The sequence below is a fragment of the Thioalkalivibrio sp. ALE23 genome (assembly GCF_000378545.1).
Taxonomy (GTDB): domain Bacteria; phylum Pseudomonadota; class Gammaproteobacteria; order Ectothiorhodospirales; family Ectothiorhodospiraceae; genus Thioalkalivibrio.
The window spans coordinates 170,880-227,344 of record NZ_KB900033.1 but is presented as its reverse complement, the minus strand read 5'-3'; the positions used below and the strand labels follow the sequence as shown (position 1 = coordinate 227,344).

Sequence of the window (56,465 nt, the reverse complement as noted above, 5' to 3'; positions counted from 1 at the left end):
GTTGGCAACCAGCTTTTTTGTTTAGGAGAGGCGGATGACACCCGAAACGGTTGTGGATATCGGGCGCGAGACGCTGATGGTGGTTGTGCTGCTGGCGGCGCCGCCGCTGCTGACGGCGCTGGCCGTGGGCCTTGCGATCGGCATGCTGCAGGCGGCGACCCAGATCCAGGAAATGACCCTGTCATTCATTCCCAAGCTGCTGGCGATGTTCGCCGCGCTGCTGATCAGTGGACACTGGATGCTGTCGCTGGTGATCGAGTTCACCGAGCGCCTGTACGAGAACGCGCCGGGGATGGTGGGCTAGGGGGCCTCGTGGAGATCACCACCGACCAGATGCTGGTGTGGGTGGCCGCCGTGATGTGGCCGCTGGCCCGGATTGGCGCGATGCTGGTGGTCATGCCGATCTTCGGCGGCGACCAGCTGAACGCGCGCATGCGCATGGGCCTGGCGCTGGTGCTGGCGGTGGTGGTGGCGATGCAGGAGCCCACCCTGCCCGAGGTGGATCCGATCAGCCTGGAGGGGGCGATCGTGACTCTGCATCAGGTCCTGATCGGCCTGACCATGGGTTTCATCCTGCAGCTGGTGTTCTCCGCAATGACGCAGGCGGGGGAGGTAGTGGCCCTGTCGATGGGGCTGGGCTTCGCCTCGGTCATGGATCCGGCGCAGGGCATTCAGGTACCGGTGATCTCCACGGTGTTCGTGACCATGGCGACGCTGATCTTTCTCGCCCTGAACGGCCACCTGATCCTGTTCGAACTGCTGCTGGCGAGCTTCGAGACCATGCCGGTCGCGCCGTCCGGACTGGATGCGGAGGCCTTCATGCAGGTGGCGCTGTTCGGCCAGACGATGTTTGCCGGGGCGGTGCTGGTGGCGCTGCCCGCAGTCGCCTCGCTGCTGGTGGTGAACATCTCCATGGGGGTCATCACGCGGGCCTCCCCTCAGCTCAACATCTTCGCCGTCGGGTTCCCGATGATGATCCTGATGGGCTTCGTCCTCCTGCTGCTGATCCTGCCCGGGCTGCCCGAGCGCGTGGGCGAGCTGGCCATGGAAGGTTTCGGACTGATGCAGGTCCTGCTGGGGTTCTGACATGGCCGAGAACGAGAACGGACAGGAAAAAACCGAAGAGCCGACCCAGAAACGGCTCCGCGAGGCGCGCGAGAAGGGTCAGGTCCCGCGCTCGCGGGAGTTGTCGACCTTTCTGGTGCTGATCACCGCCGGGATCTTCATGCTGTTTTTCGGCCCGACCCTGGGTGGGCAACTGGCCAACCAGACCCGGGCCCGTCTGGACTTCGAGCCGGAGCTGGCCCATGACCCGGATCTGTTGCTGCCCTATCTGGCGGATCAGATCTTCCAGACGCTGATGGCGCTGCTGCCGCTGTTCGGGATCCTGATGGTGGCGGCCGTGATGGCGCCCATCCTGATCGGCGGCGCCAATTTCTCCTGGCAGGCGGCGGCGCCCAAGGCGTCGAAGCTGAACCCGATCAAGGGCCTGCAGCGGATCTTTTCCTGGCAGGGGCTGATGGAGTTCGGCAAGACCCTCGCCAAGTTCACGCTGGTCGGCACGGTCGCGATGCTGACCCTGTGGACGTTCTCCGACCGTCTGCTGGGGCTGGGCTACGAGCCACTGCACCAGGGTGTGTCGCATGCGGCCCAGATCGCGCTCGGCACCTTCATCGCGGTGTCGGCGGCGCTGATCATCGTCGCGGCGATCGACGCGCCGTTCCAGATGTGGAATCACCAGAAGCAGCTGCGGATGACGCGGCAGGAGCTCAAGGACGAGTACAAGGAGACCGACGGCAAGCCCGAGGTCAAGCAGAAGATCCGCCAGCAACAGCAGGAAATGGCCCAGCGCCGGATGATGGAAGAGGTGCCGAAGGCCGACGTGGTGATCACCAACCCCACGCACTATGCCGTGGCGATCGTCTACGAGGCCTCGAAGATGTCGGCGCCGAAGGTGGTGGCCAAGGGCGTCGACGAGGTGGCTGGGAATATCCGCGAGATCGCCGACGAGCACGACATCATCCGGGTCGAGGCACCGAAGGTGGCGCGCGCACTCTATTTCACCACCGACCTGGACCGGGAGATTCCCGACGGCCTGTTCGTCGCGGTGGCGCGCATCCTCGCCTACGTGTATCAGCTCAAGCGGGCCGACCAGGGCGTGGACATGCCGGGCGATCTGCCGGTGCCGGACGAATATCTCGATCCCCACCAGGGACGCCACGGCCGGCGCCGGGAGGATGACGCATGAGCTTCCTCGATCGCCTGAGCGGCATGGGCCGCTGGGGTCTGGGCGCCCCGCTGCTGCTGATCGCGATGCTGTCGATGATGGTGCTGCCGCTGCCGCCGGTGGCGCTGGACGTGCTGTTCACCTTCAACATCGCGCTGTCGCTGGTGGTGATCATGGTCGCGGTGTACACCCCGCGGCCGCTGGAATTCGCGGTGTTTCCCACAGTGCTGCTGGTGGCCACGCTCCTGCGTCTGGCGCTGAACATCGCCTCTACCCGGGTGATCCTGCTGGAAGGGCACACCGGGACGGACGCGGCCGGGCAGGTCATCCAGGCCTTCGGCGATTTCGTGGTCGGCGGCAACTACGCGGTCGGCCTGGTGGTGTTCGCGATCCTGATCATCATCAACTTCGTGGTGGTGACCAAGGGGGCGGGGCGCGTGTCGGAGGTCAGCGCCCGCTTTACCCTGGATTCGATGCCGGGCAAGCAGATGGCGATCGACGCCGACCTCAATGCCGGGCTTCTGACTCAGGAAGAGGCGCGCCGGCGGCGTGACGAGATCGCCCAGGAGGCCGATTTCTACGGTTCCATGGACGGGGCCTCGAAGTTCGTGCGCGGCGACGCCATCGCCGGGATCCTGATCTTGTTCGTGAACATCATCGGCGGACTGACCATCGGTGCCCTGCAGCACGGGATGTCGATCGGCGATGCCGCCACCAACTATGTGTTGCTGACCATTGGCGACGGGCTGGTCGCGCAGATCCCGTCGCTGGTGCTGTCCTCGGCCACGGCCATCATCGTGACGCGGGTGTCCACCACCCAGGACATGGGCCAGCAGGTGGTCGGGCAGATGTTCTCCAACCCGCGCGTGATGTACGTGGTCGGCGGGGTGATCGCATCGCTGGGCATGGTGCCGGGGATGCCCAATGCGGTGTTCCTCGGCCTGGCCTCGCTGGCCGCCGGGGGTGGCTATCTGATGTCGCGCCAGCGTCGCGAGGAGGCGGCCGAGGTGGAGCGTCTGCCGGAGGCCGAGCAGGAACCCTCGCCGGAGAACCGCGAGCTGTCCTGGGAAGACGTGCCGCCGGTGGACCTGGTGTCGCTGGAGGTCGGCTACCGCCTGATCCCGCTGGTGGACCGGACCCAGGACGGGCAGCTGATGGGGCGGATCAAGGGTGTGCGCCGCAAGCTGTCGCAGGAGCTGGGCTTCCTGCTGCAGCCGGTGCATATCCGCGACAACCTCGAACTGAGTCCGAACACCTACCGCATCGCCCTGCTGGGCGTGACCGTCGCCGAGGCCGAGGTTTTCCCGGACAAGGAGCTGGCGATCAACCCGGGCGAGGTCTTCGGCGAGGTACCGGGGACGCCGACCAAGGATCCGACGTTCAACCTGGATGCCCTGTGGATCGACCCGGAAAACCGCGAACAGGCGCAGGGGGCGGGGTACACCGTGGTGGACGTGTCCACGGTGATCGCGACCCATCTGTCGCAGGTGTTCCGCGAAAACGCGCACCGGCTGATCGGCCACGAGGAGGCCCAGCACCTGCTGGACCAGCTGGCGCAGCGTTCGCCCAAGCTGGTGGAAAACCTGGTGCCGAAGACGCTGTCGCTGAGCGTGATCCTGAAGGTGCTGCAGAACCTGCTGGCCGAACAGGTCTCCATCCGCGATCTGCGCACGATCGCCGAAACCCTGGCAGAGGAGGGTGCCAAGAGTCAGGATCCCGGCACTTTGACCGCCGCAGTGCGGGTCGCCCTGTCGCGCTCCATCGTTCAGGACCTGGTGGGACCGGAGGAGGAACTGCCCCTGATCGCCCTCGACCCCTCGTTGGAACAGCTCTTGCATAAGTCTCTGCAGGGCAGCAATGGCGACACCGTCGGACTGGAGCCGGGCCTGGCCGAACGCCTGCAACGATCGGTGGGCGAGGCCGCCCAGCGTCAGGAGGCGGCGGGACAGCCGGCGGTGCTGGTGGTGGCCCCGGAAATCCGCTCCTGGATCGCCGGATGGCTGCGGGGCGCGGTGCGCAACCTGACCGTGCTCGCGTTCACCGAGATCCCGGACAACCGGCGGATCCGGGTGGTGGCCACGGTGGGACAGGATGAAGCAGACAAGAAGTCGGCGTGATGTGCGAACGGGCATGGCCTGAAGCACCAGTCAACGATCGGCGGGAGAGCGAACGATGAATGTCAGACGATACCGGGCACGGGACATGCGCGACGCGATGCGCCAGGTCCGCGAGGAGCAGGGCGAGGACGCCGTGATCCTGTCCAGCCGCCGGGTCGACGGCTGGCTGGAGGTGGTCGCGGCCCTCGATGGCGGCGAGGAGCCCGCCGGAACGGCGGAGGGTGACGGCCGGGGTGCCCCGCGGCAGGACGACGCCGGCGGCGAGGCACGCTCCGCCCGGGAATCGGCGCGCCAGGGTGTGCGCGATGAACCGGCGCCACGTGGTGAGCACTCGCGCGCGCCGGAGCCCGCGGCGGCTTCCGCCGGCGGGGGATCGGCTGCCGGGTCCCGGCAGCGGCCGGCCCCGCAATGGCCCACCGACCCCGAGGTGTCCGCGATGCGTCAGGAACTGCGGGATCTGCGCAGTCTGCTGACGCGGCAGTACGAAGAGAACGAGCAGGCCCGCTGGGCGGCGCGGCATCCACTGGCGGCCGAATGCAAGGCGCGGCTGATGGATCTGGGCTTCCGCGAGCCGCTGGCGCGCAGCCTGGCCGGCAGCATCCTCGACGATCACAGCTCGGAGGAGGCATGGGAGCGCCTGCGGGCACGCCTGTCGGGTGCCATCGTCACCGCGCGCGCCTCCATCCTCGACGAGGGCGGGGTGCTCGCGCTGGAGGGACCGACCGGGGTCGGCAAGACCACCACCATTGCCCGGATTGCACTGCGCCAGATCCGCCGCATGGGGCCGGATTCGGTCACCCTGGTCACCATGGACGCCCAGCGCATCGGCGCGACGCGGCAGTTGCAGGCCTTCGGCCAGATGGCGGGAACCGCGGTGCGTGTGGTGGAGACGGAGGCCGAGCTGCGCGAGATGGCGCGGCGCTCGGCGGGCAGCGGGCACCTGATCCTGGTGGATACCGCCGGACAGTCGCCGCGTACCGCCCCGCGCGAACCCCTGCTGACGGACATGCCCGCCGACGTGCGCGCGGAGACCTGGCTGGTGATCGCGGCCACCACCCAGGGCATGGCCCTGCGCCGGGTGCTGGAGGCATTCGCCCCCACCGAACCCTCGGCCCTGGTGCTGACCAAGCTGGACGAGGCGGAACAGCTGGGCGAGGTGCTTTCGGTACTGCTGGACCAGCCGCTGGGTGTTGCGTTCATGAGCGACGGCCAGCGCATCGCCGAGGACTTCCATCGCGTGGATACCGGACATCTGACCCGCCTGGCGCTGCAGGAGGAACCCGAGCACGGGGCGGCCGATGCCTGGGTCGACGAGGCGATGCAGGCCTGGCGGCGGCGCCAGGCGACGGAACGCGAGGCGCGGCGACCGCGATCCGCGGACGAGCCGGCCGCGGGCGAGGAGCCCGCCCCGCTGGAAATGATTCAACCGGTGCTGAAGGGACGTCATGTCACACAACACTAAGCCCCTGAAGGTGGTCGCGGTGGCCTCGGGCAAGGGCGGGGTCGGCAAGACCAATGTCTCGGTCAACCTGTCGGTCGGACTGGCCCGTCTGGGACGCGAGGTCATGCTGTTCGATGCGGACCTGGGGCTCGCGAACGTCGATGTACTGCTGGGCCTGCGTCCGCAGCGGACGCTGCACGACCTGGTGACCGGGGACGTCGAGGATCTGGAAGACGTGATCATCGAGGGCCCGGAGGGAATCCGCGTGGTGCCTTCCGCGTCCGGGATCGCGACCATGGCCAACCTGAGCCGGCCGGAACATCACGGCCTGATCCAGGCCTTCAGCATGTATACACGACCGCTGGACGTGCTGGTGGTGGATACCGCCGCCGGGTTGCAGGAGTCGGTGACCAGTTTCTGTCAGGCCGTGCAGGAGACCCTGGTGGTGGTCACCGACGAGCCGGCATCGATGACCGACGCCTATGCGCTGATCAAGGTCCTGCATCGGGATCATGGCGTGAACCGGTTCCGCGTGGTCGCGAACATGGTGCAGGGCCGTGCCGGCGCGGAACGGGTGATGCAGAAGCTGCAGGCGGTTTGTTCCACCTATCTGCCGGAGGTCATACTGGATCTGGTGGGCGTGATCCCGCTGGATGATGCCCTGCGCCAGGCGGTGCAGAAACGGGCGCCGGTGGTGCAGCAGTCTCCGGGCAGCCCGGCGGGACGGGCGTTCCTCGAGCTCGCGCGCAAGGTCGACGGCTGGCCGGTGGCCCGCGGCGCCAGCGGGGGGGTTGGATTCTTCGTCGAGAGGATGCTGCAAAGCGCATGAACACGCCAAAGAACAGACTTTCGGGATACGCCCGTGCGGGGACCGGCGGACCGGACCAGCTGGTCGCGGACCACGTCGAGCTGGTGAATCGGATCGCCCATCACCTGATGGCCCGGCTGCCGGCCTCGGTGCAGGTGGATGACCTGGTGCAGGCGGGCATGGTGGGGCTGATCGAGGCCGCGCGGCAGTTCGAAGGCGGGCAGGGGGCGACCTTCGCCACCTACGCCGGGATCCGCATCCGCGGGGCGATGATCGACGAGCTGCGTCGCAGCGACTGGACGCCGCGCTCGGTGCACCGCAACAGCCGGCGGATCTCCGAGGCGATGCAGACGGTGGAGGCCCGCGAGGGCCGCGCCGCCCGCGCCCCGGAGATCGCCGAGGAGCTGGGCGTCCCGGTGGAAACCTACTACCAGATGCTGGATGATCACGCCGGTGCCCATCTGTTCGCGCTGGACGAGGTGGGCGGCCCGGAGGGCGAGGCGGATCGCGTGCTGGAAGGGCAGGAGCAGTCCCCGTCGCGGCGCATCGAGGCCGGGGAGTTCCGCGAGGAACTGGCCGGCGCACTGGGCGATCTGCCCGAGCGTGAACGACTGGTGCTCAACCTGTACTACACCGAAGAACTCAACCTGCGCGAGATCGGTGCCGTGCTGGACGTGACCGAATCGCGCGTCAGCCAGATCCGCAGCCAGGCGGTGCACCGTCTGCGGGCGCGTCTGGGCTCGTGGCTCGAAGACGTCGAGTCCCTGCAGATATTCTAAGGTTCAAACACATTCCCGGAGCGAACTGTGGACAAGGGTATGAAAATCCTGATCGTGGACGACTTCTCCACGATGCGGCGCATCATCAAGAATCTCCTGCGGGATCTTGGCTTCAACAACACCATGGAGGCCGACGACGGGAGCACCGCCCTGCCGATGCTGCAGAACGGCGACTTCGATTTTCTGATCACCGACTGGAACATGCCCAACATGCCGGGCATCGACCTCCTGCGCGAGGTACGCAAGGACGAGCGGCTGAAATCGTTGCCGGTGCTGATGGTCACGGCGGAAGCCAAACGCGATCAGATCGTGGAGGCGGCAGAGGCCGGCGTGAACGGTTACATTGTGAAGCCCTTCACGGCCGAGACACTCAAGGAGAAGATCGAAAAGATCTTCGAACGTATTGAAGCTCAAGGCTGAATACCGCGACCGGCTGACACGGCAAGAGAGACCCGATGACCGAACAAGAGAATGCCTCCGGGGATGACCGGCTCGCGCTGGCGCGGGAGCTGGTGGGCGCTCTGGAAGGCGGTGACGAGGAGGCTTCGCGCCGCCTGATCCAGGAGCTCGCGCGGCCTTATGAACGCGAACTGTTCGACGAACTGGGCAAGCTGACCCGCGAACTGCACGAGGCACTGGAGAGCTTCCGGGGCGATTCGCGTCTGGTCGAGCTGGCGCAGGACGAGATTCCGGATGCGCGCGAGCGTCTGAGTTACGTGGTGACCCAGACCGAACAGGCCACGCACGAAACCCTGAATGCGGTGGAATCGTCCCTGCCGATTGCCGAGGCATTCGCCGGGCGTGCCGCGGAACTCACCGAAAAATGGACCCGGTTCCGCAACCGCGAACTGTCGGTGGAGGAATTCCGCGAGTTCGCGCGCGAACTCGATGCATTTTTCGAACAGACCGGCAAGGACACCGAGGAACTGCGCCGGTTGCTGTCACAGGTCCTGATGGCACAGAGCTACCAGGATCTCACCGGGCAGGTGATCCGGCGGGTCATCCGTCTGGTCACGGATCTGGAGGAAAACCTGGTCTCGCTGATCCGCCTGTCTTCCGGGCGCCTGGAGAAGGATGCCCGGTCGGCGGCCGAAAAGGCCCCGGAGGCGGAACGAACCGCACGCGAGGAGGACCGCCGCGGGCATGGACCCGCGGTGCCCCACACTCAAGATTCCGGCACGGATGTCGTTCAAGGACAGGACGAGGTGGACGATCTGCTGTCGAGCCTGGGGTTCTAGGGTCCGTCCCGGGATCCCCTTGCACCGGCAGCCATCTGCCGACGATTCGAGTCACCGGAACGGAGAGACCGCATGGCCATCGACCCCAACGACGAAATCCTCCAGGACTTCCTGATCGAGGCGGGGGAGCTGCTGGAAGGCCTGAACGAACAGCTGATCGACCTGGAACAGCATCCGGACGATACCGATCTGCTGAATGCGGTCTTCCGCAGTTTCCATACCATCAAGGGCGGGGCCGGTTTTCTCGGGCTCGACCCGCTGGTGACGGTGTGCCACAACGCCGAAGACGTCTTCAACCTGTTGCGCAATCACGAGCGCCAGGTGGACGGCCAGCTCATGGACACCATGCTGCGGGTGCTGGACACCCTCAACGTGATGTTCGGCGAGCTGCGCGACGGCCAGGAGCCGACGCCGGCGCCCGAAGATCTGGTCGACACCCTGCGACGCATGGCCCGCAACGAAACGGTCCCCGTCGGCGGCGGGGACGAAGCCGCCCCGGTCGCGGAAGAAACGCCGGACGCGGCCCCGGCCGGGGAGGCAGCGCCGGCGACGGCCGACGACTGGCCGTCGGAGGCGCTGGAGGAAGCGGCCGAGTCGCCGTCCGCGCCGGAGCCGGCAGCGGATGACGCGCCGGGCGATGACGAAGTCCGCGTGGGTGCCGGGGACGAGATCACCGACGACGAGTTCGAGGCCCTGCTGGACAGCCTGCACGGAGACCAGCCACCGAAGCCGGTGGATCCGGGCACGGCAGCGGAGTCGGCCCCGGAGGTCGCGGCCGCGGATGGCGGTGACGCGGGTGGTGGCGACGACGAGATCACCGACGATGAGTTCGAGAGCCTGCTTGACGAACTGCAGGCGAAAGGCGCTGGTCCACCGACAGCCCCGGCCGAACCGGCCGAGCCGGGCCCGTCCGCCGCCGCGGCGGGCGGCACCGGAGATGCGGACACCGGGCCCGCCGCAGAACCGGCGGCAGCCTCGCCCGGGGACATGGCCGGGAAGGAAAAGGAACAGAAAGCGGAAAGTTCCGGTCCTGCGCCCGCCTCCGGCGGTGCGCGCGGCGGCGCTTCCGGCGGTGGCGGCGCCGGCGGGAGTACCGGGGGCGGCGGCCAGGGCGGCGGTGGACACCAGGGCGAAACCTCGGTGCGCGTGGATACCGAGCGGCTCGACGAGATCATGAATCTTGTGGGCGAGCTGGTCCTGGTGCGCAACCGGCTCAGCATGCTGCGCTCCGAGCACGTGGACGATGAACTGGGCAAGGCGATCAGTTCGCTGGCGCTGGTGACCTCGGATCTCCAGGCGTCGGTGATGAAGACCCGCATGCAGCCGGTGAAGAAGGTCTTCAATCGCTTTCCGCGCGTGATTCGTGATCTGTCGCGTAACCTGGGCAAGGAAATCGATCTGGAGATCTTTGGCGAGGAGACCGACCTCGACAAGAACCTGGTCGAGGCCCTGTCGGACCCGATGGTGCATCTGGTGCGCAATGCGGTGGACCACGGGATCGAGATGCCCGACGAGCGCGAGGCGGCCGGCAAGCCGCGACGCGGCACGGTGGTCCTCGGGGCCGCCCAGGAGGGCGACCATATCGCCCTGATCATCAAGGACGACGGACGCGGCATGGATCCGGAGGCCCTGCGCCGCAAGGCGGTGGAAAAGGAGCTGATGGAGCCCGCGATGGCCGAGCGCATGACCGACCGCGAGGCCTTCAACGTGATCTTCATGGCCGGCTTTTCGACCAAGGCCGAGATCTCGGATGTCTCCGGCCGGGGCGTGGGCATGGACGTGGTCAAGACCAGCCTGAACCAGCTCAACGGCACCGTGGAGATCGATTCGGAGGTGGGCGTCGGCACCACGCTGCGGGTAAAGCTGCCGCTGACCCTGGCGATCCTGCCGGCGCTGATGGTGATCCTGGGCGAACGGCGTTTCGCGATCCCGCTGGCGGCGGTTTCCGAGATCCTCGACCTGGACCTCACCCAGACCCATTACGTGGACGAGCAGGAAGTCATCGTGGTGCGCAACCAGACCCTGCCGATCCATTATCTGTCGCGCTGGGCGAAGCCCGGCGTGGAACCACAACCCCGCGAGAACGCCCATGTGGTCGTGGTCCATGCGGCCGACCGCAAGGTCGGCCTGGTAGTGGATGGTCTGGTGGGGCAGGAAGAGGTTGTCATCAAGCCCCTGGGCCAGAATCTTCAGGGGGTCAAGGGCCTGGCGGGGGCGACCATTACCGGCGATGGTGGCATTGCACTCATTCTGGATGTCTCGGACCTGGTCACCCTGCTGGTGAATCAGGTACCGGGCATCGGGCGCGCGCGCCGGGCCGCCCGACGAGCTGAGGGCTGAGGATGCCGGTCAAGGTTCTGGTGGTGGATGATTCCGGGTTTTTCCGACGCCGGATTGCGGAGATCCTGAACGCGGATATCGGGATCGAGGTCGTGGGTACGGCCGAGGATGGCCAGAAGGCGGTCGACGCCGTGAAGGAACTGGACCCGGATGTCGTGACCATGGACATCGAGATGCCGGTGATGGACGGCATCACGGCGGTCCGCAAGATCATGGCCGACCATCCGCGACCGATCCTGATGTTCTCCAGCCTGACCACCGAGGGTGCCCAGGCGACCCTGGATGCGCTGGAGGCCGGGGCGGTCGACTTTCTGCCCAAACGCTTCTCCGACATGGCCGGGGACGAAGACAGTGCGCGTGCCCTGCTGCGCCGGCGGGTCCGCAGTCTGGCGCGCAGCCGCGCGCGTTCCTCCAGTGCGCCGGGAGGGGACCGGCCGAAAACCGAGGCACCCGTGTCGGAACGCCGGCAGGCTGCGGACCGCAAGGCGAGCGAAACCGCGCGCGAGACGCCCAAGCCGCCGGTGGCCCGTCCGCCGGCACCGCTCAGTTCCCTGCGCGCGGTGCTGATCGGGACCTCCACCGGCGGGCCGGTGGCGTTGCAGGAGGTGCTCAAGCACCTGCCGGCGAACTTCCCGCTCCCGGTGGTGCTGGTCCAGCACATGCCGGCAAGCTTCACCCCGGCGTTTGCCGAGCGGCTGGACGCGATCTGCCCGATCCGCATCAAGCAGGCGGTGGACGGCGACTTCCTGCGCCCGGGCACGGCTCTGCTGGCCCCCGGTGGCCAGCAGCTGACGCTGGAACGCGGTTCCCAGACCCGCGTGCGGGTGACCGAGAGTCCGGCGGGCACCATCTACAAGCCGAGTGTGGACGCGGCCTTCGAATCGGCCGTCGATGCGCTGCGCGGCCAGGTCCTGGCCATCATCCTGACCGGCATGGGGGCGGACGGCCGCGAGGGCGTGCGCGCGCTGAAGGGTTGCGGGGCCCTGGTGTGGTCGCAGGATGCGGCGACCTCGGTGGTGTACGGCATGCCGGCGGCGGTCGCCGAGGCCGGATTGACGGACCACGTGTATCCGTTGCCGGAGATTGGACCGGCCCTGGTCAAGGGGTTCTGCTGACATGGATATCCTGAGCCTCATCGGGATTCTCCTGGGGCTCGTTGCGGTGCTGGGCGGAAGCATCGCCAAGGGAAGCGGGATCGGCGCGCTGTGGAATGCCGCGGCGTTCATCATCGTGGTGCTGGGCACCCTCGGCGCGACCCTGGTGCAGGCGCGTCTGGGGGTCTTCACGCACGGCATGAAGATGCTGCCGTGGGTCTTTCGTCCGCCGGCGATCGACAACGCGGCGATGATTCGGCGCGTGGTGGAATGGTCGAACATCGCCCGCAAGGAAGGACTACTCGGACTGGAGAGCGTGGCCGAAGAGGAACGCGACCCGTTCGCCCGCAAGGGGCTGCAGCTGCTGGTGGACGGAACCGAGCCGCAGGTGATCCGGCAGATCCTGGAATCCGACGTGGACAACCGCGAGGCCTTCGATCTGCAGGGCGCCAGGGTCTTCGAGAGCATGGGGGTGTATGCGCCCACGCTCGGCATCGTGGGCGCGGTCATGGGGCTGATGGCCGTGATGCAGAACCTGACCGATCCGGATCGTCTGGGCGCCGGGATCGCGGCCGCGTTCGTGGCCACGGTCTACGGGATCGCTTCGGCGAATCTGCTGTTCCTGCCGGTGGCGAACAAGCTGAAGGCGCTGGTGCAGGAACGCTCCCGTCACCAGGAGATGCTGATGGAGGGTCTGATCGCGATCGCGGAGGGGGAGAATCCCCGCAACATCGAGAGCAAGCTCGGCGGCTACGTGCACGGGTAGGACGGACATGGCCCGGCGCAAACGTCAGGAGGAGGAAGCCAACCACGAAGCCTGGGCGATCCCCTATGGCGATCTGGTGACGTTGCTGCTCGCGTTTTTCGTGGTGATGTATGCGATCTCCTCGGTCGACGAGGGCAAGTACCGGGTGCTGTCCGATTCGCTGGTGGAAGCCTTCGGGACCCCGGGGCAGCTGGAGCCGATCCAGGTCGGCGATCCCGGCGTGGTCGCGCCACCGTCGGACGCGGACGTACCGCGTACGCTGGCACCCATCGACATCCGGCCGGGGTTGCTGGACGACGGCCCGCAAGCGCTGGACCGGGCGGCCTCGGGTCTGTTCGAGGAGCGCGGTGACGAAGACCTGCAGGGCCTGCTGGACGAGATCGCCGAGGTGGCCGCCGAGATCGAATCGGCGATGGCACCGATGATCGAGGACGGGCAGGTGGACGTGACGCGGGACACCTACTGGCTGGAGATCGAGATCACCAGCCAGTTGCTGTTCCCCAGCGGCGAGGCCACCCTGAACCCGGATGCGGAGCCCGTGCTGGAAGATATCGCGGGGGTGCTGGCGCCGCGCGCGGCGCGCATTCACGTCGAGGGGCATACCGATAATGTCCCGATCACCACGGAGGTCTATCCTTCCAACTGGGAACTGTCCGCCGCGCGGGCGGCCACAGTGGTCAGGATGTTCGAACAGCAGGGCATGGACCCGGCCGACATGGTGGCGCTGGGGCACGGGGAACACCGACCCGTGGCCGACAACGAGACCGCGGCCGGGCGGGCGGAAAACCGCCGGGTGGCGATCGTGGTGCTGCCCGGGGCCCCCCCGCGCGAGGACGGACAACGGGAACCGGAACAGCTGCGTGACGAATTGCCGTCGCCTTAGCCACGAGAGGACGTCGCATGAAGATCTGGGCAGTAGCCAACCAGAAGGGCGGGGTGGGCAAGACCACAACGACGGTGACCCTGGGCGGACTGCTGTCCGGTCCGGACCAGCGGGTGCTGCTGGTGGACATGGACCCGCACGGCTCGCTCACCGCGTACTTCGGACACGACCCCGAGACCGCGACGCGTGGCGTGTACGAACTGTTCAATCAGGCGGTGGAAGGCGAGCGTCCGGACCCGGCCGGGCTGATACGCGAGACACCGTTCCCGGGACTGGATCTGCTGACCGCGAGTACCGCGCTGGCGACGCTCGACCGTCAGCTCGGTACGCGGGGCGGCATGGGGCTGGTGCTGCGCCATGCCCTGGAGGGCGTGCAGGACGACTACGACTATGTCCTGATGGATTGCCCGCCGATGCTGGGCGTGCTGATGGTGAACGCCCTGGCGGCCTGCGACGAACTGCTGGTCCCGGTACAGACGGAATTCCTCGCCCTGAAGGGGCTGGAGCGCATGATCAACACCCTGACGATGGTCCAGAAATCGCGCAAGGCACAACTCAACTACCGCATCATCCCGACCCTGTTCGACCGGCGAACCCGCGCGGCACACGAAGCGCTGGCCGAGTTGCGGCGGCAGTACGGCGACGAGGTCTGGTCCGGGGTGATTCCGGTGGATACCAAGTTCCGTGATGCCTCCAGCGCAGGACAGCCGCTTTGCTTCATGATCCCGGATGCCCGCGGCGTGCTGGCCTATGCCGACCTGCTGGAAACCATCGGCGGACGGCTGCCACGGACCCACGGGGAGAGGAGACAGGCGAAATGAGCCGTCACCGGCAACAGAACGGGCCGCTGCTCGCCGAGCCACAGGCCCTCGAGGACTACTTCGGCGACCTGCTGGACGCGCCGGAGCCGGCCCCCGCCGAGCAGAAGGAGGAACGGTCCGCGCAGGATTCGCGTACACCGGTGGCCGAGGCACCGGCCGGCCCGCGCAGCCTGATGCGCGACGACATCCTGGAGCCGGTGGACAGCCCGGTGGAGGTTCCGGCGAGCGAACCGGCGCCGGTTTCCGGCCCCGCCGCGCCGCCGGAATCTCCCGCGGGTCCGACGTATCCCCGGCCGGAAAAGCCGTTTTCGGCCCTGGTCATCGAAGCCGGGCCTCTGACCCTGCTGGCCCCCCTGGTGGACCTCGGAGGCGTGACGCCGCTGGATCAGCTGAACATCCGCCCGACGCCGGCGCATTCTCCGTGGTATCTGGGCATCGCGGACAGCAAGCAGGGCCGGGTGCAGTTGATCGACCTCGCCGCCATCGTGACGCCATCGGACCGGGAGTACGAACCGGACACCGCGCGTCAGGTGGTCTTCCTCGCGAACTCGCGCTTTGCGCTGGCCTGCCGGGCGATCCACGGGACCCGCACGATCGATCCCGAACAGCTTCGCTGGCGCAGCGAACGGCGCCGGCTGCCGTGGCTCGCGGGCGTGGATCGCGAGAAGATGGCGACCCTGCTGGACCTGACGGCATTGCACGGCAGTCTCGAGGCCGGGGACTGGGAGTCCGGTCAGCAGTGAACCACCGGCCGGACCAGGTGGCATTCAAGCCGCCAGGACGTCGGCCGTTACATTGAAAAAGAATCCATGTTGCGTGTCCGTCCCGCCGGACACGACCGCTCCAAGAGGATGAGCATGAGCGCACAAGACGTTGAATCCATGGCCAAGGCCGATACCGCTCCGTACGTGACCTTCAGCCTGGCCGACGAGACCTACGCCATCGACGTGCTCCAGGTCCAGGAGGTGCTGAAGGTGTCGGATATCGCGCCGGTGCCCGGCGTACCGGATTACATCCTCGGCATCATCAACCTGCGCGGCAACGTGGTTACGGTAATTGATGCGCGTCGGCGCATGGGGCTGGAAGACCGCGAGCCGGACGATGCCTCGCGCATCGTGATCATCGACGTGGACGACCAGAACGTGGGCATCCTCGTGGATTCGGTGTCCGAAGTGGTGCGGATTTCGCCCGACAGCGTGGAGGCGGCGCCGGAGGTCGGCAACGACGAAAGCAGCCGTTTCATCCAGGGCGTCACCAGTACCGAAGCGGGTCTGACCATCCTGGTCGACCTGAACAAGCTCCTCTCCGACGAGGAGTGGGCGCAGCTGCGGGAGCTGTAGCCCGGCGCCGGATTCACCCGGTCGGGCGGGACGGCGCACCGATGCACGGACCGCCCGTGCGGGAGGTGAAAAAATGGTGGACGAGCTCCAGCACGACCGTTCCGTACGGCCGCTTTACCCGGTCCTCAGGCCACCTCGCGACGTGCGTCCGGTGCACACCAGTGTGGCCGGCCACGCCCTCAGCGACGACCATGATCGGGACCCGATCCTGCGCCCCGGGATCCCCCCGGCCCAGCAGAAACCGCCACGCCTGGCCGAACGCGAACGGCGCCGGGGCGGGCGGATCGACGAATACGCCTGATTGCCGTCGCATCGCATCTCCGGACTGGCCTCGGACCGTGACTTCACGCGACAATCGGGCCAGCCAACGGGGAGCACGGGTTGATGGGAGAGAATCTACTGGTCTGGCTTGCGGCGGGGATCGCGCTGCTGGCCACCATCGTAGCGGGATTCGCCGTGGCGCTGGTGCTGCTGCTGCGGCGGCAGCTCACGGCTCTGCGGCAGGACTACCAGCGCCAGGCGACCTCCCTGATGGCCCTGCAGGGGGCGATGAAGGTCCTGTCCGAAGGGGTGATCAATCACGGTCAGGCGCAGGCTTCGGTACAGCGGGCGCTGGAACGCCTGCACGACCAGCACACCGAGCTGCGCGCGCGTGACCCGGATCAGGGCTCGTACGAGAAGGCCATTCAGCTGGTCCGCGAGGGTTATCCGCGCGAGGAAGTCCGCCGGCTCTGCAGCCTGACCGCCGCGGAACTGGACCTGATCTACAGCCTGCACGGTGCCGGGAGTGCGCGTGACGACGACTGACGGGGGCTGATGACGGGGGCTGATCAGGATCGTCCGAGGTCCTCCGGGGTGATCCCCGCCAGCAGGAACACGAAGGCCAGTACCTCCGCCACGGCCACATAAAGCTCCTCGGGGATCTCCTCGCCCAGCGGGACCTGGGCCAGGGCCTCGGTCAGGGCGGCGTCCTGATGCAGCGGGATATCGTTTTCCTCGGCGATCCGGAGGATCTCCTCCGCGGTCACTCCGGCGCCCGACGCGGTTATGCGCGGTGCCTGCCGGCGATCCCACTCCAGGGCGACCGCCCGGTCATGCCCCGGCGCCCCCGTGGCCCCGCCCGTTCGCCTGTCGCGGCCACGAGTCATGCGCGTTCGTCCAGCATGCCGTGCACCCGGTCCGGCCGGGCCTGTGGATCGGTATCCACGTCGCCCTGACGCACCGCAAGACTCGCCGGTTCCAGGTCGCGCGCGGCGAGGTTGTCGCGCAGGGACCCCTGGCCGGCCTGCAGGCGTTCCACGGTCTCCGCACGTTCGGCGGTAAAATGTATGTGCAGTTGTCCGGCCCGTGAATGCAGCACGATGAGGGTCGGGCCCAGGGCCGGCAGATCGAGGGTCAGGCGACAGCGCCAGTCCCCTTCGGTGGCCCCGTCGTGTTCGCCGGCGTGTTTTTCGATCTCGCCATGCAGGCCCTGTATACCCTGCGGGGTCCGAAATGGCAGTTCGAACAACCAGCGCTGAGGATCCGCTCCGTCGCTGGCGGCCTGCAGCTGGAGACTGGCGAGGCGGGCCAGCATGCCCTCCAGCAGCGGGCCCGTCCCGCCCGCGGGGGCCGACCCGGCACTGACGCCCGGGCCGGTGCCGGGCATCTGCCGCAGGGCGTCGGCCGCCCGCAGCAGCCGGGCCTTGAGGTCGCCCGACAGGTTCGGGCCCGCGCTGCCCGGTGTACCGGACTGGGCCAGCATGGACTCCAGCCACACCCCGGAGGCACGCGCCGCCTGCTGCAGGCCTTCGGGGCGGGTCAGGCCGGAGACGTCGGGGAGACCGCGCACCAGGGCGTCGATGCGCATCGAGGCCGTGTCGGAGCGGGCGTCCGCGGGCGTTGCGGCGGCGGAGAGGGCCTGCAGCGTTGGTGCCAGGGCGCGCGCCGCGGGCAGGGTCCGGCGCAGCAAGGCCGCCAGGCGATCCATCTCCGCCGGCGACCCGGTCCCGACGCCCGGTGAACCCGCGGACGGCAGAAGCCGCACTTCCAGCGAGGGCGAGCTGCGCGTGACCTCGGCCATCAGGCGCTGGCCGCTTTCGGCACGGGCAGCCAGCGCCTCGGACATCGCGCCGGCCAGCCGAGCGACCATCACGCCGGGGCGATCGCCGCTGCCACCGCTACCACCCCCGGTTGCGGGCAGCTGCAGCCGGACGTTGCCGTCCGCCAGGCGCTCGATCATGCGGACCTCCATCCGCTGTCCAACGGCGGCCAGCGGATCGCGGACCCCGCCGGCACGCGCACCGTCCGCGGGGGCGGGGAGGGGTAGCAGAGGACGCGAGCCGGTGAAATCGCCCATGGGGAACGCTCTTCTCGCTGGAATGCCGGATCAGCATGGCACAAAGCCCGGCCCGGGCGGAATCTCGGGTACGAGCATGCCTGCTTGTCACAACGGCCGCGGCAGGGCAGGCTCCCGCCGCGTCGAGTCATCTATTCATCAACAGAGGAAACAACATGTCCAAGCTGCGTGTACTCATGGTCTGCATGGGTAACATCTGTCGTTCGCCGATGGCACATGGCGTACTCGAACAGCGCCTGCGCGAGCGCGGGCTGGAGAACGCGATCGAAGTCGATTCGGCCGGGACCCATGGCTATCACATCGGCTCCGGGCCGGATCCCCGGGCGCGCGATGAAGCCCGGGGCCGCGGCTACGACATCAGCCACCTGCGCGCGCGCCAGCTGGAACACGAAGACTTCGATGAATTCGACTACATCCTGGTAATGGACGAGGCGAACGAGCGGATTGCTCGCCAGTTGCAGGGCAAGGATACGCGCGCCCGCCTGCAACGCTTCCCCGAGTACGCCGTGAACCGGCCCGAAACCGAGGTCCCGGACCCGTATTACGGTGGAGGGGAGGGTTTCGTCCATGTGATGGACCTGGTCGAGGCGGCCGCGGACGGCCTGCTCGAGCACTTCGAACGCGAGCACGGCATCCGGCCGGGGAAGGGATCCACCGGCTGACCGGGAATCCCGCCGCCACAGGGGCGGGCCTGCGGGGGCGGGATTCATGGAACCGGGCCTCAGTCCTTCTTGGACCCGGAACCGTCTGCGTCCGTCTCGCCGCCGGTGTCCGCGGGCTTGCTGTCCCCGGCGTCCGCTGCCGGGCCGGCGTCGGAGGCTTCGCTCGCGGGTGCGCTCTTGCGGGACCGGGTCGAGCTCGTGCGGCGACGGCGGCTGGACGGGGCCGTGCCGGCATCCGGGGATTCGTCGGATGATCCGGTTTCGGGCGCGGATGCGGTAGCCGCTTCGCTGGCGGGCTCCGTCACCGGCTCCGCGCTGCCCTCGTCACTCGTATTGCCCTCCGGCTTTTGCGCGGCCCGCGAGCGTCCGCGGCTTCCGGAGGAACGCCGCCGACGGCTGCTGCTTCCACTCGCGTCTTCGCCGGTGTCATCGCTGGCCGCCTCCGGAGCCTGTTCCGCCTGTGCCTCGGCCGGGGCCTGGTTGTCTGCGTCCCCTTCGCTGGCGGCGGGTTCCTTCTTTTTCGCCGGTTTGCGGGTGCGGGGCTTGCGAACGCCGGATGCCGGTGCCGCCTCGCTGTCTTCCTGCGAGGGGCTCACCTCCGGTGCTTTGGCGTCGGAGCGGACCGGGGTCGGGGCCTGCGATCCGGATTCGCTGTTGTCGGTCGTGGGCTCGCCGGAGTCGGTGCCGCCGGAATCGGTGGCGCTGGCGTCCTGGTCGTCACGGGTCTCCTGGCTGTCCGCTGCCGCGTCGCCGCTGCGGGAACGGCCACCGCGACGCCGGCCACCACGGCGGGAACGCCGGCTGCGCGTGCGCCCCTTGCCGTCATCCCCGCTGTCCTCGCCGCTACCGGAGGTCTCCGGCGCACGATCCGCGGCTTCCTGTGTGGTGGCCTCCACGGGCGTATCCGCGCTGGTTTCGGCCGTCTTCGGGCCTTCGGGGGCGGCCTTGTCTTCGCTTTTGTCTTCACCCTTGCGGGACTTGTCGGCGCCGCCGGTCTTGCCGGAACGCCCGCCGCCGGCGGCCTTGCCCTTGCTTTCGCCGGGTTCGGCGGTCTTCTCCTTGCGCGGCTTGTCATCACCTTCGGGCTTGCCGCCGTTCCGGCCGCCACCCTTGCCGGTGCGCGTTTCCTCGCCGGACTTGTCGGGTTTGTCCGACTTGCGGGACTTGTCACCCTTGCCGCCACGGGAACGGCGGCTGCCATTACCACCGCTGTCGCCGCTCCTGTCGCCGGACTTGCGGTTGCGATCCGGCCCGCGCTCGCCACCCTTGCCACGGCGCCGGCCACGCGCTTCGCCCTCTGACGCCGTTTCCGCTTCGGCCGGCGTGCCGGCGGTGCTGGCCGGGGGACGGCTGTTGGGGAACAGCGCGGACCAGATGCGTCCGAAGAATCCGGGCTGGGCCACCGGTTCCGGCGGCGGTCCGGCCGGAGCGGAGGAACCCGCGCCGGTCGGCGGCGCGGCCGGGGACTCCGGCGGTGGTGCGGATACCCTGACGCCCTGAACCAGCGGTTTTTCCGGCTTCTGCCGGCGCTCCTGATGCGGGTCCGGGTCTTCCTCCACGATTTCCACCAGCTGGTGGCTGCTGCGATCGCTGACCACTTCCTCGCGTTCGTCGCCGCGCACGCGCTGCACGGTGAAATGCGGGGTAAAGAACTGCGGGTTGGGGATGATGCTGATCTCGACCCCGTGACGCTCTTCGATCTCGCCGATGGCCTGGCGCTTCTCGTTGAGCAGGAAGGTGCCCACATCCACCGGGACCTGGGCCAGGACCAGGCCCGTACGGTCCTTCATGCCTTCTTCCTCCATCAGGCGGAGGATGGACAGCGCCATGGATTCCACGCTGCGGATCTGGCCGTGGCCGTGGCAGCGCGGGCAGGTGATCTGGCTGGATTCGCCCAGCGAGGAGCGCAGCCGCTGGCGCGACATTTCCAGCAGCCCGAAGCGGCTGATGCGGCCGACCTGAACGCGCGCGCGATCCATTTCCAGCGCCTCGCGCAGGCGGTTCTCGACCTCGCGCTGATGCTTGTTGGCGCTCATGTCGATGAAGTCGATGACGATCAGGCCGCCAAGGTCGCGGATCCGCAGCTGCCGCGCGACTTCCTCTGCCGCTTCCAGGTTGGTATGGAAGGCCGTCTCCTCGATGTCGCCGCCCTTGGTCGAGCGCGCCGAGTTGACGTCGATGGAGATCAGCGCCTCGGTGTGGTCGATCACCAGGGCGCCGCCGGAGGGCAGCTGCACCTCGCGGTCAAACGCACTCTCGATCTGGCTTTCGATCTGGTAGCGGTTGAACAGCGGGACCGGGTCGGTGTAGTGCTTCAGCTTGCGCAGGCTGTTGGGCATGACCATGCGCACGAACTCGTCGGCCTGTTCGTAGATGGTGTCATCGTCGATGATCACCTCGCCGACATCGGTGCGCATGTGGTCGCGCAGGGCACGGATGATGACGTTGCTTTCCTGGTGGATCAGGGCAGGGGCCCGGGCCTTTTTCGAGGCCTCGGTCACCGCCGACCACAGCGCTGTCATGTAATCGAGGTCCCACTGGAGCTCTTCGGTGCTGCGGCCGACACCGGCGGTGCGGGCAATCAGGCCCATCTCTTCGGGGATGTTCAGGCCCGACAGGGCCTCGCGCAGTTCGGCCCGGTCCTCGCCCTCGATCCGGCGCGAGACGCCGCCGGCCTTCGGGTTGTTGGGCATCAGGACCAGGTAGCGCCCGGCCAGGCTGATGAAGGTCGTGAGCGCCGCACCCTTGGTGCCACGCTCTTCCTTTTCGACCTGGACCAGGATCTCCAGGCCTTCCTTCAGGAACTCGCGGACGGGCTTGTCGCTGTCGGCCGGTGCTCCCACCGCCGAATGCGCGATTTCCTTGAACGGCAGGAAGCCGTGGCGGTCAGCCCCGAAGTTGACGAAGGCCGCTTCGAGGCTGGGCTCGACGCGGGTGATCTTCGCCTTGTAGATGTTGGCTTTCTTGCGCTCGCGCGAGGGAAGTTCGATGTCGAGGTCGTACAGCCGCTGGCCGTCGACCATGGCGACGCGCAGCTCTTCCGGCTGCGTTGCGTTGATCAGGATGCGTTTCATGCGATGGACTCGTTGGGGCGTCCCGCTGCTCCCCGACAGGGCCGGTCGGGCGGGCGGTGACCGTGCGGCACGGATGCTGTGCTGAAAGAGTGCGCGCAGGGGCGGCGCGTAGCGTGAGCCAGCGCGCCAGCCAGGTATTCACCAGCAGCCACGGGATCAGCCGTCCTTCTGGACAGCGACCGGGGAAGCAGGACTGGGTTAAAAGAAATAGTGTCACGCGTTCGCTCTTGGCGAGGGCCGTCCGGCCCCGGCGCCTGAGGCGCGGGCCGGAGCGGTGGATGATTCGTGGCGGCGTACGCCCGAAACGGGGTACCGCCAGCGGGCAATGTAGGATACAAGGCCCTGCCGCGGCAAGTTTTTTGCTACTTTATGACGACGCACGGCAGGACCCGTTCTGTCCCCCGGGTGACGATCGCCGCGGCGTCGGCAGGCGCGGCGCGCATGGCCGCGGGGAGGGGACTGCGGTAGCATTACGCGCATGAAATCCCGATCTTCCGACGCCGGCGCTTCCGGCCCCCGCGAGCTGGTGGTGGGCGAGCGCGCCGACGGCCAGCGTCTCGACAATTTCCTGTTGCGCGAACTCAGGGGAGTGCCGCGGAGTCTGCTCTACCGGCTGATCCGCAAGGGGGCCATCCGCGTGGACGGCCGGCGGGCCAGCGCGCGCCAGCGCCTCGCCACTGGCTCGAAGGTCCGCGTGCCGGACCTCGAGCGTCCGCAGGAGACCGGCACCCCGGATGTTCCTCCGAAGGTGCTGGAACGCCTGCGCGGGGCGATCCTGTTCGAGGACGACGACTACCTGGTGCTGGACAAGCCCTCGGGTCTGGCGGTGCACGGGGGCAGCGGTCTGCCCTTCGGGATCATCGAGGCGATGCGGGTGTTGCGGCCGGATGCGTCGCTGGAACTGGGTCACCGCCTGGACCGCGAGACCTCCGGGTGTCTGGTGCTTGCCAAGGGGCGCGAGCCGCTGCAGGCCCTGCACGAAGCCCTGCGTGACGGGCGCGTGGACAAGCGTTACCTGGCGTTGCTGGTCGGCCGCTGGAAAGATGACCAGCCCATCCATTGTGATGCCCCGCTGGGCGCGGACCGCGGCGACGACGGGCGCCGCCGCATGTCCGCGGCGGGCGACACCGGCGGACGCCAGCGCGCAGCGAACAGCGTGTTCATGCCGCTGGAAGCCCATGGCGCCTTTCAGCTGGCCGAGGTCCGCATCGGCACCGGACGGACTCACCAGATCCGGGTGCATGGCCGCGAGATCGGTCATCCGGTCGCGGGCGATCATGAATACGGCCTGCCGGATGCCAATCGCAGGCTGCGTCAGCTGGGCCTCGGACGCCTGTTCCTGCATGCCCAGGCGTTGCGCTTCGAGGACGGAAGGGGCGAGGAGCGGATCTTTTCCGCTCCCTTACCGGACGAACTGCAGCAGGTGCTGGAAAATCTGGACACGGCGGACACGACGACATGACGGCAACGGGCACGGATACGCAGGTGGCATTGCTTCCGCCCGACACCGGGGAACTCCGCCTGGTGGTCTTCGACTGGGACGGGACGCTGATGGACTCGCCGCGGCGCATCATCCATTGCCTGCGCCGTGCGGCCCGCGAGCACGGCCTTCCCGAGCGCGAGGAAAGCGCGCTGCGTGGCATCATCGGGCTGGGGGTACAGGCGGCGGTACGTCAGCTCCATCCCGAACTGGACGACGCCGGGATACAGGCGTTCGCCGCGAGCTACCGCCAGTGCTACCTGGAGGCCACGGATGCCCCGGACGAGCCGCTTTACCCCGGCGTGGAGGCGCTGCTGGAGGACCTGGACCGGCGCGAGATCCTGCTGGCGGTAGCCACGAGCAAATCCCGCGCCGGGCTCGACCGGACGCTGGCGGCCAGTGGACTGGGCCCCCGCTTCGTGGCCACCGTGACCAGTGACGAGCAGCCGTCCAAGCCCGCCCCCGCGATGCTGGAGGACCTGTTGCGGCGTACCGGGGTCGCCCGCGAGCGGGCGCTGATGGTGGGCGACAGCATCTACGATCTGCAGATGGCGCGGGCGGCCGGGGTACGGGCGGTGGGGATCACCCACGGGGCCCATTCGGACGCGCGCCTCGCTGCCGAGGAACCGGCGGCGCTGGTACCGGACATTCCCGCGCTGCACCGCCGACTGATGGAACCGTGACGGACCGCGGCTAGAAGAGGACGAACGAGATGGGATGGTCGAAAGACGACAAGCCGGGCTGGGAACGTGAAACCCTGGAGAATCTGGTCCAGGCGCAGGTCATCGAACAGCGCCGCGCGCGCCGTTGGGGCATCTTTTTCAAGATCCTGCTGTTCGCCTATCTGTTCGCCCTGCTGATCCTGGTGCGGGGCGACGGCTTCGACAGCTGGTTCGAAACCGACAGAAAACCCGGGGAACACGTGGCCGTGGTGGACGTGGACGGCATGATCGCGGCCTCGGCCCGCGCCAATGCGGAGGACCTTACCCGGACGCTCAAGCGGGCGTTCGAGGATGACGGCACGCAGGCGGTGATGCTGCGCATCAACTCCGGTGGCGGCAGTCCGGTCCAGGCCGGGATCATCCACGACGAACTGCTGCGCCTGAAGGAGGAACACGAAGACATCCCCCTGTACGCGGTGATCGGCGACATCGGGGCCTCGGGCGCGTATTACATTGCGGTAGCGGCGGACGAGATCTACGCCGACCGCGCCAGCCTGGTGGGCTCCATCGGCGTGCGTCTGGACAGCTTTGGCGTGGTGGACCTGATCGACAACATCGGTGTCGAGCGCCGGCTGTTCACCGCGGGGGAGAACAAGGCCTTCCTCGACCCGTTCCTGCCCCTGGAGCCAGACCATGTGGATCACATGGAAGGCCTGATCACGGACGTCCATCAGCAGTTCATCGATGTGGTCCGTGCCGGACGCGGCGAACGTCTGGACGAGGACGCCGATATTTTCAACGGGCTGACCTGGACCGGCGAACGGTCCGTGGAGCTCGGGCTGACCGACGGTCTCGGCAATCCGCGCAGCGTGGCTCGCGACGTGATCGGAATCGAGGAAATGGTGGAATTCCGTCCGCGCCGCACGCCCATCCAGCTGTTCCTGGAGGACCTGGGCACGGTGGTGATGCAGCAGGTGCTGAACCTGGAATCCACGCCTCAGTGGCGATGAGGGGATGAACCGGAACCGGGCAGGGGCGGCCCCGCCCCGCGGACTCCATGTCCGGCGGGCGCGCGCCTCAGTCGCTGGTGTCGATGCGCGTGACGCGCGCGATCATGCCGACGACCGGGTGGTCGAGGTAGAACAGATCGTCGCCCGAATTCATCCGCTGATGGCCCCGGACGGCAATGGCGCCATTCCCGGCGGTTGCGTCATGGAAGATCAGGTCGGTCTCCAGATGCAGGAAACGACCGACCCAGACCCGCAAACGGCCTTCGAGTTCGTGACGTTCCTCTGCCGGTTCCTGCAGGATCGGCGAGGCCGGACCGCGATCGTCGTACAGCGGCGTGCGGCGGTCGAGCGGGCGCCCCTCACGTACCGTCAGCCACGGCGTGGAGGCATGGTCCCGGCCGCGCTGGTCCCAGGCGAGGGTGGCTATCAGGCGGCTGTCGCGATCGTCCTCGATGCGCCGGACCACATGGCCAAGGTCGAAGCCCTGGCGCGAATGCCGGTAGGTCCCTTCGCCGATCGGGCCGGATCCCGGCGATGGCTGCAACGCGGCCCCCGTGGTTTCCAGTAACCGGCGGCCTTCTTCGGTCAGGTGCTGGAAGATCACCAGCTCGATGCGGTACTCACGCCCGACCTGGGCCAGCGCCGGGCCGGCGGGCGCCAGCCAGGGCAGGGCCACCAGCGTGCCCAGCAGCCGGCGCCGACCGGGGCTGTGCGGACCGGACCGGACGTCGGTCGTCGGGGACTCGCGATGTTTGCGTGACATTCAGGCCGCCTCCTGGTTGCGGCTGATGGTGTTCAACAGGCGGTGAACCGCCTCGGTTCGGGCTTCCAGCGTCTCCATGCTGCCATGGAAGTGGAAGGCCTTCTGTCCGTCCAGACGATACCCCTGCGGGTCCGACTGCACCAGTTCCACCAGGGCCCCGATGTCCAGATCGGGATCCGTTCCAAAGACCAGGCGACCGCCGGCCGGCCCCATCTCCAGCTTGCGGATGCCCAGGGGGGTCAGGCGCAAACGCAGGCGTGCCGCCGCGAACAGGGTGCGCGCCGGATCCGGCAGCAGGCCGAAGCGGTCGACCAGCTCCACTTCCAGATCACGCAGGGCGTCCTCGGAATCGGCGTTGCTGATCCGCTTGTACAGGATCAGCCGGGTATGCACGTCGGGGACGTATTCGTCCGGGAGCAGCGCCGGCATTCCCAGCTCGACCTCGGTCCCGGTTGGCTCGGGGGCCTCCAGCTCGGGCATCTTGCCGGAGCGCAGCGCGCTCACCGCGCGGTTGAGCAGGTCGTTGTACATGTTGAAGCCGACCTCGGTGATCTGCCCGCTCTGCTCGTCACCCAGCAGCTCGCCGGCACCGCGGATCTCCAGGTCGTGTGAAGCGAGGGTAAAGCCGACTCCCAGGTCTTCCAGCGAGGCGATCGCCTCGAGGCGCTTCTTCGCGTCCGCGCTGAGGCTCTTCCACGGCGGGGTCAGGAGATAGGCGTAGGCGCGGTGATGCGAGCGGCCGACGCGCCCGCGCAGCTGGTGCATCTGCGCCAGACCCAGCTTGTCGGCGCGGTTCATCACGATGGTGTTGGCAGTGGGCACGTCGATCCCGGTCTCGATGATGGTGGAGCAGACCAGGATGTTGTAGCGACGGTGATAGAAATCGAGCATCACCTGTTCCAGCTCGCTCTCGCGCATCTGGCCATGCGCCACGCCGACCCGCGCCCCGGGCAGCAGTTCACGCACCTGCGCGGCGGTCTTGTCGATGGTGTTGACCTCGTTGTGAACGAAGTACACCTGTCCGCCGCGCCGGATCTCGCGCAGGCAGGCCTCCTGGATGACCGCGTCGTTCCATTCGTTGACGAAGGTCTTCACCGCCAGACGCTCGCGCGGCGGGGTGGTGATGACCGACAGGTCACGCAGCCCGGCCAGCGCCATGTTGAGCGTGCGCGGTATCGGGGTGGCGGTCATGGTCAGCATGTCCACCTGAGCGCGCAGCTTCTTCAGGGCCTCCTTGTGGCGCACGCCGAAGCGCTGCTCCTCATCGACGATCACCAGCCCGAGATTGTCGATCTTCAGGTCCTTCTGCAGCAGCTTGTGAGTGCCGATGACGATGTCGACCTTCCCTTCGCGCAGGCCCTCGAGCACGGCTTCCTGCTGTTTGGCCGAGCGGAACCGCGACAGCGATTCGATCTGCACCGGCCAGTCGGCGAAGCGGTCGATGAAGTTCTGGTGGTGCTGCTGCGCGAGCAGGGTAGTGGGCACCAGCACCACCACCTGCTTGTGGTTCTGCACCGCGACGAAGGCGGCACGCATCGCCACTTCGGTCTTGCCGAAGCCCACATCGCCGCAGATCACCCGGTCCATCGGCTGGTCGGCGGCCATGTCGGACAGCACCGCATCGATCGCCTGCTGCTGGTCGAGGGTCTCCTCGAACGGGAAACCGGCGGCGAAGGCGTGATATTCGGGGGTCTCGGTCTCGAACACCGTGCCCTGCGTCGCGGCCCGGCGGGCATGGATATCCAGCAGCTCCGCGGCCACGTCACGCGCCTTCTCCGCGGCCTTGCGCCGGGCCTTGCTCCATTGCTCGCTGCCGAGCCGGTGCAGCGGGGCGTGTTCGGCATCGGCCCCGGCGTAACGGCTGATCAGATGCAGCGAGGAGACCGGCACGTAGAGCTTTGCGCCGTCGGCATACTCGAGGGTCAGGAATTCGGAAGGCTGACCATTGATCTCCATGGTCTGCAGGCCCAGGTAGCGGCCCACGCCCTGTTCCTCGTGCACCACCGGGGCGCCGATGGTCAGGTCGGAGAGGTTCTGGATCACCGCGTCCGCATCGCGGGTCGGGCGCGCCCGCCGCCGCGTCTGGCGTGCGCGCTCGCCCATCAGGGCGGATTCGGGGACCACGATACGGTCATCCGGCAGCCGGAATCCTGCCGCCAGCGTACCGACGGTTACGTGCAGCCCCGGTTCGCTCGCGAGGAAATCCTCCCAGCCAGCCACCGCGTGATGGTCCAGGCCATGATCCCGCAGCAGGGTCAGCAGGGCCTCGCGGCGTCCGGCGGACTCGGTGGTCACCAGCACACGCGGGCCCCCGGAGAGCACGTCCTGCAGCCGGCGCGCCGGAGTGTCGCTGGCGGGCTCCAGGGCCATGTCGGGCGGGTCCTCGCACCGGAAGCCCACCTCGCGTCCGCGCCCGGCGGGCAGTGGCGCAGGCTGTGCGCCCAGCGCGAGCCCCGAAGCGTCCCCCAGTGCCCCGGCCAGTGCTTCGGGGTTCAGGTACAGCTCGTCCGGCGGCAGCAGGGGGCGGTCCACCTGATGACGCAGCTGGTCATAGCGCTGGAAGACCTCGTCGGCGAACTGTCCGGCCGCGGTGGCGATGTCGCCCACCTGCACCACGCGGGCCTGCGGGCAGTAGTCGAACACCGTGTCCAGGGTCTCGAAGAACAGCGGCAGGTAGGACTCGATGCCCGGCGGCACCAGACCCTCGGAGATGTCGCGGTAGATCGGGTGCTTGCCGGGGTCGCCCTCGAAGCGCGTGCGGTAGCGGCTGCGGAACTCGCGGATCGCCTCTTCATGCAGCGGAAATTCGTGGCTGGGCAGGATCTCGAGGCGCTCGGTGGTCTCGGTGGAGCGCTGGGATTCCGGGTCGAAGTGGCGCAGCGAGTCGATCTCGTCGTCGAGGAACTCGATGCGCACCGGTTGTTCCGCCCCCATCGGAAACAGATCCAGGATCTCCCCGCGCACCGCGAATTCGCCGTGGCTGATCACCTGCTGTACCGGGTTGTAGCCCGCCTGAACCAGGTCCTCGCGCAGCTGCATGCGGTCGAGACGCTGACCCTTGTGCAGCGCGATGCCCTGTTCCGCCAGCCACTGGCGCGGGGGCAGGCGCTGCATCAGGGTGGCGACCGGCATCAGGATGATGCCGTGCTCCAGTCCGGGCAGGCGGTACAGGGTGCGCAGCCGCTCGGAGATGATGTCCTCGTGGGGCGAGAACACATCGAACGGCAGGGTCTCCCAGTCGGGCAGGCGCAGCAGGGGGATGTCCTGCCCGGCGGTGAAGAACGACCACTCCTCCTCCCACTGGTCCGCGGCCTCGTTGGATTCCGTGATCACCAGCAGCGGGTGCGGGAAATCCGCGGCGGCCCGCGCCAGTGCCAGCGTGCTGGCGCTCGGTCCCAGGCCGGTCCAGGTCTCGAACCCGGAGCGGGGAAGGCGGCCGGGATTCAGGGGGTTGCGCAGTTCTTCGGACATGCGGTGTGAAGCTTCCGGAATGGCGGACGCGGCATTATACGGATTCCGCGCTTACGATTCCGGGTCGATGTAGCGCTTCAGGATGGGATCGTAGGCGTCGATCCGCCGGTCCCGCAGGAACGGCCACATCCGCCGGACGGTGTCCACACGGGCGATGTCCAGGGTAAACGCCAGGACCTCGGGCGCGTGCTCGCCGGCGCGGGCGAGGAATTCGCCCTGCGGGCCGGCCACAAAGCTGCCGCCCCAGAAATGGGCGCCGGCAGACGCGCCCGACGGATCGCGTTCGTGCCCGGTGCGATTGCACGCGACGAGCGGCAGACCGTTGGCCACCGCGTGCCCGCGCTGAACCGTGATCCAGGCCTCGCGCTGGCGTTTGCGTTCGTCCGGAGTATCCTCCGGATCCCAGCCAATGGCCGTGGGGTAGATCAGTACCTCGGCCCCGGACAGGGCCATGATCCGGGCCGCTTCGGGGTACCACTGGTCCCAGCAGACGAGCACGCCCAGCCGGCCGACGGAAGTATCGATCGGCCTGAAGCCGGTATCGCCGGGGGTAAAGTAGAACTTCTCGTAATAGCCCGGATCGTCGGGGATGTGCATCTTGCGGTACGTGCCCACCAGGCGCCCGTCGCTTTCCAGCACCACCGCGGTGTTGTGGTAGAGGCCGGGTGCGCGGCGCTCGAACAGCGACCCCACCAGCACCACGCCGTGGCGCCGGGCGATCTCGCCGAGGCGGCGGGTGGAGGGGCCGGGGATCGGCTCGGCGCGATCAAAGGTCGCGGCGTCCTCGGTCTGGCAGAAGTAGGGGCCGGTGTGCAGCTCGGCCAGCACGACCAGCCGTGCGCCACCGGCCGCGGCCTCCGCCACCGCGTCCTCGGTGGCCTGAAGGTTGGCGTCGACGCTGCCGGCATCACGGTGCTGGACCAGCGCGCCCTGCAGGGGCGCCCGGCGTTCGGGACGGGGGGCGGCGGTCATGCGTTGGCGGCTTCGTCTTCCTCCGGGATGCCGAGGGCGCCCCGCGGATAATGCATGGTCAGACAGTGCAGGCTGCCACCCTGACGCAGTACCGCACGGGCGTCCAGCAGCAGGATGTCCCGTCCGGGAAAGGCCTCGGCCAGACGCTCGCGGGCCACGGCATCGGCCGGATCATCGTGCGCCGGCACCAGCACCGCGCCGTTGAGCAGAACGAAATTGGCGTAGGTGGCCGGCAGGCGCCGGCCGGCATGCTCCAGAGGCCGCGGCCAGGGCAGGGGGATCAGGTGGTAGGGCTCACCCGAGGCCTGATGCAGTGCCTCGAGTTGTCGCTCCATCGCCGCCAGTTCCGCGTAGTGCGGGTCTTCGGGGTCGTCGCAGTGCTGGTAAGCGATGGTGTCCGGGGCGCAGAAGCGCGCCAGGGTGTCGATGTGGCCATCGGTGTCATCGCCTTCCAGATGGCCGTGCTCCAGCCAGAGGATCCGCCGGGCGCCCAGGTGCTGGCGCAACGCGGCCTCGATGGTTGCATCGTCGAGCTCCGGATTGCGACCGGCGTGGCGCAGGCAGGAGCGGGTCACCAGCAGGGTGCCCTGACCGTCACTCTCGATGCTGCCCCCCTCCAGCACCAGGGGGACATCTTCCACCGGGCTGGTGCCGAAGACCCCCTGCGCGGCGAGGGCGGCGGTGATCGCATCGTCCCGGTCGGCCGGATATTTGCCGCCCCAGCCATTGAAGGTGAAGTCCAGCAGATGTGGCCGGCCCTGGTGATACACCGTGATCGGGCCGTGATCGCGCGCCCAGGTGTCGTTGGAATCGGCGAGCGCGAACCACAGACGGTCGCTGCGGATACCGGCTTCCACCAGCAGCCCGGAAAACGACTCGATATGTTCGGGATCGCGGGCCACGATCAGGACCGGTTCGTACTGGCTGATGGTGGCCGCAAGTCGGGCGAACACCGGCTCGACCTCCTCCAGGCTGTCGGCCCAGTCGCTGTCCGCATGCGGCCAGGTCAGCTGAATACCCGCATGCGGCTCCCATTCCGCCGGCAGCCGGCGGATATTTTCGTGTCCGGTTTCCAAGGCGGCGTCAGTCGTCGTTGCCGTGCACGATGGTGTGGATCACCCAGCGATCCTCGAACACCACCGAAAAACTGTCGTAGTCCCAGCGGGTGATCGGTGGCTCGCCCACGGTCGGGTGCCGGGTTGCCGGCTCGCCGTAACGGCCGCGTACCGTTTCCTTGGTCTGCCCGCGAGTTGGCACGCTCTCGCGTTCCTTGATGGTGAACGAACCGTCCTCGAGCCGCAGGATGTCGGCCTGGGCGGTTCCGGCAAGCCCCGCGCCGCCAGCGAGAAGGAGGGCGACAAGCACTCCGGACGCACGGTGGATCGGGGATCGGGAGGCAACGCGTTTCCCTGGCATGGCCATGTCTCCGTCTGGATGTGGGTCCCGGGTCGGACCGGGCTGGCTCGCACTTATAGTAGGGGAATACGGCATTTTGTGCATCCGCGCCTTGTCCCGGAAAACCCGGGGGTGCCCGGCGCGAGCGTGTACATCAATCAGTGTTTCTCCGGGGTATGGGCGGACGTTCGCAGTTCTGGCATTCTTGCCGAATGTTCCGACCCCTGTCCGTTGCGATCGGCCTGCGCTACACGCGCGCCAAACGTCGCAATCACTTTATTTCGTTCATCTCCGTGGTCTCGATCCTTGGCCTGATCCTGGGCGTGATGGCGCTGATCACGGTGCTGTCGGTGATGAACGGCTTCGAGAAGGAGCTGCGCGAGCGGATCCTCGGCATGGCGTCGCACGCCACACTGGAGGAGAGCCGACGGGCCCTGGCGGACTGGGAAAGCGTGAAGGAGCGCGTGCTCGCCGCCGACGAACGCGTGCAGGCCGCGGCCCCCTACGTCCAGCGCGAGGCCATGCTGAGTGCACGCAACCGGATTTCCGGCGGCATGATCCGGGGTGTGGATCCGGCACTGGAGCTGGAAGTGGCGCCGATCGGCGAGCACATGGAGGAGGGGGCGCTGGAACAGCTCGAAGGCGGCGCCTACCGCATCATACTGGGCCGCGAGCTGGCCGCGGAACTGCAGGTGCGGGTGGGTGAATCGCTGATTCTGATGGCCCCGCAGGCGAGCGTGTCTCCCGCCGGGGTGATGCCGCGCATGCGGCGCTTCGAGGTGGTCGGGCTGTTCGAGGTCGGCATGTATGAATACGACCGGGGTACGGCCTTCATCCATCTGGACGACGCCCGCGCGGTGTTCCGCACCGGCGAGGATGTCTCCGGGCTGCGCCTGCGCGTGGACGACATGATGCAGGCGGGCCGGATCGCTCAGGACCTGACGCGCGAACTCAACGGCGCCTATTTCATCTCCGACTGGACCCGGCAGCATGCGAATCTGTTCCGGGCGATCCAGATCGAGAAGATGGTGATGTTCATCATCCTGTCGCTGATCGTCGCCGTGGCGGCCTTCAACATCGTTTCCACGCTGATCATGCTGGTCACCGACAAACAGGGCGATATCGCGATCCTGCGCACCCTCGGGATGCCACCCTCCGGCATCATGGCGGTATTCGTGGTTCAGGGGATGGTGATCGGTCTGTTCGGGATCCTTCTGGGGACGGCGGCGGGTGTTGCGCTGGCGCTCAACATCGACGTGGTCGTGCCGTTCATCGAACAGGTGACCGGGGTCGAATTCCTGTCCGCCGATGTCTATTACATCAGCGATCTGCCATCGGAACTGGATCCCGCGGATGTGCTGCGCGTGGGCGGGGTGGCGTTCCTGCTGACCGTGCTGGCGACCCTGTTCCCGGCCTGGCGCGCGGCACGGACTCAGCCGGCGGAGGCGCTGCGCCATGACTGATCACGACGTGCATGCAACGGTGCTGGAGGCGCGGGGTCTGGAACGCCGCTTTCGCGACGGCAAGCTGGACGTGACCGTGCTCGGCGGGGTGGATTTTACCCTGGAGCCCGGTGCGCTGGTGGCAATCATCGGCGCCTCCGGCAGCGGCAAGAGCACGCTCCTGCATCTGCTCGGCGGCCTGGACCGTCCGACCGCCGGCGAAGTCCGGCTGCTGGGCACGCCCTGGTCCGGGATGAGCGAGGCCCGTCGCGGGCGCCTGCGCAACCGCCATCTGGGCTTCGTGTACCAGTTCCACCATCTCCTGCCCGAGCTGACGGCGGCGGAAAATGTCGCCATGCCGCTGCTGATCCGCCGGACTTCGGGGCCGCAGGCACGTCGCGAGGCGTTGCACTGGCTGGAACAGGTGGATCTGGGTGATCGTGCGGAGCACAAGCCCGCGGAGCTTTCCGGTGGCGAGCGGCAGCGCGTCGCCATTGCCCGGGCGCTGGTGACACGACCCTCGGCGATCCTCGCGGACGAGCCCACCGGCAATCTCGACCAGGAACGGGCACAGCACGTGTTCGCGCTGCTGCGGGAAATGAACCGCGCCACGGGCACGGCGCTGGCCCTGGTGACCCACGACACCACGCTGGCCGCGCAGATGGACCGTTCGGTTCACCTGGTCAAGGGACACCTGCAGGGCAACGGCGACTGAGCACGGCGGTACGCCGGGTCAATGCGGGCGCGAATGGTCGTCGCCGTCGGAACGAGTGCCGGAAGCCCGGGAGTCCGCTTCCGGTTCGGCGGCCTTCGTCTCGCGTGATTCCCGCGGGGCTTCCGGATCCACCGGGGTGCGGGAGAAGACCTCGCGCAGCTCGGCCTCGCGCTCGCGCCGCTGGCGTGCGAGATAGCGCCGATGGCGCACGCGCTGGATCACGTTCAGGCGCCAGAGACCTCGCACCAGCAGATAGCCGGCCAGGCCTGCCACCGCGCCCAGTACCAGTGACCCGGTCGTCAACGGCTTCCATACCGTCAGCATCTCGGTGGCGAACCATTCCCAGGTGATCTCGGTGCTGAATTCGCGCCGTTCTTCGCCCAGGAGCTTGCGGCCCACGGTATAGGCCGTATACAACATTGGGGGCATGGTCACCGGGTTGGAAATCCACACCAGGATGACCGAGATGGGCAGGTTGACCCGGGCCAGAATGGCGATCGCCCCCGCGATCAGCATCTGCATCGGTAGTGGCAGGAAGGCCACGAACAGCCCCACGGCAAAAGCACCGGCCACGGAGCGGCGGTTGAGATGCCACAGATCCGGCGAGCGCAGGCGTGGCCCCAGCGGGGCCAGCGCACGGTGTCCCCGCAGGCGATCCATGCCGGGGAACAGCTTCTTGATGATGTGTCGGGCCATGGTCTCGGGTTCGACTCCTGCCGGCCTTGCGCGTCACCGCCTGGGGCAGGTGGACCCTACCCCGTGGATGCCCCGCGGACAATGCCGGGGCGGACATGATTCCCTTCGCCGCGGGTTTTGTGGCCGTTCTGTGGCTGGTGCACCAGCTGCCGGCCCTGCCGCCACCGTGGATCTTCGTGGCGCTCGCCACCACTCTGGTCGCTTCCATGATAACGCGCCGTCCGGTGGCACTGTCCGCGGTCCTGGCGGGGAGCCTCGCGGGGCTGCTGCTGGGAACCGTTCATGCCACGACCTGGCTGGACCGGGTGGTGACGCAGGTCGAACCGGAGTCCACGCTGAGTGGCCGGGTCGTGGACCTGCCGCGCCACGGCGAACGGAGCTCGCGATTCCATCTGGCGACGCATGGCGACCCACCGCGCCGGCTGGAGGTCTCGGTCTATCCCCCGCGGGCGGATGTCGAGGCCGGGGACGTGCTGCGCCTGAAGGGCCGCCTGTATCCACCGCAGGGCCGTGCCAATCGTGCCGGCTTCGACCGTGAGGCGTGGTTCTATCGCTCAGGCCTCCATGGTCGCCTGAACGTCTCGGCCGCTGACCTGCGTCACGCGGTCGATGACACGGCCCCGGGGGGCCTGCGCGGAGCCCTGCACCGACAGCGCGCCACGCTCCGGGACCGCCTGCAGGCCGCCGCTCCGGAACTGCGCCACCCGGGACTGGTGCAGGCGCTGGTGATCGGCGAGCGCAGCGGCATGACGGATGCCGAATGGACCGCCTTCCTGCAGACCGGCACCAATCACCTGATGGCGATCTCGGGGTTGCACGTGGGCCTGGTGGCGGGGTTCTCAGCCCTGCTGGCCACGCTGCTCTGGCGTCATGTGGCCGGCGTACGGGAACGCTGGCCCCGCCGCGTGCTGGCGGCCACCGCGGCGGCCCTGGCCGCGCTGGGATATGCGGCGCTGGCGGGTTTCAGCATCCCCACCCAGCGCGCTCTGCTGATGCTGCTGGCGGTGCTGGCCGCGTTGCTGCTGGGGCGGGGCGGAGCCCCGTGGCGGGCGCTGGTGCTGGCAGCGCTCATCATCCTGATCCGTGACCCGCCCGGCGTACTGGCGCCGGGCTTCTGGTTCTCGTTTGGTGCCGTGGCGGTGATCCTCGGCCTGCTTCAGGGGCGCCGCGCTCGCCCCGGGCTGCGCGAAGCCATGGCGATCCAGGTGCTGCTGGCGCTCGCCATGCTGCCGCTGGCGCTGGCATGGTTCCAGCTGGGATCGTGGATCGCGCCGCTGGCCAACATCGTTGCCGTCCCGTTGATCTCCTTTGTGGTGCTCCCGGCACTGCTGACAGGGGCCGGACTGGCCATGCTGTGGCCGCCCCTGGGCGGCCCGCCGTTGTGGCTCGGCGATGCGGTGCTGGGGCTGCTGGTCACGCTGCTGCAGGCCCTGGCCGACCTGCCGGCCGCGGTGGCCGAACGGGGCGTTCCGCTGGCGGCGGCCCTGCTCGCCGGCCTGGCGGTAATTCTTCTGCTCCTGCCCGGACGTCGCCGGATGGCCCCCTGGGTGCTGCTGGCGGCCCTGCCGCTGGGCTTGCCCCTGCGCCCGGACCTGTCCCACGGCGAGCTGCGGGCGGAATTGCTGGATACCGGGCACGAGGCGGTGGTGTTGCTGGAGACCCGCAACCACGTGGTGGTCTACGGGCCGGGGCGTGCCCGCGACGTGGAATCGGCCTTGCTGCCTGCGCTGCGGGCACGCCAGCGAAACCGGGTCGACCGGGTCATCGTGGCCGACGGGCTGCTTGACGACAGCGGGTCGCGCGCCGCCGCACTGCAGGCCATGACCGCGGCCGTGGAGGTCGAACGGGTGCTGCACCGTGACGAGCGACATCCCCGACGGATCCGCGAGTCCGGTCCGGTCTATCGGGCCTGCCGGGCCGGGCAGCAGTGGCAACGGGACGGGGTGGTGTTTCGCGTCCTGCATCCACCACGCGGCTGGGACGCCTCGCGCGCCGCCAGTTGCGTGCTGCGGATCGAGACCGCCGGTGGCGCATTGTTGCTGACCGGCGGGTTGCGCGGACTCGGTGCGGCGGTGCTGGGCCACGAAACGCCCGACGAGGACCTGCAGGCACGCCTGCTGGTGACCGCCGAACCCACGAAGGCCGTCGACGACGGAGAGGGGCGGGCGGGGGTGCGGGCACCCACCCGCTGGGTAGCGGGCACGATGCCCGACGGTCCCGACAGGCCGGGGCCCGTGGGCCTGCGTGCCACGGCCACGGACGGGGCCCTGCGCCTGCGGGCCGGAACCACCTGGGAGGCGGGAGCGGGTTGGCGGAACGAACGTCGCCGGTTCTGGCAACGGCCGCACCCCTGAAGGACCGAGGCAATCCATGTCACTCCAAGCCAGGGAAACCCTGATCAATGTACACGCTCGCGCTCGAGTCGCTTTTGCGTGCGTACAAGGCGCGGCGACCGCCGTGCAGTCATTCTGCACAAGGGAGCCGCAACGCCGTGCGCGCGCCCGTTTTTGATAACAACGGGCGGCCGAGCCCCTTCGGGGTTGGCACCCCGGGTTCCCCGATCCTGCGTTGCGGCCCTTGCCGGTAGAACCACTACCCGCTGCACGACGCGCCTTGTCTCGGAAAACCCGGGGTGCCAACGCGAGTGTGTACATTGATCAGTGTTTCCCTAGACTGGGCGGATGAACGATTTTGCTTCCGATACGATTCGCCCCGTCCGCTTTGCCGACGACCGTCTGTGGCTGCTGGACCAGCGCCGTCTGCCCGCGGAGGAAACCTTCCTGCCCCTGGATGATGCCCCGGCGGTGGCGGACGCGATCCGCGAGATGGTGGTGCGCGGGGCACCGGCGATCGGCATCACCGCGGCGTTCGGGGTGGTGCTGGCCTGCCATCGGGCGCTGCAGGCCGGGGACTGGCGCGAGCGCGTGGGCGCCGACATCGCGACCCTGCGGGGGGCACGACCCACCGCCGTGAACCTGTTCTGGGCGCTGGACCGGATGCAGGCGGTGGTCGCGGCCGCCGCAAGCGCCCGGGCCGCGCTGACCGCGACGCGCGAGGAAGCCATGGCGATGCTGGAAGCCGACATCGCCGGCAACCGCGAGCTCGGGGCCCATGGCGCCGCGCTGATCGAACCGGGCCGCGCCGTGCTGACCCATTGCAACACCGGTTCCCTGGCGACCGGGGGCTACGGCACCGCGCTGGGAGTGATTCGGGCCGCCTGGGACCACGGGCGCATCACCGGGGTCTACGCCGACGAGACCCGTCCCTGGATGCAGGGCAGCCGGCTTACGGCCTGGGAGCTGGTGCATGACGGGATTCCGGTGACCCTGCTGTGCGAAGGCGCCGCGGCGCGGCTGCTGCAGAGCGGCGAGGTCGGCTGCGTGGTGGTGGGCGCGGATCGCATTGCGGCCAATGGCGACACCGCCAACAAGATCGGTACGTACGGGCTGGCATTGCTGGCGCGAGCGCACGGCGTGCGTTTCATGGTCGCCGCTCCGGTCGCCACCATCGATTATGCAACCCCCGCCGGCGATGCCATCCCGATCGAACAGCGCGATGCCGGTGAAGTACTGACGCTCGCGGGCCAGCCCCTGGCAGCCGCCGGGGCCGCCGCCTACAACCCGGCATTCGATGTCACTCCCGCCGGGCTGATCGACGCCATCGTGACCGAGCGGGGAGTGGTCGAGAACCCCGACGCCGAACGCCTGGCGGCGTGGCGGCCGGACCCCAAAGATACCCCCGAACCGCGAGGCGTTCACGAGGGAACCTGACCGCCCCGGCAGGGCTCCTCCGGCGGGGGAATATGGTATGATCGCGGGCTTGTTCTAACGGACGGCGTGACCCATCGATGGCTGAATTCGCCAAGGAAATCTTCCCGGTCAATCTCGAAGACGAGATGCAGCAGTCCTACCTCGATTACGCGATGAGCGTGATCGTGGGACGCGCGCTCCCCGATGTGCGCGACGGCCTCAAGCCCGTCCATCGTCGTGTGCTCTACGCCATGCGCGAACTGGGCAACGACTGGAACAAGCCGTACAAGAAATCGGCCCGCGTGGTCGGTGACGTGATCGGTAAATACCACCCGCACGGCGACTCGGCCGTCTACGACGCCATCGTCCGCATGGCGCAGTCGTTCTCGATGCGCTACATGCTGGCCGACGGGCAGGGCAACTTCGGCTCGATCGACGGCGATTCGCCGGCCGCGATGCGCTATACCGAAGTGCGGATGGCACGCATCGCCACGGAACTGCTGGCCGACATCGACAAGGAAACGGTCGATTTCGTCGACAACTACGACGGTTCCGAACAGGAACCCTCGGTCCTGCCCGCGAAGTTCCCCAACCTGCTGGTGAACGGCTCCTCCGGGATCGCCGTGGGCATGGCGACCAACATCCCGCCGCACAACCTGCGCGAGGTCATCAATGCCTGCGTGGCGCTGATCGACCACCCCGAGATCGATATCGACGGCCTGATGCAGTACCTGCCGGGCCCGGATTTCCCCACCGCCGGGATCATCAACGGCGTCGAGGGGATCCGCGAGGCCTACCGCACCGGGCGCGGTCGGGCGGTGATCCGTGCGCGTTCGCACGTGGAGCCGCTGGAAGGCGGGCAGCGCGAGGCCATCGTGGTCACCGAGCTGCCGTACCAGGTGAACAAGGCGCGCCTGACCGAGAAGATCGCCGAGCTGGTCAAGGAAAAGCGCATCGAGGGCATCTCCGAGCTGCGCGACGAGTCCGACAAGGACGGCATGCGCCTGGTCATCGAGCTCAAGCGCGGCGAGATGAGCGAGGTGGTGCTCAACCACCTGTACATGCACACCCAGATGCAGAACGTGTTCGGCATCAACCTGGTGGCGCTGGTCGACGGCCAGCCGAAGGTGCTGAACCTGCGGCAGATCCTCGAGGCGTTCCTGCGCCACCGCCGCGAGGTGGTGACCCGCCGCACCATCTTTGATCTGCGCAAGGCACGCGAGCGGGCCCATGTACTGGAAGGGCTGGCGATCGCGCTGGCCAACATCGATCCGGTGATCGAACTGATCCGCAACGCACCCAATCCGGCCGAGGCGAAGGCCGGACTGCTGGCGCGCAGCTGGCCGCCGGGCATGGTGGAAGGGATGCTCGACCGCGCCGGGGCTGCGGCCTCGCGCCCGGAAGACCTGGAAGCCGAATTCGGCATGGGCGAGGACGGTTACCGCCTGTCCGAGACCCAGGCCCAGGCGATCCTCGACCTGCGCCTGCACCGCCTGACCGGGCTGGAACAGGACAAGATCGTCGACGAATATCGCCAGCTGCTGGATACCATCGAGGACCTGCTGGACATTCTCGGCTCGCCCGAACGCCTGCAGCAGGAGATCCGTGGCGAGCTGCTGGGCGTGGCCGAGCGCTTCGGCGACGACCGCATGAGCGAGATCCGCGAGCAGCAGGCCAACCTGACGCTGGAGGATCTGATCGGCGAGGAGGACGTGGTCGTCACGCTGTCGCACGCCGGTTACGTGAAGTACCAGCCGGTGGCCGACTACCGCGCGCAGCGCCGCGGCGGCCGCGGCAAGGCGGCGGCCAGCTTCAAGGAAGAGGACTTCATCGACCGTCTGCTGGTGGCCAACACCCACGATACGGTGCTGTGTTTCTCCAGCCGCGGCCGGGTGTACTGGCTGAAGGTCTACGAGCTGCCACAGGGCTCGCGCGCATCCAGGGGCAAGCCCATCGTCAATCTGTTGCCTCTCGAATCCGACGAGCGCATCAATGCGATCCTCCCGGTGCGGAGCTACGATCCGGATCATTACGTGTTCATGGTTACCGCCCAGGGCACGGTCAAGAAGACCCCGCTGACGGACTTCTCGCGACGGCGCGCCAGCGGCATCATCGCCGTGGATCTGCGCGAGGGCGATCACCTGGTGGACGTATCGCTGACCGACGGCAGCCAGGACGTGATGCTGGTGACCACCGCGGGCAAGGCGGTGCGCTTCTCCGAGACCGACGTGCGCGCCATGGGCCGCACGGCCTGCGGGGTGCGTGGCGTGCGCATGGACGACGACCAGCGGGTGATCGCACTGCTCAACGTGGACGAAGGCGCGGCGCTGTTTGCCACCGAGAATGGCTACGGCAAGCGCACCCGCTTCGACGAGTTCCCGGTTCACCGACGCGGCGGCCAGGGCGTGATCGCGATCCAGACCGAAGGGCGCAACGGCCCTCTGGTAGGGGCCGCCCGGGTGCAGGAAGACGACGAGGCGATGCTGATCACCAATGGCGGCACGCTGGTGCGCATGCCGGTGGAAGAGATTCCGCTGATCGGCCGCAACACCCAGGGCGTACGCCTGATCCGTCTGGATTCCGGCGAACAGCTGGTGGAACTGGCACGGGTGGCGCGCTTCGCCGGCGACGAGGACGACACTGACGCGGAAGCCGACACGGAGAATCAACAGTCGGCCGCCCCGGAAACGCACGAGGACGAGCCGCAGGGCGGCCGCGAACCCAGCGAAAAGGGAGATGAAGAATGAGCCGAATCTGGAACTTCAGCGCCGGCCCCGCGGCCCTGCCGCAGGCGGTGCTGGAACGGGCACGCGACGAGATGCTGGACTTCCACGGTGCCGGGATGTCCGTGATGGAGATGAGTCATCGCGGCAAACCCTTCATGGAAGTCGCTGAAAAGGCGGAAGCCGATCTGCGCAAGCTGATGGGCATCCCCGACGACTACGCGGTGCTGTTCCTGCAGGGCGGGGCGACCGGGCAGTTTTCCGCGATCCCGATGAACCTGCAGCCGGGTGGCCAGCCGATGGACTACATCGATACCGGGGCCTGGTCCGGAAAGGCGATCAAGGAAGCGCAGAAGGTCGGCCCGGTGAACATCGTCGCCAGTTCCCAGGCCGAGGGCTATGCGTCCATCCCCGAGCGTTCGACCTGGAAACTCGATCCGAACGCCGCCTACGTGCACTACACGCCGAACGAGACCATCGGCGGGGTGGAATTCCACGAGGTGCCCGACGTGGGCGACAAGCCGCTGGTGGCGGACATGTCCTCCACCATCCTGTCGCGTCCGATCGATGTCTCGAAGTTCGGCGTGATCTACGCCGGCGCCCAGAAGAACATCGGTCCGGCCGGCGTGACCGTGGTGATCGTGCGCAAGGACCTGCTGGAACGCGATAAGGGCCAGGTACCCGCCGTCCTGGACTGGAAGCTGCAGGCCGACAACGACTCCATGTACAACACCCCGCCGACCTTCGGCTGGTATTTCGCCGGCCTGGTCTTCGAATGGCTGCTGGAACAGGGCGGGCTGGAAAAGATGGCCGAGATCAACCAGCGCAAGGCAGACAAGCTCTATCGTTTCATCGACAACTCGGCGTTCTATCGCAACCCGGTGGAGCCGAGTGCGCGTTCGTGGATGAACGTGCCGTTCATCCTCGCCGACGACAGCCTCGACGGTCCGTTCCTGAAGGAAGCCGACGCGGCCGGTCTGTCCTCGCTGAAGGGCCACCGCTCGGTGGGCGGCATGCGCGCGAGCATCTACAACGCAGTGCCTGAAGAGGCCGTCGACGCCCTGATCGAATTCATGGCGGATTTCGAGGAACGCCACGCCTGAAAAGGAGGTCGTGATGTACCGCGTCAAGACCTACAACAACATTGCGCTGCGGGGGCTGGAACGCTTCCCGCGCGAAACCTACGAAGTCGCCTCCGGTCTGGAAGACCCGGATGCGATCATGCTGCGTTCGCATGACCTGCACGGGGAGACCATCCCGGATTCGGTGCTGGCCGTGGGGCGCGCCGGCAGCGGGGTGAACAACATCCCCGTGCAGGATCTCACCGAGCGCGGGGTTGCGGTGTTCAACGCCCCGGGGGCCAACGCCAACGCGGTCAAGGAGCTGGTGATCGCGGGGCTGCTGCTCGGGGCTCGCAATCTGGTCCCCGCGGCGGGTTATGTGCAGTCCCTGGATCCGGACGACTCCAGCTTCACCGAGGCGGTGGAGCAGGGCAAGAAACGCTTCAGTGGCTTCGAACTGCCCGGGCGGCGGCTGGCCGTCCTCGGGCTGGGCGCGATCGGGGTGAAGGTCGCCAACGCCGCCCGCTCCATGGGCATGGAGGTGGTCGGCTTCGACCCCAAGATCACCGTCGAGAGCGCCTGGCAGATGGCCTCGGACATCGAACGTGCGCGGTCGGTGGACGCGGCGCTGGAGGGCGCCGACGCGGTCACCGTGCATGTCCCGCTGACCGAGAACACGCAGAACCTGGTCAATGCCGAGCGCATCCGCTCGATGAACCCCGGCGCGATGGTGCTGAACATGGCCCGTGACGGGATCGTGGACGACGAAGCGGTGGGCGAGGCCCTGAACGAGGGCCACCTGCACGCCTACGTGACCGACTTCCCGGTCCCCGGGCTGCTGGATCACCCGCGGGTGATCACGCTGCCGCACCTGGGCGCGTCGACCACCGAGTCGGAAGAGAACTGCGCGGTGATGATCGCCGATCAGCTGCGTGACTATCTCGAGAACGGCAACGTCGTCAATTCGGTGAACCTGCCGACCCTGGTGCTGGAGCGCAAGGGGCAGGCGCGCATCGCAGTGGTCAACCGCAACCTGCCGGACCGTGTGGCGCAGATCTCGCATGTCATCGGTGAATCCGACATCAATATCCTGCATCTGATGAATGACTCGCGCGGGGACATCGCCTACACCATGCTGGACGTGGACGGACATCCCAGTCCGAGCACGCTGGATGCGCTATATGGCATCGACGGTGTACTGCGGGCGCGGGTGCTCTAGGTCGTGAGCGAAGGGGAGTCCCTCGCGTCGCTGCGCGCGCGGATCGATGCGATCGACGGCGAGCTGCTGGCCCTGCTCAGCGAGCGGGCCCGCTGCGCGGAATCGGTCGCGCGGGTCAAGCGCGACAACGGCGAGGAGCCGGTGTTCTACCGGCCGGAACGCGAAGCCGAGATCCTGCGTCGGGTGCGGGAGGAAAATCCGGGGCCGCTGGCGGATGACGTAATCGTCCGGCTGTTCCGGGAGATCATGTCCGAATGTCTGGCCCTGGAGCACCCACTCACGGTGGCTTATCTGGGGCCGGAGGGGACCTTCACCCACCTGGCCGCGCGCAAGCATTTCGGCCATGCGGTCACGACCACGCCGCTGGCGTCCATCGACGCCGTGTTCGGCGCGGTGGAAACCGGGCGGGCGCAGTTCGGCGTGGTTCCGATCGAGAACAGTTCCGAGGGCGTGGTCACGCATACGGTGGACTGCTTCATGGACTCGTCGCTGCAGATCTGCGGCGAGGTCGTGACGCCGATCCACCATCACCTGCTGTCGCAGAGTGCCGATCTCGGCGAGGTCCGCCAGGTACTGGCCCACGCCCAGGCCCTGGCGCAGTGCCGTGAGTGGCTGGATACCTGGCTGCCACACGCCGAGCGTCATGCGGTGGCCAGCAACGCCCGCGCGGCGGAACTGGCGGCCGGGAATGGGTCCGCGGCGGCGATTGCGTCGCGCGTGGCGGCGGAGCACTACGGGGTTCCGGTGCAGGTGGAGCACGTGGAGGACCGCGCCGACAATACCACCCGGTTCCTGATCATCGGCACGGCCACCACCCGTCCCAGCGGCGCGGACCGTACGTCGATCATGCTGAGCACGGCCAACCGGCCGGGCTCGCTGTACGCGTTGCTGAAGCCGATCGCCGAGGCCGGCATCAGCCTCACGCGCATCGAATCCCGTCCCTCGCGCTGTGCGCAGTGGACCTACGTGTTCTTCCTCGACCTGCTGGGACACCAGGAGGACCCGGAAATCGCCGGGTGCCTGGAACAGCTGAGGGAGACCGCCGACACGGTGAAGATCCTGGGCAGCTACCCCCGGGCCGCAACCTGAGAGGCATCCATGGCAACGAATCCTTCCGAATCCGCAGCCCCCGGGCCGGGTCCGGCCGCCCGGGCCGTGTCCGGCGTGCAGGGACTGCAGCCGTATCAGCCGGGCAAGCCGGTGTCCGAGCTGGAACGCGAGCTGGGCATCAGCGAGGCGGTCAAGCTCGCCTCCAACGAAAACCCGCTGGGCCCGTCGCCGCGCGCCGTGGAGGCGGCCCGGGGCGTGCTGGGCGAGGCCCATGTCTACCCCGACGGCAATGCGTTCGAGCTGAAGGCGGCGCTGGCCGCGCGTCATGGAGTGGATCCGGCGCAGATCACCCTGGGCAACGGCTCCAACGAAGTGCTGGAGCTGATCGCGCGGACCTGGCTGGCGCCGGGGCGGGCGTCGGTGTTTTCCGCCCACGCCTTCGCGGTGTACCCGCTGGTGACGCAGGCCACCGGGGCCGAGGCGCGCGTGGTCCCGGCCGTGTCGGCGGACGATGCCCGCCAGCCGTTCGGGCACGATCTGGATGCGATGCGCGCCCGGGTGGATGACGACGCCGCGGTGGTGTTCGTGGCGAACCCGAACAACCCGACCGGTACCTGGGTGGATGCGCAGGCGCTGGAGGCCTTCGTGGCGGCGATGCCACCGCAGACGGTGGTCGTAATCGACGAGGCGTATGCCGAATACGTGGAAGAAGACGGTTATCCGGATGCCACGCGCTGGCTGGACCGCTATCCCAACGTGGTCGTCACCCGGACCTTTTCCAAGATCCAGGGGCTGGCGGGGCTGCGCCTGGGCTATGCCGTGAGTTCGGCGCCGGTGGCCGACATGCTCAACCGCGTGCGTCAGCCGTTCAACGTGAACGCGGTCGCTCAGGCGGCCGGTCTGGCCGCGCTCGAGGACAGCGACCACATCCGGCACTCGGTGGCGGTCAACCGGGAAGGCCTGGTGCAGCTGGATCGCGAACTCCGGGCCATGGGCCTGCGGGTCATCCCTTCGGTCGGCAATTTCATTACCTTCGACACCGGCACCGACGTCAACGCGGTACATGACCGCCTGCAGCGGCGTGGGGTCATTGCCCGGCCGGTGGAAAACTACGGGCTGCCCGGGCATCTGCGCGTCACGGTCTCGAACGCGGAGGATAACGAACGATTCCTGGCTGCCCTGCGCGAGGCCCTTGCATGATCGACCGGCTGGTCATTTTCGGAGTCGGCCTGATCGGCGGTTCGCTGGCGCTGGCGCTGCGCGTGGCCGGGGAGGTGGGGACGGTCGTGGGCTGTTCGCGCAATCCGGACAATCTGCGCGAGGCCGAACGCCTGGGTGTGATCGACGAATGGACCACCGATCCCGCCGAGGCCGCCCGGGGGGCCGACATGGGTGTGCTGGCCGTACCGCTGGGGGCCATGGAAGGGCTGGCGGCATCGCTCGCCGGGATCTGGCCGGAGGATGCGCCGCTGACCGACGTGGGCAGCAGCAAACAGGCGGTGCTGGAGGCCCTGGCGCGGGGGTTCGGCGAGGTTCCGCGGCAGTTCGTCCCCGGGCATCCGATCGCGGGCACCGAGCAGAGCGGGGTGGCGGCCGCCTTTCCCGAACTGTTCCGCGAACGGCTGGTGATCCTGACGCCGGCCGACGCCACCAGCGTAATGGCGACCAACCGCGTGACCGCGATGTGGCAGACCGCCGGCGCGCGGGTCGAATTCATGACGCCGGCGCATCACGATCACGTGCTGGCAGCCACCAGCCACCTCCCGCACGTGCTGGCCTTTACCCTGGTGGCGTCGCTGTCGAAGATGAGCGACCGCGACGAGATCTTCCATTATGCTGCGGGCGGTTTTCGGGACTTCACCCGCATTGCCTCCAGCGACCCGGTCGTCTGGCGCGACATCTGTCTTGCCAACGGGCCCTCCATCCTGGAGGTGATCGAACGTTACCAGGCCGATCTCGAATCCCTGCGGCAGGCGATCGAGCAGGGCGACGGGCAGCGCCTGGAGCAGGAATTCACCCACGCCAAGACCACGCGGGATCGTTTCTGTGATCCCGCCCGAGCTCAACTGGATACCTGACCGATGGATACCCTGACCGTTCAACCCGGCGGCGTCCTCAGCGGGACCCTGCGGGTCGCCGGCGACAAGTCGATTTCGCATCGGGCGATCATGCTGGGGGCGCTGGCCGAAGGCACCACCCACGTGACCGGCTTCCTCGAAGGGGAGGACTGCCTCGCTACCCTGGAAGCGTTTCGCGCGATGGGTGTCCCCATCCGCCGCGAAGGGCCGGGCGAGGTCATCATCGAGGGGGTCGGGATGCACGGCCTGCGTGCGCCCGATGGTCCGCTGGACATGGGCAATTCGGGTACCGCCATGCGACTTTTGTGCGGTGTGCTCGCCGGGCAGGCGTTCGACAGCGAGCTCACCGGAGACACCTCCCTGTCGCGTCGGCCCATGCGCCGGGTCACCGAGCCACTGGCGCGCATGGGCGCGCAGATCGACACCGCCGAAGGCGGCACCCCGCCGTTGCGGGTGCGGGGCGGAAAGCCGCTGCAGGGCACGCAATACGCCCTCGAGGTCGCCTCGGCCCAGGTCAAGTCCGCACTGCTCCTCGCCGGCCTGTGGGCCGAGGGCCGCACCTGCGTGACCGAACCCGCGCCAACCCGTGATCATACCGAACGCATGCTGGAAGGCTTCGGCATCGAAGTGGAACGCGACGGGGCCACGGCTTGCGTGGCCGACGGCGGGCGCCTGCGCGGTGGCGACGTGGACGTGCCCGCGGACATCTCGTCGGCCGCCTTTTTCATGGTCGGGGCGTCGATCGCGCCGGGTTCCCACGTGATCCTCCGCCACGTCGGGGTCAATCCGACCCGTACCGGTGTGATCGAGATCCTCCGCCGCATGGGCGCCGATATTCGTCTGCTGGATCTGCGCGAGGTCAGCGGCGAGCCGGTGGCCGACATCGAGGTGCTGTCGCACGAGCTGCGCGGGATCGAGATCCCGGAGGATCAGGTGCCGCTGGCCATCGATGAATTCCCGGCCATCTTCATCGCCGCCGCCTGTGCGCACGGCGAGACCGTGCTGACCGGCGCCGAGGAATTGCGCGTCAAGGAAAGCGACCGCATCCAGGTGATGGCCGACGGCCTCGCGGCCCTCGGCGTCGACTGCGAGGTTCGGCCGGACGGCATCCGCATTCAGGGGGGCGACGGCTTCCACGGTGGCAAGATCCAGAGCCACGGAGATCACCGCATCGCCATGGCCTTCGCCATGGCTGCACTGCGCGCCGACGCGCCCGTCACCATTCACGATTGCCGCAACGTCGCGACGTCGTTCCCCGACTTCGCCGACCTGGCGCGGCAGACCGGACTGCATCTGGAGGCCCGATGACACCGGTACTGACCATCGACGGTCCCGGCGGCGCAGGCAAGGGTACCGTCTGCATGCGCATCGCGGCGGCCATGGGCTGGCACCTGCTCGACAGCGGCGCCCTGTACCGCCTGGTGGGCCTGGCCGCACGCCGGCAGGGTGTGGAGCCGGACGACGCGGCGGCCGTCCCGGCTCTGGCTCAGGCGCTGGACGTGCGCTTTGAAATCGACCGCGATGCCACACGGGTCACGACCCTGCTGGAAGGCGACCCCGTGGACGAGGAGCTGCGCACCGAGCAGGCAGGCAACGACGCCTCGCGTGCAGCAGCCATTCCCGCCGTCCGCGAGGCACTGCTGCAGCGCCAGCGCGATTTCGCGGTGCCGCCGGGCCTGGTCGCCGACGGGCGCGACATGGGGACCATCGTGTTCCCGGACGCGGATCTGAAGATCTTTCTCGATGCGAGTGCCGAGGAACGTGCGCGGCGTCGCCAACTGCAGTTGCTGGAACAAGGACTTAGTGCTAGCCTTGAAGATCTTCGGGAAGAGATGGAAGAACGCGACCGTCGCGACCGCGAACGCAGCGTGGCGCCGCTCAAGCCGGCCGAGGATGCCTGGGTCCTGGATACCACGGATCTGGACATCGTCGCTGTGGTCGATCTCATCCTGGAGCGCCTGCGGGACGTACTCCCGGAAGACCGCCCCCCTGCCGACGAAACCCCGGGCAGCGGGATCGAAAACACTTGAAACCGGTTTCAGGAAGTTTCTGTAACCGCATTTAATTTAACAGGTTTTTAAATCCATGAGTGAAAGTTTCGCGCAACTGCTCGAAGAGAGCATGGCCTACACCCAGATGCAGCCGGGTGCCATCCTCAGTGCCACCGTCATTGAGGTGAATCCGGAAGTCGTCGTGGTGAACGCGGGCCTGAAGTCCGAGGGGGTCATCCCCACCGAGCAGTTCATGAACGACGAAGGGGAACTCGAAGTCGCCGTGGGCGATGTCGTGGAAGTTGCCCTGGAAACCCCGGAAGACGGCTTCGGCGAGACCCGCATGTCTCGCGAGAAGGCCAAGCGTGCCAAGGCCTGGGATCGCCTCGAACGGGCTATGGAAGACGAGGAATATGTCACCGGCAAGATCTCCGGCAAGGTCAAGGGCGGCTACACCGTCGAACTGGGCGACATCCGTGCGTTCCTGCCGGGTTCACTCGTGGATGTCCGTCCGGTGCGCGATACCGCGTATCTGGAAGGCAAGGAGCTCGAGTTCAAGCTCATCAAGCTGGACCGCCGTCGCAACAACGTGGTCGTCTCGCGCCGCGCCGTGGTCGAGCAGGAATACAGCGCCGAGCGCGAGGAACTGCTCAAGAACCTGCAGGAAGGTGCGCAGGTCAAGGGTATCGTCAAGAACCTCACCGACTACGGTGCGTTCCTGGATCTGGGCGGCATCGACGGCCTGCTCCACATCACCGACATGGCCTGGAAGCGCGTCAAGCATCCGTCCGATGTCGTTGAAATCGGCCAGGAAGTCGAAGTCAAGGTGCTCAAGTTCGACCGCGAGCGCATGCGTGTCTCGCTGGGCCTGAAGCAGCTGGGCGAGGATCCGTGGGAGAACATCACCCGGCGTTACCCGACCGGCACCCGCATCTTCGGCAAGGTCACCAACATCACCGACTACGGCTGCTTCGTCGAAATCGAAGACGGCGTGGAAGGCCTGGTGCACGTTTCCGAAATGGACTGGACCAACAAGAACGTGAACCCGGGCAAGGTCGTGGCCATCGGCGACGAGGTCGAGGTGATGATCCTGGACCTGGACGAAGAGCGCCGCCGTATCTCGCTGGGCATGAAGCAGTGCCAGTCCAACCCGTGGGACGACTTCGCCGCCAACCACAACCGTGGCGAGAAGGTCCGTGGCCAGATCAAGTCGATCACCGATTTCGGCGTGTTCGTTGGCCTGGAAGGCGGCATCGACGGCCTGATCCACCTGTCGGATCTGTCCTGGAGCGAGTCGGGCGAAGAGGCCATCCGCAACTTCAAGAAGGGTGACGAGGTCGAGGCCGTGGTCCTGTCCGTGGATCCGGAGCGCGAGCGCATCTCCCTGGGCCTGAAGCAGCTGGACCGCGACCCGTTCGCCAATTTCGTGGCGGAACACAGCAAGGGCAGCATCGTGAAGGGTACGGTCAAGGAAGTGGACGCCAAGGCCGCGGTGATCGAGCTGGCCGACGGCATCGACGGGATCCTGCGCGCTGCCGACATCTCGCAGGACCGTGTGGAAGACGCGCGCACCGTGCTCAACGTCGGCGACGAGGTCGAGGCCAAGTTCATGGGTGTAGACAAGAAGACCCGTGCAATCAGCCTGTCCATCAAGGCGAAGGATCGTGCCGAGGAGGCCGAAGCCGTGTCCGAATACGGGCAGGGCGGCGGCGCCACCACCTCGCTGGGCGACCTGCTGAAGGAACAGATGGGCAAGAACGACTAAGCCCCGTTCCACCGCCCGCATCCGCGTCGTAACCGCGGGTGCGGGCCTTTTTTTGTCTTTCCTCCCCCTTTGCTGCGAGTGCCAGATGACCAAATCGGAATTGATCGACAATCTTGCCCGCAAATCACCGCACCTTCCGCCACGCGACGTCGAACTGAGCGTCAAGGCCCTGCTGGAGCGGATGAGTCAGGCACTGGCCAGTGGCGAGCGGGTGGAAATTCGCGGATTCGGCAGCTTTGCGCTGCATTTCCGGCCCCCGCGCATGGGGCGGAATCCCAAGACCGGTGAGGGCGTGGCCCTGCCCGGCAAATATGTCCCTCACTTCAAGCCCGGCAAGGAATTGCGGGAACGCGTCAATGCCGGCGCGCAAAAGGACCAGTAGGCGGATACGACGAATGGCCGAGCACGGAAAGTCCCGGCTGCGGCACTGGGTCGCATTCGTGGCCCTGATCCTGATCTCCTCCGGCATCGGGATCCTGGTGGTGTTCAACGAGGGCGCCGCCACCCTCCATCTCCCCGGTCTCACCCTCGAGGCCCCCTTGATCGTGCTCCTGGGCCTGAGCGCCCTGGCGGGTGTACTGATTGCATCCCTGATCTTCTGGCTCAGGCTGCGGCGTCTGCAACGCAAGATCGACCGGCTACGGGATGAGAACCGTGCGCTGCGGGTCGAGGTAGAACAGCTGCGGACCGCGCCGATGCGGGATTTCTACTGAACCGGAATGATTGAGGACTGGTTCTGGCTGCTGTTGCCGGTTGCCGCCGCCAGTGGCTGGTGGGCCGCGCGCCGAGGGGTTCCCGAGGAGGAAGAAACCCGCGATCCCGCGCTGGACCGCTATCTCCAGGGCGTACGATACCTGCTGGACGATCGTACCGACGACGCCCTGCAGACCTTCATCGAGATGGTCGAGGTCGACCATGAAACCTTTGAAACCCATGTGATCCTGGGGCGCCTGTTCCGGCGGCGGGGCGAGGTGGACCGCGCGATCCGCATTCACCAGAACCTGGTGGCGCGCCCGGCGCTGACCGATGCCCAGCGGGCACAGGCGCTGTGCGAACTGGGCCAGGACTTCCTGCTGGCGGGGGTGCTCGATCGGGCCGAGGGGGTGTTCCGCGAATTGATGAATTCGCCGAACCAGGCCTCCGAGGCACTGGAAGGCCTGCGGCACGTGTACGAGACGCAGCGCGAGTGGGACAAGGCGATCGAGGTCGGCAACCGGCTGCGCGCCGAGGGCTCGCCACAGGAACCCCTGCGGGTTGCGCATTACCATTGCGAACTGGCGAGCGAGGCGCTGGAACGCAATGACCTGGCCGAGGCCTCCGAGCGGGCAGGCCAGGCCGAAGCCCTGGTACCGGGTCTGTCGCGGGCCCTGCTGCTGAAATCGGAAATCGCCGAACGCGAGGGACGCATTCGCGAGGCCATCGATTACGGCAGTGATGCAGTGGCCCGCACGCCGCGGCTGGCACCGTTGCTGGTCCCGCGGCTGGAGCAGCTGCATCAGGCCCTGCCGGGCGAGCATCGTCTGGCGGCGCTGGAACAAGTACTGACCGACCTCGCCGAGACCCGCGGCGTGACCATGGCGCGGATCGCGCTGATGCGGCTGTATCGACGGACCGGACGCATGGACCGGGCGCTGCACGAGCTGGGGGTCATCCTGGCCCAGCGCCCGGTACCCACCTCGGGGCTGCTGGAGGCGGTGCGCTGGATGAAGGTGCTGCCCGCGGTGCAGAGCTACGTAAGCGAGTTTACGGCCTTCGAGAAGGCGTTGTCGGACCAGCTGCGCAGTCAGCACCTGTATCAATGCACCAACTGCGGCTACCAGGGCCGCGGCCATGTCTGGCAATGCCCCAGCTGCCGGCGCTGGGACACCCTGCGGGGGCTGGATTTCGATATCGATCAGAACACTGAAGACGCCGAAGCGGCGCTGATTCGCGAGGAGAACCACTGAATGGACCCGGTAACGGAAACCCCGAACCTCCAGGAGCCGCGGCTGATCGTCGCCCTGGACTTCGCCTCCGGCGACGAGGCGCTGGGCTTTGCCCGCGGCCTGGACCCGCACCAGTGTGCGCTGAAGGTGGGTTTCGAGCTGTTCGTGGTCGCCGGACCGGACCTGGTCGAACGCCTGCACGCGCTCGGCTTCCGGGTTTTCCTGGACCTCAAGTTTCACGACATCCCCAACACGGTTGCCGCCGCCTGTCGCGCGGCGGCCCGCATGGATGTGTGGCTGGTGAACCTGCACGCTTCCGGCGGCCTGGCGATGATGCGGGCGGCCCGTGACGCGGTCCGCGAGGTCAATGAACGGACGGCCCTGCTGGCCGTAACGGTGCTGACCTCCAGTGACCGGGCGACCCTGGAGGAGACCGGCGTGCACGACACCCCGGATGGCCAGGTCATGCGCCTGGGGCGCCTGGCGGTGGAGCAGGCGGGGCTGGACGGGCTGGTCTGTTCAGCACGCGAAGCGGCGATGCTGCGCGAGGAGCTGGGGGCGGCACCCAGGCTGGTGACGCCCGGGATTCGCCTGGAAACGGCCGGGGACGACGACCAGAAACGGGTAATGACGCCGGAACGGGCCCTGGAGGCCGGCGCCAGTGCCATTGTGGTGGGCCGGCCGATCACCCGTGCGCAGGATCCCGCCGCGGCGATGCGGACGATCGCGGGACGCATGCAGGGGGTTTCCCCGACGCAGTGATCGGGCTAGGATCCATGGTGAGCGCACGGGAGATGGCGCTCGCCACCATTGAAAAAACAAGGAGGTTCACCATGACCCGTACTGTATCCATGTTCCGTTCCGCCCGGGTGTTGCTGCCCGCCATGGCGCTGGGGCTGAGCCTCGGCTCGGCGGTCACTGCCGGCGAACAGGTGCCCGTCAACGTCAATTCGGCACCGCTGGAGGAGCTGGTCACCCTGAGCAATGTCGGTGAGGTCACGGCGCGTGCCATCCTCGAACATCGGGAAGAACACGGGGATTTCGAATCCGTGCAGGCCCTGACCGAGGTGTCCGGCATTGGCGAACGGACGGTGGAAATGAATCTGGATCGGATTGAACTGGAATAGGGAGAGCGGCCGGGGCATGACCGCCATTGTGCGGCCATGCCCCGCAGCCCGGAGGGCACATGACCGAAAAGAGCAAACGAATCCGTACCGCGGTCTTTCCCGTGGCCGGCATGGGGACGCGCTTTCTGCCGGCGACCAAGGCCAACCCCAAGGAAATGCTCCCGGTAGTGGACAAGCCACTGATCCAGTATGCCGCCGAAGAGGCCGTCGCGGCGGGGATCGACACCCTGGTGTTCGTCACCGGACGCAACAAGCGCGCCATCCCCGATCATTTCGACAAGGCCTACGAGCTGGAGAACGAGCTGGAGGAGCGGGGCAAGACCGAGCTCCTCGAACGCATCCGCAACATCGTCCCATCGAACGTCACCTGCGTGTACCTGCGCCAGGCCGAAGCCCTGGGGCTGGGGCATGCGGTCGCCTGTGCGCGCCCCGTGGTGCGGGAGGAACCGTTCGCCGTGATCCTCGCGGATGACCTGATCGAGGCCGTGGATGGCGGGGCCACCGCACAGATGGTGGAGCAGTACAACGGCCATGGCTGCAGCGTGCTGGGGGTAGAAGAGGTGCCCGAAGACCGAACCCATCAGTACGGCATCATCGATCCGGAACGCACCGGTCCCCGCAGCTGGGACGTGAAGGGCATCGTGGAAAAGCCCGATCCGGCCTTTGCACCGTCGAACGTAGCCGTGGTCGGGCGCTATGTGCTGACGCCGCGGATCTTCGATCTGCTGGAACGGCAGGAACCCGGGGCCGGCGGCGAGATCCAGCTGACCGATGCCATCGATCGCCTGCGCGAGGAGGAACGCGTGACGGCCTGGGAGTTCTCCGGGCGGCGTTTCGACTGCGGTAGCAAGCTGGGCTATCTCGAGGCCACGGTCGAGTTCGCCCTCGACCACCCCGAACTCAAGGACGATTTCCGCGAATACCTGCGCACGCGGACGGACAGCTGACGCGTCCGGGCCCGGCGCTCACCACCAAAGCCGCCGATGCCGGGGCCGAACCGGCAACCGCCCGCGCCAGTACTGGATCATCAGCAGCCCCACCACCATGCCGCCCAGATGCGCGAAATGGGCGATCCCCGACATGGTCCCGGATACCCCCAGATAGAGCTCGAGGATGCCGTAACCGATCACGAAGTACTTGGCCTTGATCGGAATCGGCAGGAAGATCAGGAACAGGCGCTGGTTGGGGAACATCATCCCGAATGCCAGCAGCACCCCGAACACCCCGCCGGAGGCCCCCACGGTGGGGTAGATGGCATCACCGTTGCCCCCTGCAGTGACCACCAGCTGCACCAGACCGGCCCCGATCACACAGATCAGAAAATAGGTCGCGAACATGCGCGAACCCCATGAATTCTCGACCTGAACGCCCAGCATCCATACCACGAACATGTTGACGAACAGGTGCAGCGGCCCGCCATGCAGGAAGCCATAGGTCACCAGCTGCCAGAGCTGGAAATCCGGCACGCGCATCATCGAGCCGTCCTGCATGATGGTGGACGGGGTGCCGATCGGCCACAGGGCGAAATGGGCCATCAGCCAGTTGCCCAGCGCGGGCATGGCCAGGAACAGCAGGACGTTGGTGACCAGCAGGAAACCGATCACCGGAGGCATCATGCTGAAGCGCGGCGAGCGCGGATCAGGATGGGTCATGCGGAGGGTGCGCCGGTCCGGCTCAGAAGTCGTCGGTCACGGCGCCGCGGCTGGCCGAGCCCACCGTGCGCGCGTATTTGGCAAGCACGCCGCGGGCCACCGGGGGCTCCGGGGCATGCCAGGCCGCCCGCCGACGTTCCAGTTCCTCGGAGGCAATCTCGAGATCCAGCTGGTTGTGGTCGGCATCGATCACGATCGTGTCACCTTCTTTCACCAGGGCAATCGGGCCACCCGCGGCCGCCTCGGGCGCGACATGACCCACGACCATGCCGTAGGTGCCACCGGAGAATCGCCCGTCAGTGACGAGGCCCACCGCATCTCCCAGACCGGCACCGATCAGCGCCGCGGTGGGGGCCAGCATCTCGCGCATCCCGGGCCCGCCGCGCGGACCTTCATAACGAATGACGATCACGTCCCCTTCGCGGATCGATCCGGCGAGAATCGCATCCAGGCAGGCCTCCTCGGAGTCGAAGACGCGGGCGGGTCCGCGAATACTGCGCCGCTTGAGGCCGGTCACCTTGGCCACGCCCCCCTCGGGGGCCAGACTGCCCTTGAGGATCGCCAGGTGGCCCTGTGGATAGAGCGGGTCGGCCGGGGTGCGAACCATGTCTGCGGCCTCCGCCGGCGGGGCGGCGGGCGCATCGCGAAGGGTTTCCGCCAGGGTCTCGCCGGTGATCGTCAGGCACTCCCCGTGCAGGAGGCCGGCGTCCAGCAGCAGGCGCATCACCAGCGGGGTGCCGCCGGCCTGATGGAAGGCCGTGGTCACGTAACGCCCGGAGGGCTTGAGATCGCACAGGACCGGGGTGCGGCGGCGAATCCGTTCGACATCGTCCAGATCCAGGGGCACCTCGGCGGCATGCGCGATCGCCAGCAGGTGCAGCACCGCGTTGGTGGATCCGCCCAGGGCCATGACCACCGCGAGGGCATTCTCGAAGGCCGGCCGGGTGAGGATGTCGCGCGGCTTGCGATCGGCATGGATCGCCTCCAGCAGGACCTCGCCGGAGCGCGCCGCGGACTCGCCTTTTTCCGGATCCTCGGCGGCCTGGGTCGAGGATCCCGGCAGGCTCATCCCCAGCGCCTCAAAGGCTGAGGACATGGTATTCGCGGTGTACATGCCCCCGCAGGAACCCGCGCCGGGACAGGCGTTGCGCTCCACCCCCTGCAGGTCCTCGTCGGACAGCCGACCGGCGCCGTGCTGTCCCACGGCCTCGAAGGCACTGACAATGGTCAGTTCCTGGCCCTTGTAATGGCCGGGCTTGATGGTGCCGCCATAGACGAAGATGGCCGGCACGTTGAGGCGGGCGAGCGCGATCATCGCCCCGGGCATGTTCTTGTCACATCCCCCGGTGGCCAGCACCCCGTCCATGCTCTGCCCGTTGACCACGGTTTCGATCGCGTCGGCGATCACCTCGCGCGAGACCAGCGAGTATTTCATCCCCGGTGTGCCCATGGAGATGCCGTCGGAGATGGTGATGGTGCCGAAGGTCTGGGGCATGCCGCCGGCCTGACGCACCGCTCGTTCCGCGCGTTCGGCAAGCGCGCCGATCCCCGTGTTGCAGGGGGTAATCGTACTGTGCGCGTTGGCGATCCC

52 protein-coding genes and 1 pseudogene (2 of these 53 cut by a window edge) are annotated in these 56,465 nt (G+C 67.8%); 42 read left to right on the top strand and 11 right to left on the bottom strand.

Annotation, left to right across the window (positions count from 1 at the left end):
* The 19 genes from fliP to F573_RS0107740 form a co-directional block, all read left to right on the top strand.
* On the top strand, positions 1 to 25 hold the 3' end of the coding sequence (fliP, locus tag F573_RS0107830) for a flagellar type III secretion system pore protein FliP (protein ID WP_018869481.1). The gene continues 731 nt to the left of window position 1, outside the view; only the last 25 of its 756 coding nucleotides appear in the window; its start codon lies beyond the left edge, outside the window; the stop codon is at positions 23 to 25.
* A 9-nt stretch (positions 26 to 34) separates the two neighbouring features.
* Entirely contained in the window at positions 35 to 304 is a 270-nt protein-coding gene (fliQ, locus tag F573_RS0107825) for a flagellar biosynthesis protein FliQ (protein WP_018869480.1), read from the top strand.
* A 29-nt stretch (positions 305 to 333) separates the two neighbouring features.
* On the top strand, positions 334 to 1,086 hold the full coding sequence (gene fliR, locus F573_RS0107820; RefSeq protein WP_369773216.1) for a flagellar biosynthetic protein FliR: 753 nt from the start codon (positions 334 to 336) through the stop codon (positions 1,084 to 1,086).
* A gap of 1 nt (position 1,087) precedes the next feature.
* On the top strand, positions 1,088 to 2,248 hold the full coding sequence (gene flhB, locus F573_RS0107815; protein WP_019022106.1) for a flagellar biosynthesis protein FlhB: 1,161 nt from the start codon (positions 1,088 to 1,090) through the stop codon (positions 2,246 to 2,248).
* Positions 2,245 to 4,344, top strand: coding sequence for a flagellar biosynthesis protein FlhA (flhA, locus tag F573_RS0107810; RefSeq protein ID WP_018869477.1), 2,100 nt, complete (start codon positions 2,245 to 2,247; stop codon positions 4,342 to 4,344). The genes flhB and flhA overlap by 4 nt, the downstream gene beginning before the upstream one ends.
* 55 nt (positions 4,345 to 4,399) lie before the next feature.
* A complete protein-coding gene (flhF, locus tag F573_RS0107805; RefSeq protein ID WP_081619212.1) occupies positions 4,400 to 5,806 on the top strand; it encodes a flagellar biosynthesis protein FlhF in 1,407 nt (468 codons plus the stop codon).
* The gene (locus F573_RS0107800) at positions 5,790 to 6,614 is read left to right on the top strand and encodes a MinD/ParA family protein (protein WP_019570004.1); all 825 of its coding nucleotides are present in this window, start codon (positions 5,790 to 5,792) and stop codon (positions 6,612 to 6,614) included. Before flhF ends, F573_RS0107800 begins: the two co-directional genes overlap by 17 nt.
* The gene (locus F573_RS0107795; protein ID WP_018945948.1) at positions 6,611 to 7,372 is read left to right on the top strand and encodes an RNA polymerase sigma factor FliA; all 762 of its coding nucleotides are present in this window, start codon (positions 6,611 to 6,613) and stop codon (positions 7,370 to 7,372) included. The genes F573_RS0107800 and F573_RS0107795 overlap by 4 nt, the downstream gene beginning before the upstream one ends.
* Positions 7,373 to 7,411: 39 nt before the next feature.
* Complete coding sequence (locus F573_RS0107790) at positions 7,412 to 7,792, top strand: chemotaxis response regulator CheY (protein ID WP_018945949.1); 381 nt, start codon at positions 7,412 to 7,414, stop codon at positions 7,790 to 7,792.
* Between the two features lie 35 nt (positions 7,793 to 7,827).
* Positions 7,828 to 8,610 carry a protein phosphatase CheZ gene (locus F573_RS0107785; protein ID WP_018869472.1) on the top strand — a complete coding sequence of 261 codons (783 nt, stop codon included), beginning with the start codon at positions 7,828 to 7,830 and terminating at the stop codon, positions 8,608 to 8,610.
* 72 nt (positions 8,611 to 8,682) lie between these two features.
* Positions 8,683 to 10,950, top strand: coding sequence for a chemotaxis protein CheA (locus tag F573_RS0107780; protein ID WP_019022104.1), 2,268 nt, complete (start codon positions 8,683 to 8,685; stop codon positions 10,948 to 10,950).
* Between the two features lie 2 nt (positions 10,951 to 10,952).
* On the top strand, positions 10,953 to 12,065 hold the full coding sequence (locus F573_RS0107775; RefSeq protein ID WP_019022103.1) for a chemotaxis response regulator protein-glutamate methylesterase: 1,113 nt from the start codon (positions 10,953 to 10,955) through the stop codon (positions 12,063 to 12,065).
* A gap of 1 nt (position 12,066) precedes the next feature.
* Positions 12,067 to 12,810 (top strand): flagellar motor protein, encoded by a 744-nt coding sequence (locus F573_RS0107770; protein ID WP_019022102.1) that lies wholly within the window; start codon positions 12,067 to 12,069, stop codon positions 12,808 to 12,810.
* Between the two features lie 7 nt (positions 12,811 to 12,817).
* On the top strand, positions 12,818 to 13,693 hold the full coding sequence (motD, locus tag F573_RS0107765) for a flagellar motor protein MotD (protein ID WP_019022101.1): 876 nt from the start codon (positions 12,818 to 12,820) through the stop codon (positions 13,691 to 13,693).
* Between the two features lie 17 nt (positions 13,694 to 13,710).
* Entirely contained in the window at positions 13,711 to 14,514 is an 804-nt protein-coding gene (locus tag F573_RS0107760) for a ParA family protein (RefSeq protein WP_018869467.1), read from the top strand.
* Positions 14,511 to 15,257 carry a chemotaxis protein CheW gene (locus tag F573_RS0107755; protein ID WP_019022100.1) on the top strand — a complete coding sequence of 249 codons (747 nt, stop codon included), beginning with the start codon at positions 14,511 to 14,513 and terminating at the stop codon, positions 15,255 to 15,257. The genes F573_RS0107760 and F573_RS0107755 overlap by 4 nt, the downstream gene beginning before the upstream one ends.
* Positions 15,258 to 15,395: 138 nt before the next feature.
* Positions 15,396 to 15,854: a chemotaxis protein CheW gene (locus F573_RS0107750; RefSeq protein ID WP_018869465.1), complete on the top strand. Its 459-nt coding sequence runs from the start codon at positions 15,396 to 15,398 to the stop codon at positions 15,852 to 15,854.
* Between the two features lie 73 nt (positions 15,855 to 15,927).
* Positions 15,928 to 16,155, top strand: coding sequence for a hypothetical protein (locus tag F573_RS0107745; protein WP_018869464.1), 228 nt, complete (start codon positions 15,928 to 15,930; stop codon positions 16,153 to 16,155).
* 83 nt (positions 16,156 to 16,238) lie between these two features.
* Positions 16,239 to 16,661: a DUF2802 domain-containing protein gene (locus F573_RS0107740; RefSeq protein WP_018869463.1), complete on the top strand. Its 423-nt coding sequence runs from the start codon at positions 16,239 to 16,241 to the stop codon at positions 16,659 to 16,661.
* Between the two features lie 23 nt (positions 16,662 to 16,684).
* Here F573_RS0107740 and F573_RS0107735 read toward each other — a convergent pair whose 3' ends face one another.
* A complete protein-coding gene (locus tag F573_RS0107735; protein WP_026300852.1) occupies positions 16,685 to 17,002 on the bottom strand; it encodes an EscU/YscU/HrcU family type III secretion system export apparatus switch protein in 318 nt (105 codons plus the stop codon).
* Positions 16,999 to 18,192 carry a flagellar hook-length control protein FliK gene (locus tag F573_RS0107730; protein WP_019022098.1) on the bottom strand — a complete coding sequence of 398 codons (1,194 nt, stop codon included), beginning with the start codon at positions 18,190 to 18,192 and terminating at the stop codon, positions 16,999 to 17,001. Before F573_RS0107730 ends, F573_RS0107735 begins: the two co-directional genes overlap by 4 nt.
* A gap of 155 nt (positions 18,193 to 18,347) precedes the next feature.
* Between F573_RS0107730 and F573_RS0107725 the strand changes: the two genes are divergently transcribed.
* Entirely contained in the window at positions 18,348 to 18,854 is a 507-nt protein-coding gene (locus F573_RS0107725; protein ID WP_019022097.1) for a low molecular weight protein-tyrosine-phosphatase, read from the top strand.
* A gap of 59 nt (positions 18,855 to 18,913) precedes the next feature.
* Here F573_RS0107725 and F573_RS0107720 read toward each other — a convergent pair whose 3' ends face one another.
* Entirely contained in the window at positions 18,914 to 21,928 is a 3,015-nt protein-coding gene (locus F573_RS0107720) for an Rne/Rng family ribonuclease (protein WP_019022096.1), read from the bottom strand.
* A 478-nt stretch (positions 21,929 to 22,406) separates the two neighbouring features.
* Between F573_RS0107720 and F573_RS0107715 the strand changes: the two genes are divergently transcribed.
* Genes F573_RS0107715 through F573_RS0107705 form a run of 3 tightly spaced genes read left to right on the top strand, consistent with a single transcriptional unit; the run spans position 22,407 to position 25,080 of the window.
* Positions 22,407 to 23,390, top strand: coding sequence for an RluA family pseudouridine synthase (locus tag F573_RS0107715; protein WP_019022095.1), 984 nt, complete (start codon positions 22,407 to 22,409; stop codon positions 23,388 to 23,390).
* Positions 23,387 to 24,091, top strand: coding sequence for an HAD family hydrolase (locus F573_RS0107710; RefSeq protein ID WP_019022094.1), 705 nt, complete (start codon positions 23,387 to 23,389; stop codon positions 24,089 to 24,091). The genes F573_RS0107715 and F573_RS0107710 overlap by 4 nt, the downstream gene beginning before the upstream one ends.
* A 29-nt stretch (positions 24,092 to 24,120) precedes the next feature.
* A complete protein-coding gene (locus F573_RS0107705) occupies positions 24,121 to 25,080 on the top strand; it encodes a S49 family peptidase (RefSeq protein WP_019022093.1) in 960 nt (319 codons plus the stop codon).
* Positions 25,081 to 25,147: 67 nt separating this feature from the next.
* On the opposite strand, the gene F573_RS0107700 is transcribed toward F573_RS0107705, so the two are convergent.
* Genes F573_RS0107700 through F573_RS0107680 form a run of 5 tightly spaced genes read right to left on the bottom strand, consistent with a single transcriptional unit; the run spans position 25,148 to position 31,651 of the window.
* Positions 25,148 to 25,843 (bottom strand): CsiV family protein, encoded by a 696-nt coding sequence (locus tag F573_RS0107700; RefSeq protein WP_019022092.1) that lies wholly within the window; start codon positions 25,841 to 25,843, stop codon positions 25,148 to 25,150.
* A complete protein-coding gene (mfd, locus tag F573_RS0107695; protein ID WP_019022091.1) occupies positions 25,844 to 29,314 on the bottom strand; it encodes a transcription-repair coupling factor in 3,471 nt (1,156 codons plus the stop codon). It abuts the gene before it with no gap.
* Positions 29,315 to 29,365: 51 nt separating this feature from the next.
* Complete coding sequence (locus F573_RS0107690) at positions 29,366 to 30,286, bottom strand: carbon-nitrogen hydrolase (protein WP_019022090.1); 921 nt, start codon at positions 30,284 to 30,286, stop codon at positions 29,366 to 29,368.
* Positions 30,283 to 31,362, bottom strand: a complete 1,080-nt coding sequence (locus tag F573_RS0107685) for an agmatine/peptidylarginine deiminase (RefSeq protein WP_018869452.1) — start codon at positions 31,360 to 31,362, stop codon at positions 30,283 to 30,285. The genes F573_RS0107690 and F573_RS0107685 overlap by 4 nt, the downstream gene beginning before the upstream one ends.
* A gap of 7 nt (positions 31,363 to 31,369) precedes the next feature.
* Positions 31,370 to 31,651, bottom strand: coding sequence for a hypothetical protein (locus F573_RS0107680; RefSeq protein ID WP_018869451.1), 282 nt, complete (start codon positions 31,649 to 31,651; stop codon positions 31,370 to 31,372).
* A gap of 242 nt (positions 31,652 to 31,893) precedes the next feature.
* Here F573_RS0107680 and F573_RS0107675 point away from each other — a divergent pair, with 242 nt between their 5' ends.
* The gene (locus F573_RS0107675) at positions 31,894 to 33,144 is read left to right on the top strand and encodes a lipoprotein-releasing ABC transporter permease subunit (RefSeq protein WP_019022089.1); all 1,251 of its coding nucleotides are present in this window, start codon (positions 31,894 to 31,896) and stop codon (positions 33,142 to 33,144) included.
* A complete protein-coding gene (locus tag F573_RS0107670) occupies positions 33,137 to 33,838 on the top strand; it encodes an ABC transporter ATP-binding protein (protein ID WP_019022088.1) in 702 nt (233 codons plus the stop codon). The genes F573_RS0107675 and F573_RS0107670 overlap by 8 nt, the downstream gene beginning before the upstream one ends.
* A gap of 18 nt (positions 33,839 to 33,856) precedes the next feature.
* On the opposite strand, the gene F573_RS0107665 is transcribed toward F573_RS0107670, so the two are convergent.
* Positions 33,857 to 34,534 (bottom strand): DUF2062 domain-containing protein, encoded by a 678-nt coding sequence (locus F573_RS0107665; RefSeq protein WP_018869448.1) that lies wholly within the window; start codon positions 34,532 to 34,534, stop codon positions 33,857 to 33,859.
* A 95-nt stretch (positions 34,535 to 34,629) separates the two neighbouring features.
* Between F573_RS0107665 and F573_RS0107660 the strand changes: the two genes are divergently transcribed.
* The 17 genes and pseudogenes from F573_RS0107660 to galU all read left to right on the top strand — a co-directional run bounded on the left by F573_RS0107660 (position 34,630) and on the right by galU (position 54,169).
* Entirely contained in the window at positions 34,630 to 36,888 is a 2,259-nt protein-coding gene (locus tag F573_RS0107660; RefSeq protein ID WP_019022087.1) for a ComEC/Rec2 family competence protein, read from the top strand.
* A 327-nt stretch (positions 36,889 to 37,215) separates the two neighbouring features.
* Positions 37,216 to 38,304 carry an S-methyl-5-thioribose-1-phosphate isomerase gene (gene mtnA / locus F573_RS0107655; RefSeq protein ID WP_019022086.1) on the top strand — a complete coding sequence of 363 codons (1,089 nt, stop codon included), beginning with the start codon at positions 37,216 to 37,218 and terminating at the stop codon, positions 38,302 to 38,304.
* A 77-nt stretch (positions 38,305 to 38,381) separates the two neighbouring features.
* Positions 38,382 to 40,905: pseudogene (gyrA, locus tag F573_RS0107650) on the top strand (DNA gyrase subunit A); the annotation flags it as partial.
* 121 nt (positions 40,906 to 41,026) lie between these two features.
* On the top strand, positions 41,027 to 42,109 hold the full coding sequence (gene serC, locus F573_RS0107645) for a 3-phosphoserine/phosphohydroxythreonine transaminase (RefSeq protein ID WP_019022084.1): 1,083 nt from the start codon (positions 41,027 to 41,029) through the stop codon (positions 42,107 to 42,109).
* A 13-nt stretch (positions 42,110 to 42,122) separates the two neighbouring features.
* Complete coding sequence (locus tag F573_RS0107640) at positions 42,123 to 43,286, top strand: phosphoglycerate dehydrogenase (protein ID WP_019022083.1); 1,164 nt, start codon at positions 42,123 to 42,125, stop codon at positions 43,284 to 43,286.
* Positions 43,287 to 43,289: 3 nt separating this feature from the next.
* Positions 43,290 to 44,375 (top strand): prephenate dehydratase, encoded by a 1,086-nt coding sequence (pheA, locus tag F573_RS0107635; protein ID WP_019022082.1) that lies wholly within the window; start codon positions 43,290 to 43,292, stop codon positions 44,373 to 44,375.
* A 9-nt stretch (positions 44,376 to 44,384) separates the two neighbouring features.
* Positions 44,385 to 45,536, top strand: a complete 1,152-nt coding sequence (gene hisC / locus F573_RS0107630; protein WP_019022081.1) for a histidinol-phosphate transaminase — start codon at positions 44,385 to 44,387, stop codon at positions 45,534 to 45,536.
* A complete protein-coding gene (locus F573_RS0107625) occupies positions 45,533 to 46,414 on the top strand; it encodes a prephenate dehydrogenase/arogenate dehydrogenase family protein (RefSeq protein ID WP_019022080.1) in 882 nt (293 codons plus the stop codon). Before hisC ends, F573_RS0107625 begins: the two co-directional genes overlap by 4 nt.
* A 3-nt stretch (positions 46,415 to 46,417) precedes the next feature.
* Positions 46,418 to 47,722, top strand: coding sequence for a 3-phosphoshikimate 1-carboxyvinyltransferase (gene aroA / locus F573_RS0107620; RefSeq protein ID WP_019022079.1), 1,305 nt, complete (start codon positions 46,418 to 46,420; stop codon positions 47,720 to 47,722).
* Complete coding sequence (cmk, locus tag F573_RS0107615) at positions 47,719 to 48,444, top strand: (d)CMP kinase (protein ID WP_019022078.1); 726 nt, start codon at positions 47,719 to 47,721, stop codon at positions 48,442 to 48,444. Before aroA ends, cmk begins: the two co-directional genes overlap by 4 nt.
* A gap of 55 nt (positions 48,445 to 48,499) precedes the next feature.
* Complete coding sequence (rpsA, locus tag F573_RS0107610) at positions 48,500 to 50,170, top strand: 30S ribosomal protein S1 (RefSeq protein WP_018869437.1); 1,671 nt, start codon at positions 48,500 to 48,502, stop codon at positions 50,168 to 50,170.
* An 85-nt stretch (positions 50,171 to 50,255) separates the two neighbouring features.
* Positions 50,256 to 50,552, top strand: a complete 297-nt coding sequence (locus F573_RS0107605) for an integration host factor subunit beta (protein WP_019022077.1) — start codon at positions 50,256 to 50,258, stop codon at positions 50,550 to 50,552.
* Between the two features lie 13 nt (positions 50,553 to 50,565).
* Positions 50,566 to 50,883, top strand: coding sequence for a lipopolysaccharide assembly LapA domain-containing protein (locus F573_RS0107600; protein WP_019022076.1), 318 nt, complete (start codon positions 50,566 to 50,568; stop codon positions 50,881 to 50,883).
* A gap of 6 nt (positions 50,884 to 50,889) precedes the next feature.
* On the top strand, positions 50,890 to 52,116 hold the full coding sequence (locus tag F573_RS0107595; RefSeq protein ID WP_019022075.1) for a tetratricopeptide repeat protein: 1,227 nt from the start codon (positions 50,890 to 50,892) through the stop codon (positions 52,114 to 52,116).
* Entirely contained in the window at positions 52,117 to 52,857 is a 741-nt protein-coding gene (pyrF, locus tag F573_RS0107590; RefSeq protein ID WP_019022074.1) for an orotidine-5'-phosphate decarboxylase, read from the top strand.
* Positions 52,858 to 52,979: 122 nt separating this feature from the next.
* Complete coding sequence (locus F573_RS0107585) at positions 52,980 to 53,222, top strand: helix-hairpin-helix domain-containing protein (protein WP_051075378.1); 243 nt, start codon at positions 52,980 to 52,982, stop codon at positions 53,220 to 53,222.
* A gap of 59 nt (positions 53,223 to 53,281) precedes the next feature.
* Positions 53,282 to 54,169 carry a UTP--glucose-1-phosphate uridylyltransferase GalU gene (gene galU, locus F573_RS0107580; RefSeq protein ID WP_019022072.1) on the top strand — a complete coding sequence of 296 codons (888 nt, stop codon included), beginning with the start codon at positions 53,282 to 53,284 and terminating at the stop codon, positions 54,167 to 54,169.
* 18 nt (positions 54,170 to 54,187) lie between these two features.
* Here galU and F573_RS0107575 read toward each other — a convergent pair whose 3' ends face one another.
* Positions 54,188 to 54,874, bottom strand: coding sequence for a rhomboid family intramembrane serine protease (locus tag F573_RS0107575; protein WP_018869430.1), 687 nt, complete (start codon positions 54,872 to 54,874; stop codon positions 54,188 to 54,190).
* A gap of 22 nt (positions 54,875 to 54,896) precedes the next feature.
* Positions 54,897 to 56,465, bottom strand: the 3' portion of a protein-coding gene (gene ilvD / locus F573_RS0107570; RefSeq protein WP_019022071.1) for a dihydroxy-acid dehydratase. Its footprint extends 117 nt past the window's final position; only the last 1,569 of its 1,686 coding nucleotides appear in the window; its start codon lies beyond the right edge, outside the window — the gene reads right to left on this strand; the stop codon is at positions 54,897 to 54,899.

What these genes read in the sequence shown, in the direction of transcription:
- motD (WP_019022101.1), top strand. Translation starts at nt 12,818, where the DNA reads ATGGCCCGGCGCAAACGTCAGGAGGAGGAAGCCAACCACGAAGCCTGG.
- F573_RS0107760 (WP_018869467.1), top strand. Translation starts at nt 13,711, where the DNA reads ATGAAGATCTGGGCAGTAGCCAACCAGAAGGGCGGGGTGGGCAAGACC.
- F573_RS0107575 (WP_018869430.1), bottom strand. Translation starts at nt 54,874, where the DNA reads ATGACCCATCCTGATCCGCGCTCGCCGCGCTTCAGCATGATGCCTCCG.
- F573_RS0107585 (WP_051075378.1), top strand. Translation starts at nt 52,980, where the DNA reads ATGGCGCTGGGGCTGAGCCTCGGCTCGGCGGTCACTGCCGGCGAACAG.
- cmk (WP_019022078.1), top strand. Translation starts at nt 47,719, where the DNA reads ATGACACCGGTACTGACCATCGACGGTCCCGGCGGCGCAGGCAAGGGT.
- flhF (WP_081619212.1), top strand. Translation starts at nt 4,400, where the DNA reads ATGAATGTCAGACGATACCGGGCACGGGACATGCGCGACGCGATGCGC.
- flhB (WP_019022106.1), top strand. Translation starts at nt 1,088, where the DNA reads ATGGCCGAGAACGAGAACGGACAGGAAAAAACCGAAGAGCCGACCCAG.
- F573_RS0107795 (WP_018945948.1), top strand. Translation starts at nt 6,611, where the DNA reads ATGAACACGCCAAAGAACAGACTTTCGGGATACGCCCGTGCGGGGACC.
- F573_RS0107730 (WP_019022098.1), bottom strand. Translation starts at nt 18,192, where the DNA reads ATGGGCGATTTCACCGGCTCGCGTCCTCTGCTACCCCTCCCCGCCCCC.
- F573_RS0107700 (WP_019022092.1), bottom strand. Translation starts at nt 25,843, where the DNA reads ATGTCACGCAAACATCGCGAGTCCCCGACGACCGACGTCCGGTCCGGT.
- F573_RS0107790 (WP_018945949.1), top strand. Translation starts at nt 7,412, where the DNA reads ATGAAAATCCTGATCGTGGACGACTTCTCCACGATGCGGCGCATCATC.
- hisC (WP_019022081.1), top strand. Translation starts at nt 44,385, where the DNA reads ATGGCAACGAATCCTTCCGAATCCGCAGCCCCCGGGCCGGGTCCGGCC.
- F573_RS0107715 (WP_019022095.1), top strand. Translation starts at nt 22,407, where the DNA reads ATGAAATCCCGATCTTCCGACGCCGGCGCTTCCGGCCCCCGCGAGCTG.
- F573_RS0107750 (WP_018869465.1), top strand. Translation starts at nt 15,396, where the DNA reads ATGGCCAAGGCCGATACCGCTCCGTACGTGACCTTCAGCCTGGCCGAC.
- F573_RS0107605 (WP_019022077.1), top strand. Translation starts at nt 50,256, where the DNA reads ATGACCAAATCGGAATTGATCGACAATCTTGCCCGCAAATCACCGCAC.
- fliQ (WP_018869480.1), top strand. Translation starts at nt 35, where the DNA reads ATGACACCCGAAACGGTTGTGGATATCGGGCGCGAGACGCTGATGGTG.
- F573_RS0107780 (WP_019022104.1), top strand. Translation starts at nt 8,683, where the DNA reads ATGGCCATCGACCCCAACGACGAAATCCTCCAGGACTTCCTGATCGAG.
- F573_RS0107595 (WP_019022075.1), top strand. Translation starts at nt 50,890, where the DNA reads ATGATTGAGGACTGGTTCTGGCTGCTGTTGCCGGTTGCCGCCGCCAGT.
- F573_RS0107665 (WP_018869448.1), bottom strand. Translation starts at nt 34,534, where the DNA reads ATGGCCCGACACATCATCAAGAAGCTGTTCCCCGGCATGGATCGCCTG.
- F573_RS0107755 (WP_019022100.1), top strand. Translation starts at nt 14,511, where the DNA reads ATGAGCCGTCACCGGCAACAGAACGGGCCGCTGCTCGCCGAGCCACAG.
- F573_RS0107735 (WP_026300852.1), bottom strand. Translation starts at nt 17,002, where the DNA reads ATGACTCGTGGCCGCGACAGGCGAACGGGCGGGGCCACGGGGGCGCCG.
- aroA (WP_019022079.1), top strand. Translation starts at nt 46,418, where the DNA reads ATGGATACCCTGACCGTTCAACCCGGCGGCGTCCTCAGCGGGACCCTG.
- F573_RS0107800 (WP_019570004.1), top strand. Translation starts at nt 5,790, where the DNA reads ATGTCACACAACACTAAGCCCCTGAAGGTGGTCGCGGTGGCCTCGGGC.
- mtnA (WP_019022086.1), top strand. Translation starts at nt 37,216, where the DNA reads ATGAACGATTTTGCTTCCGATACGATTCGCCCCGTCCGCTTTGCCGAC.
- F573_RS0107625 (WP_019022080.1), top strand. Translation starts at nt 45,533, where the DNA reads ATGATCGACCGGCTGGTCATTTTCGGAGTCGGCCTGATCGGCGGTTCG.
- F573_RS0107640 (WP_019022083.1), top strand. Translation starts at nt 42,123, where the DNA reads ATGTACCGCGTCAAGACCTACAACAACATTGCGCTGCGGGGGCTGGAA.
- F573_RS0107670 (WP_019022088.1), top strand. Translation starts at nt 33,137, where the DNA reads ATGACTGATCACGACGTGCATGCAACGGTGCTGGAGGCGCGGGGTCTG.
- F573_RS0107600 (WP_019022076.1), top strand. Translation starts at nt 50,566, where the DNA reads ATGGCCGAGCACGGAAAGTCCCGGCTGCGGCACTGGGTCGCATTCGTG.
- F573_RS0107745 (WP_018869464.1), top strand. Translation starts at nt 15,928, where the DNA reads ATGGTGGACGAGCTCCAGCACGACCGTTCCGTACGGCCGCTTTACCCG.
- F573_RS0107775 (WP_019022103.1), top strand. Translation starts at nt 10,953, where the DNA reads ATGCCGGTCAAGGTTCTGGTGGTGGATGATTCCGGGTTTTTCCGACGC.
- F573_RS0107690 (WP_019022090.1), bottom strand. Translation starts at nt 30,286, where the DNA reads ATGACCGCCGCCCCCCGTCCCGAACGCCGGGCGCCCCTGCAGGGCGCG.
- F573_RS0107740 (WP_018869463.1), top strand. Translation starts at nt 16,239, where the DNA reads ATGGGAGAGAATCTACTGGTCTGGCTTGCGGCGGGGATCGCGCTGCTG.
- fliR (WP_369773216.1), top strand. Translation starts at nt 334, where the DNA reads ATGCTGGTGTGGGTGGCCGCCGTGATGTGGCCGCTGGCCCGGATTGGC.
- F573_RS0107770 (WP_019022102.1), top strand. Translation starts at nt 12,067, where the DNA reads ATGGATATCCTGAGCCTCATCGGGATTCTCCTGGGGCTCGTTGCGGTG.
- F573_RS0107660 (WP_019022087.1), top strand. Translation starts at nt 34,630, where the DNA reads ATGATTCCCTTCGCCGCGGGTTTTGTGGCCGTTCTGTGGCTGGTGCAC.
- F573_RS0107710 (WP_019022094.1), top strand. Translation starts at nt 23,387, where the DNA reads ATGACGGCAACGGGCACGGATACGCAGGTGGCATTGCTTCCGCCCGAC.
- galU (WP_019022072.1), top strand. Translation starts at nt 53,282, where the DNA reads ATGACCGAAAAGAGCAAACGAATCCGTACCGCGGTCTTTCCCGTGGCC.
- serC (WP_019022084.1), top strand. Translation starts at nt 41,027, where the DNA reads ATGAGCCGAATCTGGAACTTCAGCGCCGGCCCCGCGGCCCTGCCGCAG.
- F573_RS0107675 (WP_019022089.1), top strand. Translation starts at nt 31,894, where the DNA reads ATGTTCCGACCCCTGTCCGTTGCGATCGGCCTGCGCTACACGCGCGCC.
- F573_RS0107785 (WP_018869472.1), top strand. Translation starts at nt 7,828, where the DNA reads ATGACCGAACAAGAGAATGCCTCCGGGGATGACCGGCTCGCGCTGGCG.
- flhA (WP_018869477.1), top strand. Translation starts at nt 2,245, where the DNA reads ATGAGCTTCCTCGATCGCCTGAGCGGCATGGGCCGCTGGGGTCTGGGC.
- F573_RS0107720 (WP_019022096.1), bottom strand. Translation starts at nt 21,928, where the DNA reads ATGAAACGCATCCTGATCAACGCAACGCAGCCGGAAGAGCTGCGCGTC.
- F573_RS0107705 (WP_019022093.1), top strand. Translation starts at nt 24,121, where the DNA reads ATGGGATGGTCGAAAGACGACAAGCCGGGCTGGGAACGTGAAACCCTG.
- rpsA (WP_018869437.1), top strand. Translation starts at nt 48,500, where the DNA reads ATGAGTGAAAGTTTCGCGCAACTGCTCGAAGAGAGCATGGCCTACACC.
- mfd (WP_019022091.1), bottom strand. Translation starts at nt 29,314, where the DNA reads ATGTCCGAAGAACTGCGCAACCCCCTGAATCCCGGCCGCCTTCCCCGC.
- pyrF (WP_019022074.1), top strand. Translation starts at nt 52,117, where the DNA reads ATGGACCCGGTAACGGAAACCCCGAACCTCCAGGAGCCGCGGCTGATC.
- F573_RS0107725 (WP_019022097.1), top strand. Translation starts at nt 18,348, where the DNA reads ATGTCCAAGCTGCGTGTACTCATGGTCTGCATGGGTAACATCTGTCGT.